Source organism: Mycobacterium sp. MS1601 (assembly GCF_001984215.1).
Taxonomy (GTDB): domain Bacteria; phylum Actinomycetota; class Actinomycetes; order Mycobacteriales; family Mycobacteriaceae; genus Mycobacterium.
Map to the genome: position 1 here is coordinate 5,011,436 of NZ_CP019420.1, position 56,831 is coordinate 5,068,266.

The window sequence follows — 56,831 nt, forward strand, 5'->3', positions numbered from 1 at the left end:
AACTCCTGGCCGACTCCGGCGGCGCCGACGAGATAGTCGACACCATCGTGGGGCGGGCGTCACCGCAGGCGCTGCCGTGGGCAATGGCCTTGGTGGGCTCCATCATCGGGCTGCCGATGTTCTTCGAGATCGGCCTGGTGCTGCTGATGCCGGTCATCTATCTGGTGGCGCGGCGGTCTGGGTTGTCACTGATAACCGTGGGAATACCTGCGCTGGCCGGTCTTTCGGCGATGCACGGCTTTGTGCCGCCGCACCCCGGGCCGCTGACGGCCGTCGATCTGCTGGGTGCCGATCTCGGGATCACGCTGGCACTCGGTGTGGCGGTGGCGATTCCGACCATCGTGGTGGCGGGCCCGTTGTTCGGAAAGCTGGCAGGCAAGTGGGTGGTGGTCGGCGCGCCGGACACCTTCGACGCCGACGAGCGTGACGAACACCGGCGCAGGCCGTCGTTCGGAATCACCTTGTTCAGTGTGCTACTGCCTGTCGCCCTGATGATGGGCAAGGCATTGGTGGACATCTTCATCGATGACAAGTCGAACTGGTTCCGGGTGATCTTCGACAGCCTGGGCACACCGTCGATCGCGCTGTTGCTGGCCGTCATCGTCGGAATGTTCACCCTCGGCCGCGGTGCCGGCATGGACCGCGCGGCCATCACCAAGTGTGTGGAGTCCGGGTTGCCTCCGGTGGCCGGCATCATCCTGATCGTCGCTGCCGGTGGCGGTTTCAAGCAGGTACTGGTGGACAGTGGCATCGGGACGTTGCTGGCACGGTGGGCCGAGACCGCCAACATCTCGGTGATCGTGCTGGCGTGGGTGCTCGCGGTGCTGATCCGGTTGGCCACCGGCTCGGCCACCGTCGCCACCATCACGGCCTCCTCACTGGTGCTCGGCCTGGTCGACGGGATGAGCAGCGGTCAGGTATCCCTGGTGGTACTGGCCGTGGGCGCCGGATCGGTGTTCTTCTCCCACGTCAACGACGCCGGATTCTGGTTGGTGAACCAGTACTTCCGGCTCAGCGTCGGACAGACCATCAAGACATGGTCGGTGATGGAGACGGTGCTGTCGGTGACCGGCCTGATCGTGGTGCTGATCCTCGACATCTTCATCTAGCCGGACGAGAACGGCCCCCACCTCGGTGGGGGCCGTTTCCGTCGGTGTCGAGCGTGGTTAGCCCTTGACCACCTGGGTGCCGCCGGCAAGCTCGTCGTGCTTGCCCTGCTTGATGGGGCTGTTGTTGATGGTCACCGCGATCACGATGTAGGCGATGAACGCGAGCAAGCCGCCGATGAACGGGATGATCGACAGCAGCGTGAACGAGTTGCGGATCGCAGACTGCTTGAAGTCCGGTTTCGGAGCGCCGCCGGGGCCGCGAACCGACAGACCGAGCATCTTCTTGGCCGGAGTCCAGCCCTGCGTCACCTCGAAGCCCACAAAATAGGCGAATACCAGCACGCCGGAGAAGATCCCGGGAACCAGGTAGCCGTCCCAGAGCCCGGTGGCCAACAGCAGGATCGACACCACGATGCCGACCAGGACTCCGTCGATCAGCCGCGCCGCGAACCGAAGGCCGAGGCCGCCCGGCTCCACCCCGCCCACCGGACCGAACTGCGGCGGCGGGTAACCGCCGGGCACCCCGTACTGCGGAGGTGGTGGAGGTGGGTAGTTGCCCTGCGGTGGGGGCGGGTAGTTGCCCTGCGGCGGGGGCGGATAGGCGCCGCCGGGCGGCGGGCCGTACTGCGGTGGCGGTGGCGGCGGGTAGGCGCCCGGCTGAGGCGGGTAGTTGGGATCCGGATTGTTGGGATATTCACCCGAAGTCATCAGATCGGCTCCTGATCGCAGTCATGGACGCCTGTAACTTACCGCGCCAGCGGCAAAAGCCGATCAGGCCGCCGTCAGCGACTCAAGTCCTTCACCTTCTTACGTGCCTGCTTCTCGGCCTTGATCCGCGCTTTCCGCGTCCGCCGGGACAGCTCCTCGCCCTGGCTCAGCGCGGTATGGGCCAACTCGCCGCCGCGGTCACGCGCCACGTCGGCCAGTTCCAGGCCCCGGTCGCGGGCCACTTCGGCAAGGTCGCCGCCGCGGTCACGGGCCACGTCGGCCAGTTCCAGACCGCGTTCCCTGGCGATCTCAGCCAGCTCGGCGCTACGCTCGCGAGCCACCTGCGCCCACTCGGAGCCGCGATCCAGCGCCACTTCCGCCCATTCGGCCCCGCGCTCGCGGGCGGCCTCGATCAGCGGCGCACTCCGCTCGGCGAGTTCGCGCCCCCGCTCGGCACCGGCGTGCAGCCCGTCCTGCAGGTTCTTGCCCACCTTGTCGGCGAGTTCACTGTCGATCAGCGCCGGAGTTGAGCCGCTGGGTAGTGCCGAGGAGACGGCGTCGCTGACCTTGTGGGCCGCCCGGCGACCGCGCCATCCCAGGGACGGTTTGCCGGCGGTGTCGGCGGCGGCGATGATCAGGCCGCCCAGCAGGCTCATGTCGACGAGGAAGTCTTTGCGCTTCTGTGCCTTGCGCTCGGGATCGACCTCGGACCAGAACATGTGGGAGCCGAGGTTGGCCGGGATGACCGTGGCAGCCAGCGCGGCCGACGCCAGGCGGGGCACCTTGCCGGTGGCCAGTAGGACTCCGCCGCCGATCTGCACGGCTGCGGTGATCTTCGCGAACGTCTCGGCATCGCGAGGCACCTTGGGGCCCACCGGTTCCGGGAGTTTCTGCAGGCCCTCCAAGGTGGGACGGGCGGCGTCTGCTGCGGGTTTGGGACTGCGCAGCGCTTCGATGCCTTGACCGATGAAGGCGGCGGACAGCAGGGGACGGGCGACTCGGCGAAGCAACATGACGGCCGTGTTCCCCGCCTGACAAAGGTGCAAACCGGTTGATCACGACCTCCAGGTACGGCGCATCCGCAACGGCAACACCACCCAGAAGAGAATGAATGCACCGAACGCCACGGTGCCGGCGATGACTCCGGCAAGGTCGCCGGCGACGGCCCCGAAAACCAACACCACCACCCCGACCAGCGAAAAGCCGAGGAACATCATCCCCGCATAGGTGGTCTTGTGCGCGGCGGACACCAGCTGGTCCAGTCGGTGCTGACGGAACAACACCCGGTGCATGGCCACCGGACTGGCCAGCAGCACCGTACTGATGATCGAGCAGCCGACGGTGACCAGGTAAACGAGCCGCAGCGCGGTGTCGAGATCGGCGAACCGGTCGTGGAAAGGCAGCGTCAACAACAGACCGGTGAGCAGTTGCACGCCGGTCTGGGCCACTCGAAGTTCCTGCAGCAGGCTCGCCCAGTTGCGGTCCAGCTTCTCGGTCTCGGTCTCGTCACGCTCAGCGGCGGCGCTCACGTGACCGATCATCGCACCGCTCACGGCGCAGCAGCACGACTCCGCGTGATGACGAGGCTCCGCTCGGATGCGGACGCGCCGGGTCTCAGCCGAGCACCAGGCGAGCCGATTTCTCCAGCAGGTCGGCGATCTGTTGATAGGACGCATATCCCATGCCGGCGCGCACCAGAGCACCCGCATACATCAGCTCCAGGGTTTCGACCACCGAGGGATCGCTGTCGGCGCCCAGCGCCTCCGACAGCCGCCTGTTGATCTCGACGCCGATGCGCAGGCGCAGATGCTCGACGTCGGGATCCTTGCCCAGCAACGCGGTGGTGACCGCACCGGCGAGCTCGGGTTCGTCGGCCACCAGCAGCGCGATGTGCCGCAGCACCGCGACCACCCGGGCGGTCCGGTCCGGTGAATCGTTGGCCGGCACCGGGGTGCCGGCCAACCGGCGCCAGAAAACCTCGGCCACCAGGTGCTCTTTGGAGGAGAAGTAGGTGTAGGCGGTGGCGGCACCGACACCGGCCTCCGCAGCCACCAGCCGGATGGTCAGACCCGCAAAACCCTCACGGCTGAGCACGTCCATCGCGCATCTGCCCAACCGGTCCACGGTATCGGCTTGCTTGGCGGTCAATCGACGCCTGGTGGCTTCCCGAGCTACCGGATCGGACACATGTCCGGACGCTACTACAACGGCCTGGGCCCGGCAAGGATGTGCGCTGGATATCGACACTGCCGACGGGCTAGGTTGCCTGTATGGCCGATACCGACACCACACCCGAGGCGCAGCGTGCCCAGCAAACCGATCGCCTATTCGCTCTCGCGGATCGGGTGACGGGTTTCATGCCCGCCGACGAGGGGCGCGCGCTCTTCGACGCGGCGTCGTCATATCTGGCCGGCGGGGTCGGGGTGGAGATCGGCACCTACTGTGGAAAATCCACCGTGCTGCTCGGCGCCGCCGCGCTGAACACCGACAGCGTGGTGTATACCATCGACCACCACCACGGCTCCGAGGAACATCAACCGGGGTGGGAGTATCACGACACCACCATGGTCGACACGCACACCGGGCTGTTCGACACCCTGCCGACGTTCCGCCACACTCTCGACGAGATGGCGTTGCCGGACAACGTGATTGCAGTGGTGGGCAAATCGCCGGTGGTGGCTCGGCATTGGCGGACCCCGCTGAACCTGCTGTTCATCGACGGGGGCCACACCGAGGAGGCGGCACAGCGTGACTTCGAGGGCTGGGCACCCTGGGTGCAGACCGGCGGTGCGCTGTTGATCCACGACGTGTTTCCCGATCCCCGCGACGGCGGTCAGGCGCCGTACCTGATCTATCGGCGGGCACTCGACAGCGGCGAATTCACCGAGGTGTCGGCATGCGCGTCGCTGCGGGTGCTCGAGCGCACGCTCAGCGCTCGCTGACCACGCATTCGCAACCGAAGTCGGCTTCCAGGCCGCGGGGTAGTTCTTCGGCCCGGAAGATGCCGCTGCCCGGTGTGGTTCGCGAGAGCGCATCGGCGGCCAAGATCACAGCGGCCCCGGTCCAGGTGGTGCGCTCCACCGGCCACCGCTTTCCATCGGCGTACACCAACCCCGTCCAGTAGGAGCCGTCGCGTTCACGCAGATGTTGCATGTTCTCGAATTGCTCGAGGGCACGGTCGGTTTCGCCCATGGCATCCAAGGCCAGCACCAGTTCACAGGTTTCCGCACCCGTCACCCACGGTCGGTCGTCCACACACCGGACACCGAGGCCGTCGACCACGAAGTCCGACCACCGCTCGGCGATGCGCTCGTCGGCGCCGTGACCGCGCAGCGCGCCGCCCAATATGGGGTAGTACCAGTCCATCGAGTGGTGCGGCTTCTCGGTGAACGATCCGGGATGTGCGACGATCGCGTGCCCCAGGACCCCGCAGGCCACCTCCCACTCCGGTTGCGGCTCGCCGATGTAGTTGGCCAGCGCCAGCGCGCACCGGATGCTCTGGTAGATGCTCGCGTTCCCCGTCACCAGGGCTTCCCTGATGGGCCCGGTGGGTCCCTGCGCCCAACAGATCTCGCCGCCGTCGAGCTGCAACGTGATCACGAAGTCGATGGCGTCGCGCACCGTCGGCCACATCCTCTGGGCGAAGGCGTCATCGCCGGTGACCAGCATGTGGTGCCACACGCCGGTGGCGATGTAGGCGCAGAAGTTGCTGTCGCTGTTGGCGTCCTCGATGACCCCGGCCCGGAACTGCAGCGGCCACGACCCGTCGGTGCGCTGTTCGCGCCGGCACCATTCGAAGGCCGCCCGTGCGGGTTCCAGCAGGCCCGCGGTGGTCAGGGCCATGGCGCATTCCACGTGATCCCACGGATCGGTGTGTGCCAGTGGCGACCACGGAATGGCGCCGGACGGTTCCTGAGCCCGCGCGATGGATTGCGCGGTCTCCACGCATTGGCTCGCCGACAGGATGCCGGTTACCTCGGGAACCTCACTGCGCCGCAACATGGTTGCCTCACTTCTCGAAGTACAGCGCTACGCTCTTGCCGATCAGCGGGTTCAGCGCAGCTTCTGCGGTGCGCGTCAGGGCAGGCGCCGACATCATGTCCCACACCAGCAGCCGGTGGTAGGCGCTGACCGCCGGGTGTTTCGTCTTCTCCACGCCCACAGCACATTTGATCCACCAGTACGGGGAGTGCAGCGCGTGGGCGTGATGGGTATGGGTGAACCGCATGCCTCGCGACTCGACCTTGGCGCGCAGCTCGTCGGCCTTGTAGATGCGGATGTGCCCGCCCTCGTTGGCGTGATACTCGTCGGAGAGCAACCAACACAACCGTTCCGGTAACCAGCGTGGCACCGTCACGGCCAGCTTGCCGCCGACCTTGAGCACACGCACCAGTTCGGCGATGGCTGCCTCGTCGGCCGGCACGTGTTCCAGGATCTCCGAGGCGATCACCACGTCGAAGGTGCCGTCGGCATAAGGCAGCGCCAGCGCATCTCCGGCCACCGCTTCGGCCACTGCGCCCTCGGGCGCCTCGCCGGCGGCTGCCATGGCCTCGAACATCGTGGTGACGTTCTCGAGTTCTTCCTTGTCCTGGTCGAACGCGATGACGTCGGCACCACGGCGGTAGGCCTCGAAGCTGTGCCTGCCCGCGCCCGCCCCGACGTCTATTACCTTGGTTCCGGGCCCGACGCCCAGTCTGTCGAAGTCGACGGTCAACATGTCCGCATCCGATCGATAGCCCGCTGATACACCGTGACCGTCTGTGCGGCAACGGATTCCCAGCTGTAGATGTCCACTGCGCGCCGGCGGCCCGCCAAACCCATGCGTTGTAGTTCGTTGGGGGAGTCCAGCAGTTCGCCCAGGCTCTTGGTGAGTTCCTCGACATTGCCGGGCGGCACCAGTACGGCTGCGTCACCACCAGTGCCCAGCACCTCGGGCAGGGCACCGGCCCGGCTGGCGACGATCGGGGTGCCACTGGCCATGGCCTCCACCGCCGGCAGCGAGAAGCCTTCGTACAGCGAAGGGATACAGGCGATTTCGGCTGATGCCAGCAATGCGGCCAATTCGGCGTCGGACAGGCCGCTGGAGATGTGCACGATGTCGGAGATGCCGAGCTCGGCGATCAGCTTTTCGGTGGGACCGTTGCTCTCCAGCCTGGCCACCAGCTGCAGCTCGACCTCACGCTCGGTGCGCAGCTTGGCCACGGCCTGCAGCAGATTGGCCACGCCCTTGAGCGGCACATCGGCGCTGGCGATGGCAATGATGCGACCACGCACCCGCGGGGCAGCGGAGGGGGCGAACACCGCGGTGTCCACACCCAGCGGCACCACGTGCAGCTGATCGGGGCTGACCCCGAAGTCCGCCGCGATGTCGGTGGCCGAGGTGGTGGACACGGTCAGCAGGTCCGGAATGGACCTGGCCACCTTCTTCTGCATCTCCGCAAAGCCGTACCAGCGGCGCACCAGCGGCTTGCGCCACCACTTGGCGACCGCCAGATCGAGCACCCGGTCGCGGGTGATGGGGTGGTGCACGGTGGCCACGACGGGCATGCCCGACGCGGCGATGCGGCGCAGTCCGGTGCCCAGGCTCTGGTTGTCGTGTACGACGTCGAATTCGGCGCGCCGCTCGGCAAGCAGCTTGGCCACCCGCAGGCCGAACGTTCGGGGTTCGGGGAAGCCGGCGGTCCACATGGTGCCCAGCTCCAGCAGGTCGATCGTGTCGCGGATCTCGCTGGGTCTCGGCACCCGGAACGGGTCAGGTTCCCGGTAGAGATCCAGGCTGGGGACCTTGCACAGCCGCACCCTGGGATCGAGGCCGTCGGGATAGGGCTGCCCCGAGAACACCTCCACGTGGTGTCCCAGATCGGCCAGGCCTCGGCTCAGATGTCGGACGTAAACACCCTGGCCGCCACAGTGGGTCTTGCTGCGGTAGGACAGCAGGGCGATGCGCATACCTTTCACCTATACCCGACCGGTCGCGTCGCCGCTGAAGTCGAGCAAGGGAACGCCACAGTGTCTGGACATGTGTCTGGACTTTAATTCGCGTAGCTAACCAGCGCAACGCGCACCGCCGTCGCTGCACGCCAAAACGCAGGGTGACCTGCTGTTTCACCACCCGGTATGCAATACGCGGTCCAACACGTCGACAAAGAAGTCGGCCGACTCCCTGGTCAGGCACATCGGCGGTTTCATCTTCAACACGCACATGTGGTCGCCGGTGGGTTGGACGATAACCCCCAGCTCGCGCATCCGCTCGCAGATTGCCGCGGTCTCGGTGACCGCCGGCTCGAGGGTGGTGCGGTCGCGCACCAGTTCCACTCCCATGTAGAGCCCGCTGCCGTGGACGGCGCCGATCAGCGGATGCCGGGTGGCCAGCTCGGTGAGCCGGCTACGCAGATGCTCACCCACGGCGGCGGCGTTGTGTTGCAAACCGTCGCGCTGGATCACGTCGAGCACCGTGAGCCCCACAACGCTGGACACCGGGCTGCCGCCTGCCGAGGAGAAGAAGTACCCCTCGTTGCGGTACGCATCGGCGATCGCCTTGGTGGTGATCACGGCGCCCAGCGGCTGGCCGTTGCCCATGGCCTTGGCGACGGTGACGATGTCGGGCAGCACCTTCTGCTGCTGGAAGCCCCAGAACCAGCTGCCGAGCCTGCCGTAGCCCACTTGCACCTCATCGGCGATCGCCAAGCCGCCCGCGGCGCGCACCGCGGTGTACACCGCGTCGAGATACCCGTCGGGCAGCGCCACCCCACCGGCGTTGCCGTAGAACGGTTCGGCGATGAACGCTGCGGGCGGGCGGCCCTCGGCTGCCAGGCCCTCGATCACCGCCACCGCCTCGGGGGCATAGCGTACGGCGTCGCCACCCCGGTGCCTGCCGCGAAAGCTGTTGGGAGACGGCACTGTATGTACCCAGTCCGGGCGGGTGGTCAGCGCATTGGGATTGTCTGCCGTGGAGGTCGAGACGGCGTCGGTGGCATAGGTCCAGCCGTGATAGGCCTCGGCCACGGCCACCACGTCCTGTCGGCCCGTGGTGGTGAATGCCAAGCGCAGGGCCAGGTCCACGGCCTCCGAGCCGGAATTCACCAGGAACACCGTGTCCAGGGGGTCGGGCAAAGTGGCCGCCAGCCGTTCGGAGAACTCGACCACCGCAGCGTAATTGAACCGGGAGTTGGTGTTGAGCTTGCGCCATTGGCGGGCAACAGCGTCCGCCAGTTCGGGATGTCCGTGGCCAATGCTGGTCACGTTGTTCACCATGTCGAGGTAGCTGCGGCCCTCGGTGTCCTGCAGGTGTTCACGCCAGCCGCGCTCGATACGCGGCGGGTTGCTGTAGTACTGCTCTTGCACCGCGGCGAACGACCGCCCGCGCCTGACCAGCAGCCCGGCACTGTCCTCACCCTCGACGTGCGCAGGCATTCCGACCAGAACGCCCGGATCGTGAGTCAGTGCCAACCATCCCGGCGCATACTCGGGACGCACGAAAGCTGGTACGGGACAGCAATTCTCGCCGGTCACCTGGATCCACAACCGGCCGGGGCCGGCCACCGCCAGCTCGTCACCTCGGCCGATCATGGTTGCGGTGGACGTGATGTCGCCGCGTATTCGCAGCGTCACGCCGGGCCCGGCCAGGCGCAGCTCGTCGGCCTCTACGGCAATCCTGCCGGGCCAGGGTGCGAGCAGCTTCGTCGGCGCGCTGACCCACACATCGATACCGGTGGGGACACTGGCCGGTGACTCACTGCTGCGCAACACGGATCTGGTCAGCCGCGGCTGACCATGGGTGGTGGCGACCAGCGCCGCGCCGGTCTCGGTTGCCAGTCTGTCTTCGATGTCGCTGTCCAGCCAACGCCCGGCGTCCAGATCGTCGGACAACGTCGACAGATCCAGCACGTGCGCCGCGGCGCCGTCGATCAGCCGGCCCCAGTCCTGCGAGGGTGCGGGGGCCTCGACGCCCAGCGCAGCACCTATCAGCCGGGTCACCACCGTCGCCGGTACCGACAACGACCGCTGGAAGATGTTCCACTCGTCGGCCAGAGCGCTTGCGGCGTAGTTGTTCTCCCGATCGATGGCGACCTGTTGGTGGCCGCTGACCACCAGCGTCGCCGCCCGAAGGATCACCAGGGGCCACAGCACTTCGATCTCGGCGGCGGCAAGCGGTCGTTGCCGGTGGAAGGCCGCGATCAGCGGTAGCGCAGCGGCGGGTTCGCCGTCGGCGTGCCGTAGCACGGCCGAGGCGGCGATGGCGAGCTCGCCCACGGCCCAGGATCTGGTCAGGTCGCCCAGATCGATGATCCCGTCCGGTAATCGGGTTTCGGGGGAGCACACCACGTTGTCATCGGTCAGGTCGCCGTGGATGACCTGCACGGGCAGCTGGTCAGCCAGCGCGGTCACCACCTGCCACGCCGCCTGGGCCTCGCTCTCGATCCGTGCCCGCATCCGGGAGTCCTGGACGTAGGGAGCCAGCAACGTCACCGTGCGGTCCGCATGCCGCAGATCCCACTGCAACACCCGGTCCACTCCGGGGTGGTCGAAATCGGCCAGCGCACGCACCACGCGGCCGGCGAGGGTGCCCAACGCGGCCCACCGCTGCGGTGACACGTAGCGGTCGCCGCCGAGGGTGCCGCCGGCAAGGAAGTCGATGATCCGGGCGTAGAGGCTGCCGTCCGTGCCGACATCGGCGATGGGGCCCGTCGCCGGGCCGACGTTGCGCGCGGTGCGCACGGCGGGCTCGCGGTCGGCGATGTACTGCGCCGCGGCGTCCTGCGCCTCGATCTCCACCAGGGTGAAGGCGGGGTTGGCGACCTTGAGCACACCCACCGGTTCGGTGCCACGGCGCAGCAGGAAGTTGGCGTCCTGCTGGCTGCCCAACACGGTGACGCCGGCGTCGACGCCGAAATGGGTCCGCGCGATCGCCATGGCGTCGGTGCTGTCGAGATCCGGTACCGGGAGTTCGGTCGCCTGGAAGAAATCGAAGGTGCTCACCGCTGCTCCTTGTCCCGAATAGTGCCGGTTCACTGTACGTCCCGATACGGTGGAGGCATGCGTGCGCTGATAATCGTCGACGTCCAGAACGACTTCTGCGAAGGCGGTTCGCTGGCCGTCGACGGCGGCACGGCCGTGGCGCGCGAGATCAGCACGCTTCTCGCCGGCGCCCATCCTTACGACCATGTGGTGGCCACCAAGGATTTTCACATCGACCCGGGCGAGCATTTCTCCGACACTCCCGACTTCCAGGTGTCCTGGCCACGGCACTGTGTGGTGGACACCCCCGGAGCCGACTTCCATCCCGAACTGGCCACCGGCGCCGTCGAAGCCGTCTTCCACAAGGGGCAGTACGAGGCCGCCTACAGCGGATTCGAGGGCGCCGATGCCGAGGGGGTCGCGCTGGCCGACTGGTTGCGCGCCCGCGGCGTGGATGCGGTGGACGTGGTGGGCATCGCCACCGACTACTGTGTGCGGGCCACCGCCGCGGACGCGGCGAAGGCCGGGTTGCGCACCAGGGTCCTGCTGGATCTCACCGCAGGTGTCGCCCCGGCGTCCACCGCCGAGGCAGTGGAGGATCTGCGGGCCATCGGCGTCGAGATTGTCGGCGCTTCGGCGTGACACCCCACGCCGAGGCTGAGCTGCTGGCTGCGGTCGAGCGGTCGCCGCAGGCGGCGGCGCGTCACGACCGGGCAGGCTGGCTGGGACTCTTCACCGACGACGCCGTGGTGGAGGACCCGGTGGGCTCGGCGCCTCATCGCGGACGTGATGCCATCGGTCGGTTCTTCGACACGTTCATCGCGCCACGCGACATCACCTTCCATCCGTATGCCGACATCGTCTGCGGGTCGACGGTGATCCGCGACGTGACGCTGGAGGTCGGCATGGGTGGTGGTGTCACCATGAATGTTCCCGCCATCCTGCGCTACGCCGTCCGCGATGTCGAAGGGGAGCTGAAGATCAGTCAACTACAGGCATTTTGGGAGCTACCTTCGATGCTGTGGCAGTTCGCCCGCCGCGGTGTGCCCGCTGTGCCGGTGGCACTGGGACTGACCCGCTCGCTGCTGTCGAATCAGCATCTGCGTGGTGCGGCGGGATTCCTGGCCGGCCTGCACCGCACGGCTCGTCGGCACCGTGGCTCGGTCGATGCACTGGTGGCCGCGCTCACCGGCGGTGACCAGTTGGCAGGACGGCGGATACTCGGCGCGGGCGCGCGAGTCACCGTCGGCGACGACGCGGCGCTCGGACTCGACGCGCTCGGGGTCCGCCTGCACGGGGCCCGGGTGAACTCCCGGATCACAGCGGGGCCGACGACGGCGGTCTCGTTGCGCCGGGCCGACGGTCCCGCGGTGTTGCTGATCGACACCGATCCGTGGACGCTGCGGCTGTTCTGCTGACCCGCGGCGGCAGGGTCACATCCGCGCGAAACGTGCCATCACAAAACAGAAGGCGCCGTAGGCCGCGAACCCCAGCGCGGCGATCACCAACAGGATCTTGCCGAACGGTGCCTCACCCAAGGTCTTGACCGCTGCGTCTATCCCGGACGCCTTGGCCGGATCAGAGCTGAGGGTAGCCACGATCACCAGCAGGCCGGCGCCGGCCAGCACAGCCCCCTTGGCGATGTAGCCGACCTTGCCCATCGGAGTGACGACCGACCCGCCGGAGACTCTCAGGTCTTTGAGGAACCTCTCCGATGCGCCCTTGTAGACGTGGTAGCCGCCGACGCCGATCACGACCAGGCCGACCACGATGAGAAGTGCTTTGCCCCAACCGGACTGCATCAACTGAGCCGACATGCCGGCGTTCTGCTGGCCACTGGACTGTCCGGTGCCCATGGCGAATCGAACGGCCGAGAGTGCCAGGCCGCAGTAGACGATGGCCAGGGCCAGTGATTTGACCCGGTTGAACTGCTTCTTGGCGCCTTTGTCGTCGTCGGTGGGTTCATTGGGATGGGAGCCCACGACGGTTTCGGCCAGCCGCCACGCGGCCAGGCCGAAGAGGCCGGCAGCGGCCAACCACAGGGCCAGGGCGCCGCCGCCGCTGGAGGCCAGCGTCGCCAGGGCTCCCGACTGGTCGGCGTTCTGGTTGGCTCCACCGCCGCCGAAGGCCAGCCGCACCACGATGTAGCCGAGCAGCAGGTGCAGCACGCCGCTGGTGACGTAGCCTGCGCGTGCGGCGTATTCGAACGCGTTGGTACTGGTGGCTCGATCCACCGCACCGTGAACCCGATTGTCGACCATGTCAATTCCGGTACCCGGCGGGGTGTCACGACAAACAGTTTCACCTTCGGGTGATCATCACGCCCAGCAGTGCCAGTGCGCCGCCGATGAATCCGAGCAGGGTGGGAACTTCGCCGAGGAACACCCAGGACAGTCCGATGGCGATGGCCGGAACGGCGAGTGTGGTGGCGGTCAGTGCGCCGGCGTCGGAGCGGGCCAATGCGTAGGCCCAGGTGAGGAAGGCGATGGCGGTGGGACCGATGCCCAGGAACACCACCCCGAGCACGGCCGAGGTGGGTGCGGCAGCAATCTCGCTGAACGCCTGCGGCGCAAACGGAGTGGTGACCAACAGGCCAGTCGCGCATCCCACCCAGGTGGCCGTCACGCCGTCGACGGACCGCAGAGCCACTTTCTGCATCAGCACACTGGCCGCGTACAACACGGCTGTGATCAGCCCGAGGGTGATACCGAGGCGGTCGTTGACGGTGCCGCCCGAGCCGCCGAGGGCGATCAACACGATGCCCGCGAAGGCGGTCAGGATGCCGACGACACGGGCGCCGGGAAATCCTTCACCCAGGAACAGGCCGGCGAACACCGCGACAATGATGGGCGCGAAGTTGACCAGCAGGGCCGCCGTTCCGGCATCGAGGTGTTGTTCGGCCCAGTTCAGCAGCACTGTGTAGGTGGCAAACCACAGCACCCCGTACCCCATCACCAGCGCCAGGCTGCGGCCACGGGGGATCGGGCGCCGGTAGTAGAGGGCGACGAGCATCAGCGCGGCGGTGGCGACCAGCATCCGGGTGAAGGCCATCGGCCCCGGCGACAACGAGGCTCCGGCCGCTCGGATCACCACGAAGGACGATGCCCACAGCAACACGGTGACCGCTGCGGCCGCCGGAACCAGGTAGCTGGAGGTCAAGCTGTCAGGTGCCCGCACGGCTCCTACCTTTGCGGTGCGGGCCGCCAACGGCAAGCGGATTTACGTCAGGACCCTCTCAGATCCTGCCAGTGTCAGGTGTCGATTCGCTTGCGGCGGTACAGCGTTCCGACGGCGATCAACAGCAGGCTGATCACCAGGATGGCCGTGGCCAGCACGTTGATCTGCGGTGGCACAGACGCTTTCACGGCGGCGTTGACGTACAGCGGGTACGTCACGGTGGATCCGCTGACGAAGTAGGTGATGATGAAGTCGTCCAGCGACAGTGCGAACGACAGCATGGCCGCGGCAACGATGCCGGGCACGATCAGCGGCAGCGTCACCTTGAAGAACGTCCGGGCGGGTCCTGCCCCGAGATCCATCGAGGCGTCTTCGAGCGTCCAGTCGAAGCCGCGCACTCTGGCCCGCACCGTCATCGCGATGAAGCTCACCTGGAAGGCGATGTGCGCGATCACGATCGTGGTGTAACCGGCCGGCCAGCCGAGGTCGAGGAACAACACCAGCAGCGAGGCACCCATCACCACCTCGGGTGCGGTCAGCGGCAGCACCAGGAAGCCGTCCACCAGGCGGTCGCCCTTGAACCGTTGCCGCACAAGGGCAATGGCCAGCAGAGTGCCGAGCACCAGCGCGATGGCGGTGGATACCGCGGCCACGTTGAGACTCATCTGCAGTGCGGCCGTCAGCGGTGGGTACTTGAACGGGTCGGCCCAGTTGGCGAGGGTGAACCCCTGCCAGGTGTAGTTGAACTTGCCCTGGGGATTGTTGAACGAGAACGCGACGATCACCGCGATGGGGATGAACAGGTACAGCAGTACCAGTCCGGCGACCACCCGTAAGGTGATGTCGCCCACCTTGAGTCGGGCCAGCAGACCGGGCTGGTTCTCGGAGGCGTGCTCGGCGACGTCGGCGTTGGCGGCGGCAATCCGGTCTTGGATGCTCACACCAGGTCCTCCGTCCCCAGAGCCTTCGTGTACATGATCACGCCCACCAGGATCAGGCCCATCAGCAACATCGACAGCGCAGCCGCGGCCGGGTAGTCCTTGACCACCAGGAACTGCTGCTGGATCACGTTGCCGATCATCGTGGTCTGTGTGCTGCCCAGGTACTCGGCGTTGATGAAGTCACCGACACTCGGGATGAACACCAGCATGCTGCCTGCCAGCACACCCGGAAGTGCCAGCGGCATGATCACTTTCGTGAAGGTGCGCCGGTTGGTCGAATACAGGTCCTTGGACGCCTCCAGCAGCCGCGGGTCGATCTTCTCCAGGCTGACGTACAACGGCAGGATCATGAAGATGATCCAGTTGTAGGCCAGTCCGCCGACCACCGCCCAGCTGGTCGAGAGCAGCCGGCCCTCACTGGGCAGCAACCCGACGGTGCCCAGCAGGCTCACCACCCAGCCGTCGTCGGCCAGGATCGTCTTCCACGCGATGGTCCGGATCAGGAACGTCACGAAGAACGGCAGGATCACCAGGCCCAGCAGCAGGTTCTTGTAGCGGCCCGCCTTGAATGCGATCACGTAGGCCAGCGGGAACGCCAGCACCAGGCAGATCACGGTGGCCAGGAACGCATAGCTGAACGAACGGATGATCTGGTCGGTGTAGGCCGAGAACGCCTGACCGTAATTGCCGAAGTCCCACGAGAATGTCAGTGTCGGCATGAACACCGACCCGCCCGTGGACGACAATGACGTCCGCGCCAGCGAGATGAACGGCACCACGAAGAACAGCCCGAGGTAGGCCAGCCCAGGCAGGATCATCAGGTACGGAGCGATCTTGCTGCGCTGCCGGCTGCTGGAAGCTACGCCGGCCATCGGTCAGCCGCCGGTGACGGCGGCGTACGCCGAGTTGAACTCAACCGTCTGCTCATCGGTGAGCGCCGGCCAGCCCTTGACCTTGTCCAGGATCTCCTGAGGCGGGTTGATCAGCGGGTTGGCGGCGGCATCGGGGTCGATCTTGTTGAGCTCGTCGGTCATGTCCGAGAGCACCGGAACGTACTGGACATATGACACCAGCTTGGCGTAGTTGGCGCGGTCGTAGATGTAGTTGATCCACTCCTCGGCGGCCTTCTGGTTCTGCGTGGTGTACGGGATCACCATGGTGTCGACGAACGTGGTGCCGCCGGACTCCGGGACGATGAACTGCAGATCCGGGTTGTCGGCCTGCAGCTGCACAACGTCGCCCGAATACGCCTGTGCAATGGCGATGTTGCCCGCGGCCAGGTCGTCGGCGTAGTCATTGCCGGTGAAGCGGCGGATCTGTCCGGCGTCGCGCTGTGCGGCCACCAGGTCGATGGCCTTCTGCACGGTCTCGATGGTGGGGTTCTCGATGTCGCTGCCCTGGCTCATCATGATCATGCCCAGGCCGTCCTGCGAGTCGGAGAACAGGCTGACCCGGCCCTTGAACGCGGGGTCCCACAGGTCGTCGATCGAGGTGATGTCACGACCGGTGGCGGCCCGGTTGTACGCCAGGCCCACCAGGCCGGACATGTAGGGTGCGCTGAACTTGCGGCCAGGGTCGACACTGGCCTCCAGCAGATCCTCACGCAGGTTGCCGAAGTTGGTGACGCGGTCGTGGTTGATCTCGTTGAGCCAGCCCAGACCGTGCAGGCGGGCAGCCATGAACGTGGTGGGGATGGCCAGGTCGGAGCCGATGTCCTGCTTGCGTGACAACGGTTCCTTGATTTTGGCGAACCACTCCTCGTTGTCGTTGAGGTCTTCTTTGTAGTCGACGGTCAGGCCCGTCGCGGTCTGGAATGCCGCGACGAACCCGTCGGCCATGTACAGCGGCCAGTTCGAGATGCGCAGCGTGCCCTCAGCCGGGGAGCCGTCATCGGGCACGGCAGAGGCGCTGCCGGCGGAGCTGCCGGAGTCGCTGCTGCCGCAGGCGGCCAGGAAGGAACCGCCCAGCGCGAGTCCTGCGGCTGCCGCGGCGCTGCCGCCGAGGAAGCGGCGACGAGACGCGCGGTTGGCGGTGAGACGCGACAGCAGCGCGGGATCGATGTCCGGGGTTCTGGCCATGGGGCAAGCCTTTCGAGGAAGGGGCTTTCAGTGAGGGCTGAGGGGCTCGGTGAACGGTGGCATCAGGAGTCGTCGAGCATGTCCTCGAGGTCTTCGGCGGTGGGGATGTCGGCAGCCGGCAACACCAGGGAGGCGTCTGCGGCCCAGCCGACATACACCTCGTCACCTGGGCGTAGCAGCGGCAAGTTCTGTTCGGGGCCGACGTGCGCGACGATCGGCGACTTGTCGGGCGCCACCAGCGACAGTCGGACGACCGGACCTTGGAACGTCAGATCGGTGACGGTGGCGCGGACGGATGTCACGCTTGCGTCGGAGAGCTCGGTGGTCGAGACGCGGACGCGTTCGGGACGGACCATCAGGGTGGCCTTGCCGCCGTTCTCGATGGTGGTATCGCCGGAGCGGGCCCTGATCGTGGAACCGAGAACCGCGAGGTCGGCGAACTCGCCCGACGATGCGGTTTGTTTGCCGTGCCACAGATTTGCCTGTCCGATGAAGCTGGCGACGAACACCGAGGCGGGGTTGTCGTAGATCTCGGTGGGCGTGCCGATTTGCTCAACCTTGCCGAGGTTCATGACCGCGATGCGGTCACTCATCGTCAGCGCTTCCTCTTGGTCGTGGGTGACGTAGACGAAGGTGATGCCGACCTCGCGTTGGATCCGCTTCAACTCGAACTGCATGACGTGGCGCAGCTTCAGGTCGAGTGCGCCCAGCGGTTCGTCGAGCAGCAGTGCGCTTGGGTAGTTGACCAGTGCCCGGGCCAGTGCCACACGCTGTTGCTGGCCGCCGGAGAGTTGGCCGGGGCGGCGCTGGGCGAAGTCGGTGAGCCGCACCACCTCAAGGAGCTCGTCGACACGGCGCTTGACCTCCGACTTGTCCTTCTTCATGCTGCGCGGCCCGTAGGCGACGTTGTCCCAGACGCTCATGTGCGGGAACAGCGCATAGTGCTGGAACACGGTGTTGACGTTGCGTTTGTGCGGGGCGACGCGGGAAACGTCGGCTCCCTCCAGCCGGATGGCCCCCGACGTCGGAGTCTCGAATCCGGCGATCATCCGCAGCGTGGTGGTCTTGCCACACCCCGACGGGCCGAGCATGGAGAAGAACTCTCCCGCGCCGATGGAGAAATCCGCGTCGGCGACGGCGACGTAATCGGCGAAGCGCTTCGTCACGTGGTCGATCTCGATGACCGGCGCGCCGGATGGTGCGCTGCCCTGCTGTGTTGTCTGTTCTGTGGCTTGTGCGCCGGTCTTGCTCAGAACATGCCTCCTCGGTGCTGCGTTGCGCTCAGAGGGCCAGGGTTTTGGGCCGACTGATTGCAACTGTCAGTCAACCTTCACCCATCCTTGGCCGGGCCGCAACCGATTCCGTGTTGAAATTTGGTTTCGGCGATGGATTCCCTTGCCAAGGGCATGTCCGACGGGGCAGTCTGGCTGCCTCAGGGGGTCGGAGTGAGCGTGACGCTGAACCGGTTCTCGAGGTTGCCGCGGAACTCGTCCTCGCACTGCATCTGCGCAGAGGTGTCGCTGCCTGCTTGCTGCATGCAGTCGAAGTAGTCGCGACCGCCGACCTGCAGGAAGCCCCACACCCCGAAGGCGATGAGCGCGGCGTTGAGCACGATGCCCAGCAGGCCGATCACCACGCCTGCTATCGCGATACCGCCGTTGGTGGCCTCGCCTTTCTTGGCGCGCCGGTAGCCGATGAATCCGAGCACGATGGCCACGAGGCCCAGGACGAAGCCGCCGAACACGGTCAACACGGCGGGCAGCGACAGGATGCCGACCACCAGGGCGGCGATCCCGAGACCGTTCTTGGGCGCCGCGGGTGGCTGACCGTAACCGCCCATGCCGTCCGGCCCGGGATAGCCGGGATAACCGGGGTAGCCAGCCGAGTACGGCTGCGGCGGCGGCGGGGGATATCCGCCTTGGTACGCACCGGGCGGCGGGGGCGGCGGATAGCCACCCTCCGGATATCCCTGATACGGAGTTTCGGGCTTCTTGGGCTCGGGGGTTTCAGTCATGACTCTCCGGATCAGGTTCGTGCGGACGACAGACGGGCGCAACGTTACCCGTCACCATTGCTGGGCAGACACCGTTAGAGTGCGACAGGCGGGGGTGTCGGCCAGGTCGTGCGGCAGGTGATGGGTAGCCACCACGACAGTGCGACCGTGTTCCAGCAACCCACTGTCGGTGCGCAGCAGTGCCCGCAGGAGTTCATCGGCATCGGAGCGGTCCAGGTGCTCGGTAGGTTCGTCGAGCAGCACCACATCGGCCCGGCACAACAGCACCCGGGCCAAAAGCAGCCTGCGTCGTTGTCCCGCCGACAGTGCGGCCGGGCCACCGTCGAGCACGGTGTCCAGTGCGGCGGGCAAGCTGTCGAGCCAGTCCCGCAATCCCACCGCGGTCAACGCCGCGTGCAGTTCGTCGTCGGTGCAGTCGCCGCGGGCCACCAACAGGTTGTCGCGGACGGTGGTGGCGAAGACGTGCGCATCCTCGGCGAAGAACGCCAGCACCGAGCGGAGTTCCGGTTCGGCGAGCGTGTCGAGGGCGACGTTGCCCACGGTCACCTGGCCGGCCACGGGTGGAAGCAATCCGGCCAGCGTCATCAACAAGGTGGTCTTGCCGGAACCGCTGGGGCCGCGGACCACCAGCCGACTGCCCGGCGGCAGTGTCAGAGTCACCGGGGCGGCGGCCGTTTCGGGGGTGAAGCCTGCCACCAGTCGGTGGGCGCGCAGCGTGGTATCGGTGGGCCGGGTGGCGGTACCCGGCTCCGTGGCTGATCCGGTGAGGGCAAGTAGCCGGCGTGCGGCGATACGGGACCGGGTGAGCTGGATCGCCGCGGCGGGCAGTGCGGTGGTGGCCTCGAAGGCCGACAGCGGCAGCAGCATCAGGATCGCCAGCGTGGTCGGTGCCACCGACGGTGCGATTCCCAGACCGGCGACCACCGCACCCAGCACACTGATACCGATTGCCGCGGTCGGTACAGCCGCACCGAGCGCCGCGGGTCGCGCCGCCAGGTCCAGCGCGACACCCCAATCGCGCTGCCGTTGCCGAGATTCGGCGACAATCCCCGGCAACCGGCCGCCGACGCGCAGTTCGGCGGCATGGTCGAGGGCCAGCATGGCCAACCCGTCTCGCTGAGCGTGCAACTCTCTGGCCGCCATCTCCTGGGCCGCGGCGCCACGGGCGGCAAGCCACGGGGCCACCACACCGGCGATCAGCAGGCAGATCGCCAGCACCGCCGCAGCAACGGGGGAGATCAGCGCGATGGCCACCACCGCCGCTACCGACAACACAGCGGCCACGGTGATGGGCAGGACGGCCCGCACCACCACATCGGCCACGTCATCGACGTCGGCGCCGACCCGGCCCGCCAGTTCGCCGCCGTCCAGTCGGGCCACCGTGTCCACCGGCCCGTCGGCCAGCGCACGGTAGAGCCGCGTCCGCGCTGTACCGGCGGCGCGCAGCGCGGTGTCGTGGGAGGCCAGGCGTTCGCAGTAATGCAGGACGCCGCGGGAGATGCCGAAGGCCCGCACCGCCACGACGGCGACCGTGAGATCCAGGATGGGTGGCATCTGCCAGGCTCTGGTGATCAGCCAGGCCGACACCGCGGCCAATGCCAGGGCACTGCCCAGCGACAGCACCCCGCACAGGCCCGCCAGCAGCAGACGCGGCATCCGCGGTCGCAGCAGGTGCCACGCCAGCACCAGAGGATCAGACCGCAGCATGGCTGCCCACCTCACGCTTACTCACCGCGGTCACGTGATCGGCGATCGCCAGCACCGGGGCGCGGTGGCCGACGATGACCACCGTGGCTCCGGTGCGGGACCGGGCGACGAGCGCCTGCAGCACGGCCTGCTCGGTCGCGGCGTCCAGGTGGGCGGTGGGTTCGTCGAGCAGCAGCACCGGGGCCGGCGAGCCGAGGGCACGCGCCAGGCCGAGTCGCTGGCGCTGTCCGAGTGACAGTCCGACCCCGCCGCGGCCAACGACGGTGTCCGCGCCGTCGGGCAGCTCGGCCAGGACGCGATCGAATCCGGAAGCGGCGCAAGCGGACTCGGGGTCGGTGAGTGGGCCGTAAAGAGTCAGATTGTCGGCGACGCTGCCCGGTATGAGCACCGGACGCTGCGGCAGCCAACTCAATTGGGCCCACCAGGCCGCCGGCTCCAGATCGGCGACGTCGAGGTCCCCGACGGTGACGCGCCCGGATGCGGCGCGTGTCAACCCGGTGATCACCTGCAAGGTGGTGGACTTGCCGGCACCGTTGGGGCCGGTGAGCACGGTGACGCGGCCCGGCTCGAACCGGGCGTCCAGGTGGGCCGGTGCGAAACCTGAACGGCTTGGCACGCAGAGTGATTCGACGACGATGGTGGCGCCGGCGGCTTGCACCGTCGCGGTACCCGCTACGGCTGTGGGGCGCTCATCGATGAGTGTGAACGCACGTTCGGCGGCCGTCTTGCCGTCTTGCGCGGCATGGAACTCGACGCCGACGCGCCGCAGCGGCCAGAACACATCCGGCGCCAACAGCAGCACCGTCAGCGCCGTCGCCAGGTCGAGGTCGCCGTACACCAGCCGCAGTCCGACGCTCACGGCCACCAGCGCCACCCCGAGGGTGGCCAGCAGTTCGAGGACGAACGAGGACAGGAACGCGATGCGCAGCGTGGCCATGGTGGAGCGGCGATGAGCGTTTGACAGGTCGGCGATTCGGCTCTCCGGGCCCTGTGCCCGGCCGAGGGCGCGCAGGGTAGGAATGCCTGCGATCAAGTCGAGCATCCGCGCCTGCAAAGCGGTCATGGCGTCCAGTGCGGCGGCGGATCGTTCGGCGGTGGCCAGCCCGATCAACACCATGAAGATCGGGATCAGGGGTAGCGCCACCAGGACGATGGCGGTGGCCTGCAGATCGAAGACCGCCATCACCAGCACCGCCGCCGGGGTGAGGATGGCGGCCAGGATCAGTGCGGGGAGGTAAGCGGTGAAAAATGGGCGTAGGCCGTCGAGTCCGCGCACCACCACAGCGGCCGCCTCGTCGCGGCGTTCGGCGATGGTGCGCGGATCTGCAGCGGTCACGGTCTCGAGGACGCGCCCGCTCAGATCGGCGATGGCGCCGCTGGCACCACGCTGGCTCAGTCGCGCCTGGGTCCACTGCGCGGCGGTGCGCACCGTCCACAACACCGCCAACAGAACCAGTTCGGGTGCCCAGCCAGACAGCGAGCGGCTGGCGGGATCGGTGATGATGCCGCTGACGATGTGTGCCAACAACACCGCCGACGCCAGCGCACTGCCGGCGATCACCACACCGCACCCCACGGTGGCCGCCAGGAAGCGCCGCACCGCGACCGAGGCCCGGATCAGTCGCGGATCCAGCGGCGCCCGGCTGCCTGGCGTGCGTGGGGTGGCGGTCAGTGCGAGTGCCCCAGACCGATGGGGTCGGGTATCCGGTCGGTCGAGATGCGCTGCCGGAACACCCAGTACGTCCAGGCTTGGTAGATGACCACCAGTGGCGCGAAGATGGCCGCGGCCCACGTCATCACCGTCAATGTGTATGGGGTGGAGGACGCGTTGAAGATTGTCAGGCTCCAGTCCGGATTCAGCGTCGACGGCACCAGGTTCGGGAACAGCGCCCCGAACGCCAGCACGATCACGGCCACCACCACCAGCGTTGTCGAGATGAAGGCCCACCCGTCGCGGGTCCCCCTGTGCAGCAGCGCAACTGCCGCCAGCTGGGCCACAACGGCCAGGGCCAGCACCGCCCAGGTCCACGTCTTGCCATACCCCAGTTGGGTCCAGATGCCGAAGCAGGCCACCAGCGCCGTCACCGGCCAGGTCAACAGCCGGGCCACCCGCAGGATGTCGGTGCGGATCTCACCTTCGGTTTTCAGTGCCAGGAACGCCGCGCCGTGCAGCAGGAACAGCCCGCCGGTAGCCAGCCCGCCCAGCAGTGTGTACGGATTGATCAGCGCGGCGAAGGTCAGGTGAATCTGGGCGTCCGCGTCCACCGGCAGCCCCTGCACCAGCGACGCGAACGCAACGCCCCACAGGATGGCGGGCACCCAGGAGCCGATGGCGATGCCGAGGTCGGCGCGTTTGCGCCAGGTCGCGTCGTCGATCTTGCCGCGCCATTCGATGGCCACGATCCGCAGGATCATCGACAGCAGGATCGCCAGCAGCGGCAGGAACAGTCCCGAGAACACCGTGGCGTACCAGCCGGGGAACGCGGCGAACATCGCTCCGCCCGCGGTGATCAGCCACACCTCGTTGCCGTCCCAGACGGGTCCGATGGTGTTGAGCACCGCGCGGCGGCGTTTGTCGATCGTCACGGAATCGGAACCGCTGCCCATGCGGGCAAGGGGTTCCATCAGCATGCCGACGCCGAAGTCGAAACCCTCGAGGACGAAGAACCCGAGGAACAACACGGCGACGAGGATGAACCAGATCTCTTGAAGTCCCATGGTCGCTTGCTCCCTAATACGCGAACGAGAGTGGGGCCACGTCGTCGTCGCCGGGTGGCTTGGGTGGCGCCGGCTCGGAGTCGTGTTCCTGTGGGCCCGAGACGATGTAGCGGCGCAGGAGGTAGAACCAGATGACCGCCAGCACCGCGTAGGTCAGGGTGAGGCTGATCAGACTGATCCACACCATGGTGGACGAGTGGCCGGACACCCCCTCCTGCACGGTCAGATGCAGCATCGGGTCACCGTCGATGTTGGGTACCACCACCCAGGGCTGACGTCCCATCTCGGTGAAGATCCATCCCGCACTGTTGGCCAGAAAAGGTGTCGGCAGGGTCAGGAGCGCGAATGTCGAGAGCCATTTCTTGTCCGTGGTGCGGCCGCCCCTGGTCAGCCACAGGGCCGCGAGTGCGAACAGCACCGGCACCGCCATGAAGCCGATCATGGCGCGGAACGACCAGTAGGTGACAAAGAGGTTCGGCCGGTAGTTGCCGGGGCCGAACTTCTCCTCGGCCTGTTGTTGCAGGTCTTCGACGCCGTCGAGCGTGACGCCGGTGAACTTGCTCTCGGCCAGGAACGGCAGTACGAATGGCACCTTGATGAGGTGGATGACGCTCTCGCAGTTGTTGTGCGTTCCCACCGTCAGGATCGAGAAATCGGGATCGGTTTCGGTGTGGCACAACGATTCCGCCGACGCCATCTTCATGGGCTGCTGTTCGAACATCAGCTTGCCCTGGATGTCACCGGTGAAGAACAACGCGGCCGCCGAGATCAGTGCCACCCAGCAGCCCAGGATGGTGGCGGGGCGGTACATCGTCCGGGTCTCGGGAACGGTCTCGGTCCCGGTGCGCGCGTTGCGCACCATCCACCAGGCGCACACACATGCCACGAACGTGCCCGCGGTCAGGAATGCGCCTGCGACGGCATGCCAGAACGCGGCGATACCGGTCTCGTTGGTGAACAGCGCGACGATGCTCTCGAGTTCGGCGCGGCCGGTCTCCGGGTTGTAGCGCGCACCCACGGGATGCTGCATGAACGAGTTGGCGGTGATGATGAAGAACGCCGACAGGTTCACCGCGATGGCGACGATCCAGATGCAGGCCAGGTGGACCAGTCGAGGCAGCCGGGTCCAGCCGAAGATCCACAGGCCGATGAAGGTGGACTCGAAGAAGAAGGCCACCAGGCCTTCCATCGCCAGCGGTGCTCCGAAGACGTCGCCGACGAAGCGGGAGTACTCACTCCAGTTCATCCCGAACTGGAATTCCTGCACGATGCCGGTGGCCACGCCGATGGCGAAGTTGATCAGGAACAGCTTGCCGAAGAACCGCGTCAGCCGGTACCACTCCGAGCGCCCGGTGATCACCCAGATGGTCTGCATCACTGCGATCAGTGGCGCCAGACCTATGGTCAGCGGCACGAAGATGAAGTGATAAACCGTCGTGATTCCGAACTGCCATCGCGATACGTCGAGGGCGTCCATGTGCACCTCCCGGGGCCGCGGGTCTCATCTACTACGACACATTGTAGTAGAGCGCATGGCCGTGCGACCAGCACTTGAAGACTTCCACCGCAGTGACGTCCCCGACAAGGGACCTTCGGTCTACCCGGTGAGGGCTTTTGATTCCTTCCTGATGCCGAAGGCCATCACGATCTCGAACACGCCCGTCACGATCAGCCAGATGCCTACCACCAGCGCCAGTGTCGCCAGCGATTCGAACGGCATCACCATCATCACGATGCCCGCGATCAGCGAGACGACACCGAAGAAGATCTCCCAGCCCCGGCCGGGCAGCGTCTTGTCACTGATCGCCGAGGCGGTGGTGGCCACGCCGCGGAAGATGAAGCCGATGCCGATCCAAATCGCCAGCAGCAGAACGGAGTCCGCCAGGCTCAGGAAACACAGCACACCCAGCACCACCGAGGCCAGGCCGCTGATCCCCAACAGGACCTTGCTGCCCACTGGAGCGCGCAGGCTGAAAGCCAGCACCACCTGGGCGATTCCGGTGACCAGCAGATAGGCGCCGAAGAAGATGGCCGCGATCAGGATGGAGATGCCCGGCCACGCCACGACGGCGATACCGAGCAGCACGGCAAGCACCCCCGAGATCAGGGTGGACTTCCACAGATGAGGTAGCAGTGAAGGAGCCGGACCGGAGACCGGACCAGGAGCTGGTGTCGTGACCATGGCGGAAGTGTGGCACATGCAGATCGCAACCGCGTTGAGTTCCGGTCACAGTCGGTAACGTCGGCGAGTACGGAGAATGTCCTCATGCCCAAAGGGCGTGGTGGTTAATGTTCGGTTACCGGGGCTGCACTCCGGGTGCCCGGTGGTTAAGGTCGTCGGCGGTCCGGGACCGTCGCAGGATGGCCCGATCAAAGAGAAGAGGGAACGTGGAATCTGGAAACCAGACCCGCTCGGGACGATCTCGTTGGTGGTACGCGCCAGCGATATTCGCCGTCGCGGGCGCCATGACGCTGTCGGGCTGTGCGGCAGGGACGGACAGCAGTAGCAGCAGTGAAGAATCCACCCCTGCCGAAGCCGGCTCGTCGGCGGCAGTCGAGGAAATCGCCAACACGGTCCCCGAAGACATCAAGTCCTCGGGCAAGTTGATCGTCGGCGTGAACATCCCCTACGCCCCCAACGAATTCAAGGACGAGAGCGGCAAGATCGTCGGTTTCGACGTCGACCTGATGAACGCCATCGCCGCCACCCTCGGCCTCACCGCCGAGTACCGCGAATCCGATTTCGCCAAGATCATCCCGTCCATCCAGGGCGGCACCTTCAATGTCGGCATGTCGTCGTTCACCGACACCAAGGAACGTGAGCAGACCGTCGACTTCGTGACCTACTTCTCCGCGGGTACTCAGTGGGCGCAGAAGCCGGGTGCCGGCATCGATCCCACCAACGCCTGCGGCAAGAAGGTCGCCGTGCAGGCCACCACTTACCAGGAGACCGACGAACTGCCGGCCAAGAGCGCGGCGTGTACCGAGGCCGGCAATCCGCCCATCGAGATCATCCCGTTCGACGGCCAGGATGCTGCCACCAACGCGGTGGTGCTGGGCCAGGCCGACGCCATGTCGGCCGACTCCCCGGTCACCGCGTATGCCATCAAGCAGAGCGACGGCAAGCTCGAAGCGGCCGGCGAGCTGTTCGACGCCGCACCCTACGGCTGGCCGGTGGCCAAGGGTTCTGCGCTGGCACAGTCATTGCAGCAAGCCCTCGAGCACCTGATCGAGAACGGTGAGTACGAGAAGATCTCCACCGACTGGGGCGTCGAAGAAGGCATGATCGACAAGCCGGTCATCAACGGGGCGATCAGCTGATCCATGAGTGTTGACGCGCCGCCTTCACCCACCGGTCCTGCTGCCATAAACGCGGTTCCGCTTCGGCATCCATGGCGGTGGGTGGCGGCGGCCGTCATCCTCATCTTGGCGGCCCTGTTCATCTACGGGGCGGCCACCAACCCGGCCTATGGCTGGTCGACCTACATCGAGTACCTGTTCAACGAACGGGTTCTGATGGTCGGCCTGGTCAACACCTTGCAACTGACCGTGTACTCGATGGTGCTGGCCATCCTGCTGGGCATCCTGCTGGCGGTGATGCGACTGTCGCCCAACCCGGTCTTCAGTTACGTCGCGTGGGTATATCTGTGGATCTTCCGCGGTACCCCGGTGTACGTGCAGCTGGTGTTCTGGGGTCTGCTGCCGACCATCTACCAGAACATCCAGCTGGGTGTTCCGTTCGGTCCGTCGCTGCTGCACTTCAACCTGCAGGCGTTGTCATTCCCGTTCGCGCTGGCCATCATCGGCCTGGCCCTCAACGAGGCCGCGTACATGGCCGAGATCATCCGTGCCGGCATCAGTTCGGTTCCCGAGGGGCAGCTGGAAGCCTCGACGGCACTGGGCATGTCATGGGGCCTGGCGATGCGCCGCACCGTACTGCCCCAGGCGATGCGGGTGATCATTCCGCCCACCGGCAACGAGGTCATCAGCATGCTGAAGACCACCTCGCTGGTCACCGCGGTGCCCTTCGCGCTGGACCTCTACGGCATCACCTCACGTGAAATCGCTGCGCGCATCTTCGAACCCGTGCCACTTCTGCTGGTGGCTGCCACCTGGTACCTGGTGGTCACCAGTGTCCTCATGGTCGGGCAGTACTACCTGGAGAAGCACTTCTCCCGCGGCGCGTCACGCAAGCTCACCGCCAAGCAACTCGAGGCGCTCGCCAAAGCGCAGATGGGGGAGCAGCCGTGACGCTGATGGTCAAAGCCGAGTCGGTGTGCAAGGACTTCGGTGCGCTCAAGGTGCTCAAGGGCGTCACGCTCGAGGTGGAGCGTGGCCAGGTGTTGGTGCTGGTGGGTCCGTCGGGTTCGGGCAAGTCCACGTTCCTGCGGTGCATCAACCACTTGGAACAGGTCAACGCCGGGCGGCTCTATGTCGACGGTGACCTCATCGGATATCGCGAGCGTGGCGGCAGGCTGCACGAGATGTCGCCGCGCGACGCCGCCAAACAGCGCCGCGACATCGGGATGGTGTTCCAGCACTTCAACCTGTTCCCGCATCGCACGGTTCTGGAGAACATCATCGAGGCGCCCATGCAGGTCAAGGGCGTCAAGAGGAGCGCGGCCATCGAGAGGGCCAAGGACCTGCTCGGCCAGGTGGGATTGTCGGCCAAAGCCGATGCCTACCCCGCCCAGCTGTCGGGCGGCCAGCAGCAGCGCGTCGCGATCGCCAGAGCACTGGCCATGAGCCCCAAGCTGATGCTGTTCGACGAGCCCACCTCGGCGCTGGATCCCGAACTGGTGGGTGAGGTGCTCGGCGTCATGAAGAAGCTGGCGTCCGAGGGCATGACGATGGTGGTGGTCACCCACGAAATGGGTTTCGCGCGCGAGGTGGCCGACCAACTGGTGTTCATGGACGGCGGAGTCATCGTTGAGTCCGGTGACCCGCGCGAGGTGCTCAGCAATCCGCGCCACGAACGCACAAAAGCGTTCCTGTCCAAGGTGATGTAGCCTCAAGCGACCCAAGCGGGGGGCTTGGTGGCCGGCCGGGAGTTGACCGTGGATGCTCACAGCGCTGGACCAGACGACGGGTCCCTGGGGCCATTCGGGCATTACGACCTCCTGGAACTGTTGGGCCGCGGCGGTATGGGTGAGGTCTACCGGGCCCGGGACACCCGCACGGACCGGATAGTCGCGTTGAAGGTGCTGCCACCCCATCTGGCTGCCGACAAGGTGTTCCAGCAGCGGTTTCGCCGGGAGTCGCAGGCCGCTGCCGGCGTCAACGACCCGCATGTGGTCCCCATCCACGGCTATGGCGAGATCGACGGCCGGCTGTATCTGGACATGCGGTTGATCGAGGGAATGACCCTTGGCGCCATCCTCGGCCAGCGCGACGGCCCGCTGTCGCCCGAGCTGGCAGTCACCGTTGTCGAGCAGGTGGCCTCGGCTCTGGACGGCGCACATGCGGCCGGTCTGGTGCACCGCGACGTCAAGCCGTCCAACATCCTGATCTCCGAGCGCGAGTTCGTCTACCTGATCGACTTCGGTCTGGCGCGCACCGCCAGTGATCCCGGATTGACCACGGCTGGAAGCACTTTGGGCACACTGGCCTATATGGCGCCGGAGCGCTTCAGTGGCGGCCCCGCAGATCCGCGTTCGGATATCTATGCATTGACCTGTGTGCTCTACGAGTGCCTGACAGGCAGCAGACCCTACCCCGACGACAGTCTCGAGCAACAGATCGCCGGCCACATGGTCACCCCGCCTCCGCGGCCGTCGGACACCCACCGCAAACTGGCGGCCTTCGACGCCGTGATCGCCAAAGGCATGGCCAAGGAGCCGGGTAAGCGGTACCGCAGCGCTTCCGAGTTGGCCGCCGCAGCACGTCGTGCCGCAGACACCCCGCCGCCGCGGATCGGGCAACGCAGGCCACGGCATTCGGCACACCGGGCACCAGCCCGGACCGGGCGCAGGCCGCGAAGCCGCACGTTCGTGGTGGTGGGTGTCAGCGTGGTGTTGGTTGCCGTGTCGGCGTTCACCGCGTGGCAGGTCCGCACCGGGTCTCATGGCGCCACCCGGTCGGCGGGTGTTGCCGAGAGCACCGCACCACCCGGTGACGCCGGACCCGGTGTTGTGCCCGCCATCGCGGCGACGCTGCCCGCCGACGTCAGCGCCACCGGCCGGTTGGTGGTCGGCGTGAACGTGCCCTATGCCCCCAACGAATTCCGAGACACCTCCGGGGAGTTGGTGGGCTTCGACGTCGACTTGATGAACGCCGTTGCCCGTGTTCTCGGGCTCGAACCGGACTATCGGGAGACCGCGTTCGAGACGATCATGCCCTCGGTGCAATCGGGCGCCTTCGACCTCGGGATGTCCTCGGTCACCGATACCAGGGCACGGGAGGAGTCGGTGGACTTCGTCACCTACTTCGAGGCGGGCACGCTGTGGGCGCAACGTCCCGGCGGGGGTGTCGATCCCGACGACGCCTGCGGTCTGCGGGTGGGCGTGGCGTTCGGGACGCTGCAGGAGACCGACGAGATACCCGCCAAGAGCGACACCTGTGTGGCGGCGGGGCGATCTCCGGTGGAGAAGGTGATCTACACCAGCCAGGACGATGTCACGGCCGCGCTGATGTCCGGCGCCGTCGACGCGATGTCCGCCGATTCTCCGGTCACCGGGTTTGCTGTCAAGCTCAGCGGCGGCAGCCTCGAGATCGCCGGCGAGGTGTTCGATTCCGCACCATACGGTTGGCCGGTGGAAAAGGGTTCACCGTTGGCCGAATCGTTGCGGCAGGCACTCGAACACATCATGGTCACCGGGGAGTACCGCACCATCGCGACCATGTGGGGCGTCGAGAAAGGCATGATCGACGAGCCGATGATCAACGGGGCATCGAAGTAGCCCTGATGTGGATCTCGGTGAGGAACTGCTCCACCGCCGCCGCGGTGTGTCTGGCCCGCGGCGAGCCGAAGACATCAAAAGCAGGCTGAGCCAAGGGCATTTCGGCGTACACCACCGGCGCATGGCCGGCTGAGGCGGTACACCTTCAGGGGCGGCGGCGCCCGCCCTATGCTGAGCACATGCCGGACCGGGATCCCTGCGGGCCACTATGGCGCGCCGCCCAGGTGTTCCGGCTGCTGAGTTTCGTCTACGCCGTCGGGTTCCAGGTGGTCAGCAACGACGAACTGGACCGTCCGGTGCTGGGGTGGGTGCTGTTCGCGGTGCTCACCGCGTGGACCTTGGCCGCCGCGGTGGGCTATCTGCAGGGCTTCGCCAGGCGAACGTCCTGGGTGCTCGCCGAACTGGCCGTGGTGTGCGTGCTGATCCTGTCCACCGAACTGGTGGCCTCCGAGCAGTGGATCGCCGACAACCAGTCCCTGCCCACGACACTGTGGGCTACCAACGCCACCATCTCGGCGGCGATCCTGCGCGGACCCGTGTGGGGGATGCTCGCCGGGATCATCATGATGGCCGTCTACGCTGGGCTGAAGGGGTCGGTCAGCTTCGACTTCGCCCGCAACGCCACCATGGTGATCGAACTCGCCGTCGGGCTGGCCGTCGGGTTGGCTGCGCAGACCGCGCGCCGGGCACACGCCGAACTCGAACGTGCCGTGCGATTGTCGGCGGCGGTGGCCGAACGGGAGCGACTGGCCAGGCAGGTCCATGACGGAGTCATCCAGGTGCTGGCCCTGGTGGCCAAGCGAGGGCGTGAAATAGGTGGGGCCACAACCGAGCTTGCAAAGCTGGCCAGTGAACAGGAGCGGGCGTTGCGCCGGCTGATCAGCTCCGAGAGTGTCGAGGCCGACGACGAGCAGGTGGACATCCGGACTGCGATACGGCGCCGTGCAGGCGACCGGGTGGTGGTCAGTGTTCCCGCCACGGCGGTGTTGCTGGACACTGCGGTGGCCGAAGAACTCACCGCCGCGGTGCACAACGCGCTGGACAACGTTGCCGCACACGCGGGTCCGGCGGCGTGTGCCTACGTTCTGGTCGAGGATCTCGGTGACATGGTGACGGTTACCGTGCGTGACGACGGCGTGGGTATCCCGGCGGGCCGCCTGGAGGAGGCGGCATCCCAAGGGCGGGTGGGCATCTCCAAGTCGATCGTGGGCAGGATGCGGTCGGTGTCGGGTTCGGCGACGCTGACGACGGACGTCGGAGGAACGGAATGGGAGTTGACGGTGCCTCGTGAGTGAGGTCAGGAATCCGACCGTGATGGTGGTCGACGACCATCCGATCTGGCGTGACGCCGTGGCACGCGATCTGGCCGAGGACGGATTCGACGTGGTGGCCACAGCCGACGGGGTGGCAGCGGCACGGCGACGGGCGGCGGTGGTGCACCCCGATGTGGTGTTGATGGACATGAGCCTGGGCGACGGCAACGGAGCAGAGGCCACTGCCGCAGTGCTCGAGGTGTCACCGGGCACCAGGGTCCTGGTGCTGTCGGCGTCGGCCGAACAGGAGGACGTGCTGCAGGCCGTCAAGGCCGGCGCCACCGGCTACCTGGTCAAGAGTGCGTCGAAAACTGAACTGGTCCAAGCGGTTCGAGATACCGCGATGGGTCGTGCGGTGTTCACCCCCAGCCTGGCGGGCCTGGTCCTCGGTGAGTATCGACGCATCGCTCGGCGCTCGCACGCCGGTCCGGAGGTACCCACGCTCACCGACCGTGAGACCGAAGTGCTGCGCCATGTCGCCAAGGGCCTGACGGCCAAACAGATCGCCGCCAAACTGTCGGTCAGCCACCGTACGGTGGAGAACCACGTGCAGGCCACCTTCCGTAAACTGCACCTGGCCAATCGGGTCGAGTTGGCGCGCTACGCCATCGAACACGGCCTGGACAAGGACAACTGAGCACAATCGAGTAGTCATACTCATCCGCGGAAGCGCCTGCTCCGACACGATGGGGGCATGAGCCAACCGCATCAGACTGCCCTGGCCCGGCTGTCGGAGGAATTCACCGCGTTGTCGCAGCAGGTGAACCGGGTCGCCGCCCAGCTCGCCGAGGTGGAACGCACCATGGGGGTGCCAGCCGCCCCACCGCCTCCTGTTGCGGCGCCCACGCCCTACTATCCGCCGCCGCCGGCGTACCCCTATCCGTACCCAGTGCCTGCACCGGTTGCTTTCCCGCCGTCGCCGCGTCCGTTACCCCCGCCCGTTGCCGCCAAGTCCCAGCCGCGCGAAGGCTGGATCGGAAAGCTGCTGGCGGTAGCCGGTGTCGCGGTGACGCTCATCGGCGTGGTGCTGCTGCTGGTGCTCGCCGCCCAGGCCGGGCTGCTGGCGCCCGGTGTGCGGGTGGCCGCCGGCGGCATGCTGGCCGCAGCGCTGGTGGCCGGTGCTGTGGTGTTCAACCGCCGCGACGGTGGCCGGGTGGGCGCCATCGCGTTGGCGGCCACGGGCATCGCCGCCGCCTACATGGACGTGGTGGCGGTGACCACCATCTACGACTGGGTGCCGCCGGTGGCCGGACTGGTGCTTGCCTCGCTGATCGGCGGCGGGGGGCTCACCCTGGCCCGCCGCTGGAACTCCGAGCATCTGGCCGTCCTGGTGTTGGTGCCGCTTGCCGTGCTGGCTCCCATCGTGGCTGACGGAGTGACGGTGCTGTTGATCGGTTTCATGCTGGTGCTCTCGGCGGCGTCTCTGCCCGTTCAAGTCGGCAAGGACTGGGTGCTGATGCACGCCGCGCGGGTTGCCGCGGTCACGTTGCCGTTGCTGCTGGCGTTGCTGGTCGCGAGCTTCGATACCGATCAGAACACCTACCTGTTGGGCGGAGCCTGCGGTATCGCCGCGTTGCTGTCGATCATCAGCGCGTTGGTGCTGCTGCCTGGGACGTCGCGACCGGTCGGCACCGCGGTACTGGCAGCGATCGGTGTGGTTCCCGCGCTGGCCGCGGCGGTGGCGGTGGAACAGCTTCTGGCCGTGCTGCTCTCGGCTGCGGTTGCTGCCGTCATGCTGGCCATCGTGATGCTCCACCGCCGCCTGCCCGGCGTCACCTCGGCCGTGGTGGCGATCTGGGCGACGGTCTCGGCGGTGGCAGCCGTCGTCACTGTCACGGTGGCGTTCGAGGGTTACGTCGAGGCTCCGGTGTTCCTCGCGCTCGCGGTGGTGTTGGCCGTCGCAGGCCGGCACAGCGCGTTGGCGCTGTGGGCGGCAACGGCTTTCACGACGCTCGGCGTGCTGGTGTACACCGTCTACGCCCCACCCGGGTATCTGGTGGAGGCAGCGGCGCTACCGGTGCCCGAGGCGCTGTCGGTGCTGGCGGCCAGCGTGCTGCTGATCGCCGCCGCGGTGGCGCTCAGTTGGACCGCGGCACGGACATCGCCTGTCATCCCGGCGGTGGCATTGGCAGTCAGCGTCTACGGGGTTACCACCTTCACCGTCACCTTCGGTGTGCTGGTCGGCGGCAGCGGCGGCGGCTTCCTGGCCGGACACATGGCAGCCACCATCTGCTGGGTTGCCATGGCCGCGGTACTGCTGTGGCACGCCCAGCGCATCGTCGACCGCGACGCGCGAACCGCGCCCATCGTGGCCGGGTTGGCACTCACCGCAGCTGCCACCGCCAAGCTGTTGCTGTTCGATCTGGGCACTCTCGACGGGATGTTCCGGGTGGTGGTGTTCATCGTCGTCGGCCTGGTGCTGTTGGCGATGGGTGCCGGCTACGCGAAAAGCCTGGCCCGCACCGACTCAGCCGATTCTCAGCAAAGGGATGCCTCACCAACCGTGACGGAGTAGACAACACTTCGGGCATGTTTTCACCCTGTCGCGGCGTTACGGTTACCAGGCAAGTGAAAAGCAGTGTGACGGCAGGTGAACGCCCCGCAGCCCCTGATGACGGGGCGGACCGCCGACAGCTGCCGCACTTGCGGACACCGTAGTCCGGACCAACTGAAAGGGTGTGCGCCATGGCAGCCACAGCAACCGTCAACACCAACCGTCGGGACGCCGCCGAGGTCACCGGCTTCGTCCCCAGCGAGGCGTTCTACGCCAACCTGCAGAAGGTGCTCGTCGACCTCATCGAACTGCATCTGCAAGGCAAGCAGGCACATTGGAACGTCGTCGGCACCAACTTCCGTGACCTGCATCTGCAGCTCGACGAGTTGGTGGACTTCGCCCGCGAAGGCAGCGACACCATCGCCGAGCGCATCCGCGCGTTGGACGGCGTAGCCGACGGCCGCTCCGACACCGTGGCAGCCACCACGTCGCTGCCGCAGTTCCCGGCCTTCGAGCACAACACCACCGAGGTGGTTGACCTGATCACCACGCGTATCTACGCCGCCGTGGCAACCCTGCGCGAGGTCCATGACGCCGTGGACGCCGAAGACCCCAGCACTGCCGACATCCTGCATCAGCTGATCGACGGCTTGGAGAAGCTGGCGTGGTTGATCAAGTCGGAGAACCGCAAGGTCTAGCGTGCCCGTCGCTTGAGGCTGGTATGAGAGGGCCGTACGGTCCGCCTGGAACTTCTCTCGCCGGGCGGGCCGTACGGGCATATCTAGGATGTGATGATGCCCAGCGCCCGTGCCCTGCTGAAACATCCGCTGGTGGTCGTGGCGACCGGTGCCGGAGCGCTGGCACTCGACACCGCGGGCACCGTCTACCAGGCGGCCACCCGGTTGCCAGTCGTCGGCCAGCCGGTGGAACACGGGGTTGCTGCACTCGCCCGACGGGGAGACCAGGTGATCGACGCCGGCTTCGAACCGGCCCGCACCGCACTCATCGCCCTGGTGGTGCAGATCGTCGAGCAGGTCCTCGACCAGATGGATCTCACCGCACTGGTGCGGAATCGGGTTGACGTCAACGCCATTGCCCGCGAACTCGATCTGGTCGGTCTGGCCAACACCGTCATCGACGGAGTGGATCTGCCCGCCATCATCCGTGAATCCACCACCTCGGTGACCGCCGAGGTGATGACCGACGTGCGGACCCAGGGGGAGCGCGCCGATGACCTGGTGGCCGGCATCGTCGACCGGATGCTGGGCCGCCGTACCGACCCGGCGGGCCCCACCCGATGACCGTCGTCCGCACCGCAGGCATCGTCAGCCGGACCGTGGCGGCGGTGATCGATCTGGTGGTGGTGCTGGTGTTCCTGGGCCTGCTGTACGTGGGCGTCACACTGGCCGTGCTCGCCACCTCGCCGCGGGCCTTCAGCTTTCCCGCTCCTTCACTGATCTTCTCGGCGATGGGCGTGGCGGTGGTGTCGGTGGGCTATCTCGCGGTCTGTTGGGCGGTCTCGGGATGCACTGCGGGTTCAGTCGTGATGGGACTGCGGGTGGTCAACGCCGGCGCAGAAACGCTGCGCTGGTCGGTCGCCGTGCTGCGGGCGCTCGCCTGTGTCGCCTTCCCGTTCGGGTTGGTCTGGGTGGTACTGGATCGTGACCGAAGATCGTTGCAGGACATCGTGTTCGGCAGTCGAGTGATCTACAACCGCGTCGAGGTGGTACGCCCGTGACGACAACCGTCGCCTGTTGTCAGTTCGCCCCCGAGTTCGGTGATCTCGCCGCGAACTGCGTCGCCGTCACGGCGTTGATCGCCGATGCGGTGCGCGCGGGGGCCGACGTGGTGGTGCTGCCCGAGCTGGCCACCTCGGGCTACATGTTCGCCGACGCAGAGGAGGCGCGTTCGCTCGCGTTGCCATCGCAGGCAGCGGTGTTCACGCAATGGGCTGCTGCGGCTGGCGAATCCATCGCGGTGGTCGGCTACTGCGAGGCCGGCGAGGACGGCCTGCTCTACAACAGCGCGGTCATGCTCGACGGCAGCGGGGTGCTGGCGGGCTACCGCAAGACCCACCTGTGGGACCGGGAGAAATTGATCTTCACACCCGGTGGGGCACTGCCCACGGTGGTCAAGACACGGCACGGCGACATCGCGATGATGGTGTGCTACGACCTGGAATTCGCCGAAGTCACCCGTGGTGTCGCGGTGGCGGGTGCGGAACTGATTGTGGCCCCGGTGAACTGGCCGCTGTTCCCGCGTCCGGTAGGGGAGCGTCCCGGGGAGGTGATCACCGCGATGTCCACTGCTCGGACCAACCGGGTGGCCGTCGCGGCCTGTGATCGCTGTGGTGTCGAGCGGGGCCAGCCCTGGACGGCGGGCACCGTGATCGTCGACCCCGACGGCTGGGTGGTTGCCACCGCAGGTCCCGATGCCACCATGGTGCTGGCCGACCTCGATCTGGCTGCCACGCACGACAAGTCGCTCAGCGACCATGTGGATCTGTTAGCCGATCGGCGCTTGGACCTGTACTGACCGCCGGCCGGTGAGATACCAGGTGCGCATCACTCCCTTGCCCTTGATCGCGACGCTGCCGCGCTCTTCGAGCACGAAGTCGTCCTTGAGGCGTTGGTAGATGTCTTCGGGCACCTGGATGCGGCCCACCTGATCGGTGGTCTCCATTCGCGAAGCGACGTTCACCGCGTCACCCCACACGTCGTAGAAGAAGCGTCGGGAGCCGACCACGCCGGCCACCACCGGGCCCGCAGCCAAACCGATGCGCATCGGTACATCCCTGCCCAGCGGGTCGGTGAGGCCAGTTGCGGCGCAGGACATGTCGAGTGCCAGATCGGCCAGCGCCTGCACATGGTCGGCCCGCGGAACAGGGATTCCGCTGACCACCATGTAGGAGTCGCCGGTGGTCTTGACCTTCTCCAGGCAGTGCTGTTCCACCAAGGTGTCGAATGCGCTGTAGATGCGGTCGAGGAAGGCCACCAGATCGCACGGCGGTGTATCGGCGGCCCGCTCGGTGAATCCGGCGATGTCGGCGAACAGGATCGACGCATCGTCATAGCGGTCGGCGATGATCTTGTGGTCGGGATCCTTGAGGCGGTCGGCGATGCTGGCGGGCAGGATGTTGGCCAACAGTTGCTCGGAGCGTTCGTACTCCATTTCCATCGCGGCCTCCGCGCGCGCGATCTCGCGAAGGGCGTACCACACCGTCGCGAACGCCAACACGCACGAGGACACCACGGAGGTCACGAATCCGACCTGCAGCGGCCACAGCGGTTGATTGCCGACGTTGTCCGGGACCAGGATCTCCAAGAGCACCACCAACAGCGCGCCCAGCCCGGCCAGTACTCCGGCCAGCGCAATTCGTTCGATGCCGAGAATCAGCACCAGCACCGACGCCGCGGTCAGGTAGTAGAACTGCAGTCCGGAGGCGGTGCCGACGTTCCAGGTGATGAAGAAGATCGAGCCGTAGGCCACCACGGTGAACGTCAGCGGCGCCACCAGGTCGCCGAATGGGCGCAGCAGGGGGATGGCCAGGAACGCCAATCCGGTCGAGATGTTGATGACGCCGATCTGCCACATGCCGTAGCCGCTGAACACCTGCCAGATGCCGAATCCGCCGCTGACCGTGGCCGCGATCCAGGTGGTGATTTTCAGTACCCGGAAGCGGCGGGCGGCGCTGTCGGCGTAATGGGCGCTGCGTGCCGGCACGCAGGGGTGGGCGTGGCGGAACCGACCGTCACCCAGCCGTCCCATGGTCACCACCAGCGCAGCGTATCTCGCAATGCTGCTGGTGAGGGCGGACTCAGCCGAGCTCAGGCGCTGGCGGACACCATGGCGACGGTGTGGGTGACCACCGCTTCCAGATCATCACCCAGATTGCCTGACAACCACTGCTGCGCCAGCTCGGCCATGGCGCCGGTGTACAGCGCTGCTGCCACCTGGGTGGCCACCACGTCATCGCCGGGGTGCTTCTGTTCACGTTCGCTGAGTACAAGCTGGCGAAGGTTCTCCTGGGCGATGGCGCGCCGTGCCACCAGCACAGGGTTGGCCCGGGCCTCGGTGAACAGCACCCGGCCGCGACGCGGGTCGGCCGAGCTGAACCCGAGCACGGTGCGGATGCCGGCCCGCAACCGGTCGAGGTCGTCGCCGCCCTCGTTGTTGGTGGCGGTGATGGCCGACTCGACTTCACCGGCCAGGCCCGCAGCAACGACGTCGTAGACCGCCCCCAGCAATTCGTCGGTGTCGGCGAAGCTCTCATAGAAGTAGCGGGTGTTCAGCGAACACTCGCGGCACACCGACCGCACCGACACCGCGCTTTCGCCCTCGTCGCCGAACAACGCGAACGCGGCGGCAACCAACAGTCCGCGGCGCTCGATGCGGCGGTCGGTCAGCGGAACTCCCGCCCACCTGGTGGGGCTCGTCACCGGTACATCCTAGCCGCGCAAAGATCTGGGCACGGGCGTATCCAGAAGAGTAACCTCGTCGGGTATGCAACTTCTGCCGCCGTTGCCCCACCAGATGATCCAACGGCGATTCCTGCGGTTCTACGACCACGAGATCCGCCGCCGCTACTTCCGGGGTGTCGATTTCGCCGAGCCGGCCGGTGACCCGGGTTGGTTCGGGCCGGGAAGTGCGGTCTGGCACGTCCACTCCCACATGCCGGCCCTGGTCCTCGGCCTGCAGGCGGCCGCCTACCTCGAGCGGTTCGACCCGTCGATCTTCTGGATGGGTGTCGACCACTCGCGGATGCCGGAAAGAGACGTCGACGGCGTGGCCACCGGACGGATGGACCCCGAGGGTGCGATGGTTCGCCTGGGACATTCGGTGTCGTTTTTCACCGGCACCGCATACGGGTCGACGGAGACCGCCGAGCGGCTGGCCAACACCGTGCGGGCCATGCACCACACCGTCAAAGGGACCCGTCCCGACGGGCTGGCCTATGACGCCGACGACCCTGACTGGCTGCGCTGGAACTACGCCACAGTGGTGTGGGGGATCGCCACCGCGCACGAGTACTACCATCCGAAACCGTTGCGCGGTAAGAGAATTGATCGGTATTACCGAGAGTTCGTCAAGGTCGGTCACGCCCTCGGCGGTACCGGTTTGCCGGAGACCAAAGCCGAGACGCTGGAGTGTCTGCAGTCCTATCTGCCCAAGCTGGCGCTGACCTACGGTGCGGCCATGTTCACCGGACCGAACATCAGCGGTGGCGACCTGGGTCCGCCCGGAGGAGAGGTGATCGACTGGGCCATTCGCGACATGCTGCCCAGTTGGGCTGCCGCCATGGTGATGCACCGCGACCCCAATCCGATCGAGCGCCTGGCCCGCCAGGCCGCGGTGTGGACGATGGTCAACGGCATCCATACGGCCATGGGTCCGCTGCCGGAGTTCGGCGCGGCGTGCAAGCGGATGAAGGGCTACATCGTCGACCCGACCTCACCCACCTACGTACCGGGCAGCGATCCGGAGCGCACGCGTGAGGTCGCCGAGCAAATGTGTGAGGCTGTGCCGGCCTCACAGCGTCAGTAACGAATCCGTCAAATACTTCCCCGAGCCGCTAGGGTTTGCTTGCCGACCGGTGTTTCGAGTGGGGAGTCCAGTGGTGTCGAAGCGGTCCAGTCCTGCTGTTTTGATGCCGAGCAGTGCCTTGACGGGTATGCGCAGAGGCGTTGCGGTGGCCTTCGCTGCCGGCCTGGTGGCGGCGGCGCCGGGCATTGCCGCGGCCGAGACCGAGGCTGATTCCAGCCCGTCCACCGCAGCTGATGCCGCCAGCGCGGAACCGGCACCCGAGCCCGCGTCGACATCGCCGGAGGACTCTGCCGCCGAGGATTCCGACGACCCCGCACCGCAGGAGCCCGAGGACGTCGACCCAGCCGACGAGGAGGAAGAGCTCCCGGCTGAGGCCGACGTCGACCTCGACGAGGGCCCGGAACCCGACACGTCCTCACGGCGCTCGAGTCAGCACTCCTCTGACGAGCCGGAGACCGACGAGCCGGAGACCGACGAGACGTCCGAGGCCGCGGCTACCGAGGACGCGGCTACCGAGGACGACGAGCCCACGGGTACAGCCGAGACCGAAACCGAAACGCCCCAGTCCGAACTCACCCCGGACATCGACACACTGGCCGTCCCGGACACCATCACCGCTGTCCTCGACGAGCCGGCACCCACCACGGTGAGGCGGCCCGTCAACGTCGCCTCCATGGTCACCGACGCGCTGACCTGGGTGGGGCTGGGGCACCTGTCCAAGGACCTGCCGATTCCCGCGCTGCCGGTGCCGCGACTGCTGGAGATGATGTGGGTGGGTCTGCGCCAGACCCAGAACGCGTGGAACAACCAGCGCCCGACCGCTAGCCCGACCGTGAGCCTGGGGGACGACGGGGTGGTGCGCGGTGACCTGAACGCGGTCGACTTCGACGACACGAACCTGACCTACACCGTCGTCACGCCCGCGCGTTTCGGCACCGTGACAATTGCCGCCGACGGCACCTTCACCTACACCCCGCGCCCCGGGCTCACCGGAATCAGCGACCGCTTCACCATCACGATCGACGACGCCGCGGGCAATCCGCCGCGAATCCACGGACTCGGTGAACTGCTGGGCCTCAACGGGCCCACGTCGGCGACGATCTCCGTCGATGTCGCCAGCACGACGAACATCAGCAGCACCGCTGTCACCCGGCCCGACGCGGTCACGGTGCAGATGGACACCAGCGGGCGTATCTCGGTCATCGACGGCACGTTCACCGATGCCCAGGTGCGCGACGCGGCCGACGCGGCGCAGTTCCTCAACACCTTCGCCCCGGTGCTCGGCGCTCAAAGTGGTTTCGCCACAGCAGATTTGATCACAGTGCAGCGATTCTCAGCGGCCACCGGCGCCACCGAGGAGTACTACCGGCTGCACCCGAGCGTCGACGGTCTCGAGGTACTGGGCAGCGAGATCGTCCTGGTGACCGACGGCGCGGGCACCGTCACCGGATTGTTCAACTACTACAACACCGGTCTGGCCGACGTCGACACCACCGCTGAACTGGCCGACAGTTCGGCCGCGGCCACCCTCGCCGCGGTTCGGCTCCTGAAATCGGCGGGGTTGCAACCCACCGACACGGCTGTGGCGCGGGTGTTGCGTTCCACCACCGTCGAGACCGAACTGGTGATCCTGGCGCTTGACCGTGATGTGGCGCCGACACTGACTTGGCGGGTCAGCCTGCTCCCGACCGCGAGCGCGGGCCAAGCCGCCGCCGGTGCCATCTACTACGTCAACGCCAACGGCGCCGATGTCGGCACTGTCACGGCCGGCGCGTCGTCGGTGCAGGCGGCCAGCACCATCGCCCGCGACGCCCTCGGTGTCAGCCGCCAGATCAATGTCGAAGCGGCGAAGTGGTGGTACTTCTTCGACAGCACCAAGTTGGTGGACACCACGCGCAAGATCTCCACCTACGTCACGACGTTCGGTCTGTTCGGGTTGGGCATGCCGCAGACCCCTGGCGCCATCGTCATCCGGTCGCCGCTGTGGGGCTGGAACGCCTCGGCCATCTCCGCGCACGCCAACGTGGCCGCGTCCTACGACTACTACCTGGCGGTGTTGGCCAGGCAAGGTCTGGACGGCGACGGCGGAACCGTCGTGACGACGGTGGGATACAACCCGCGCGACTCGATCTGGACGTACTTCGGTGGCTACGTCAACGCCTTCTGGGACCCGGTGGGTCAACAGATCGGATTCGGCGACTCAGGGCGATTCTCGGCGGCGCTGGATATCGTGGCGCACGAGTACACACATGGCGTCATCAGCCACATCGTCGCCAACGGCAACTCAGTGCTCGATCGCGGTGAATCCGGTGCGCTCAACGAGGCCTACGCCGACATCATGGGCGTGCTGGTCGAAGGCAAGACCGGCGCGGGCCGCTGGTTGATCGGCGAGGACACCGGTATCGGCGCCATCCGCAGCCTGGCCAACCCGACCGCAGTCGGCACCGGCTACGTCGCGCACTGGAATCAGCGCTACACCGGCACCCAGGACGACGGCGGTGAGCACTGGAACAGCACCATCTTCAGCCACGCGGCCTATCTGATGATGACCGATTCCCGGACCGCCACGGTGTCCGACGACCTGTGGGCGACGGTGTTCTACGAGTCCATGTACGGACTGGGGGCGGGTGCGAAGTTCGTCGACGGCCGGGCGGCCATCCTGGAAGCCGCCGACCCGTACTTCTCCGATGCCGAGTTGCAGGCGGTGGCCGACGCGTTCGACGCCGTGGGCATCGTGGGCGCGGCGCAGACGTTCGGTGCTGAGGTCCTGATCATCGCGGTGTGATCGGGGAAGGGGTGCCCTCGGTGAGATTCGAACTCAAAGGTTGAGTTGCCGCGGACCTCGGCGGATTCTGCGAAATGCCCACTGACGTGCGCGTGAATGCCTAGTGGAGGTAAACAGCGATTAGGGCAGATAAACGCAGAATGTAGTCAGGATGTAGTCACGTCGCTCAAGCGTTCGGGAGTTGGTTCCTCCGCCGTGTGAGGGTTGACGTCGTGGTGCGCGCACAGCAATGGTCGCCTGCATCTAGGCTCCGTTAGGTGTCAATAGAGTCCAGTGACGGCAGATACGTCGACGAGAGTATCGATGACGTAGACGAAACCGATGCAGTTGCCCCCAACGCCAGCCCGGTCACTTATTTCGGAACCGAGTTCGACGTCCACGGACTGGTGCGCAGGTACAACGAGAAGGCGATCGTTGTGCCAACGTTCGATCCTGAGGAGTCGCTCCCCGACCCCAACGCTCAAGCTTTCCAGCGAGGTCGGGTGTGGCGTCGACCGCAACAAGACCGTTTCCTTGAATCCCTCTTACTTGGATTCCCTGTACCTGGCATTTTCCTCGTGGAGCAGCCCGGCAAGAAATATCTGGTGCTCGACGGGCAGCAACGACTCACGACGCTTGCGTCTTTCTATGGCGGAAAGTTCCGGCTGGAGACGGTTGACTCAGCGCTGAAGGGCCTGACGTATGACACGTTGCCTGGCGATCTTCGTCGTACGCTGGATGACACGTTCATCCAAGCCATCATCATTCGCGCGCCGCAAAGCGTCCAAGATTACGAGAGCGTTTATCAGATATTCGAACGCTTGAATTCGGGGGCACAAATCTGACGCCGCACGAGATTCGTGTCGCGCTGTACGGCGGCGCCCTAGTTGAAACTATCCGTGACCTGAATAACGACGAAAGCTGGCGCGAGCTGTATGGTCGACGAAGTGACCGCCTGAAAGATCAAGAGCTGATACTTCGCATCATTGCTCTTTATACGAGTGCAGACCGCTATTACTCTCCTTTGAAGACTTTCCTGAATGACTTTCTGGGGGAACACCGAAACGGCGAAGGTATGGATCTAGGCGCGGTGTCGGCGGTTTTCAGGGCAGCGGCAGCGACACTTAATTACACGATAGGCCGCCGCGCCTTTAGACTGCGAACCCAGGTTAACGCAGCGATTCTCGACTCTGTTTTCGTAGCGACCATGGGACAGATCACCAGGTCGCCTGCGGGCGCGATCGACAGGGGAGAATGGGAGAGAGCCTACGAAAGGCTTCTTTCCAACAGCAGGTTCATAGACGCGGTGACCAAAGCGACCGCGAACGAAGAGTCAGTATACGTACGTCTCAACGAAGCGCGTGAAGCCTTTGCAGGGCTATGAACAGCCGCAGATACGTCGACAGGCGAGCGGCAGTGGCAGCCCGATTGAAGGAGATCGAAGAGATAATTTTGTACGCGGATGCGGAGGAGGACCTGATTGTCAAAGACTATCTCCACACGCTCGCCGTGATTCGCCTTAGTGGGTTCATCGAGAAAAGTGTTGAACACATGGTGAACGGTTTTTTAGAAGAGCATTCATCGCACAGAGTTCTTCGGTATGGCCAACGCCAAGCGGCGCGAATCAACAATCTCAACCCCGCGAAACTGGAGCAACTCGTCGGTAGCTTCGACCAAGGCTGGGAAGTTGAGTTACGCGAGTTCTTAGCAGAAGACGAGAATCGTCAGTCCTTGGGCAACTTGATTGGGGCTCGTCATACCCTCGCGCATGGCGGAAGCACGTCAGTTTCCAGCGCGCTGTTGCGCGGTTATCAGAAAATCGCTGAGGAAGTCATTTACTTCTTGCTCGACCGGTTTCTCCCGTTGCCTGGCCCGAGGCAGTAGGTGCTCTGCTCCCGCAGTAACTGCTTGAGAACGTCAATCATGTCTGACCGTGCCCACGGTGAACGATCCGGGAGAACTACCTGCGCGGATCATGGCCAGGCTCAGGCTCCCTGGGCCGCCGTTGTCGCCCTCTGGCAATCCGAGGGCGGCGCAAACGTCGGCGTGGCTGGCGCTGCCTGCGAAGTAGAGTGTCTTCGCCAGTTCCTTGACCGCCGGCCAGCAGCGCTCGAGTAGGGGTGCGACGTGGCCGCCCTGGTGCCAGCCACCGGCGGCGCAGAGGGATTGGTCGTCGGAGCCGTTGCGGGCGAAGGATCGGCGCATGTCGGCAGGGGTTGGCGTTCGGCCCATCGTCCACCGCGTCTCAGCCCAGGGTCCGGCGAAGGTGACCGCGGATCGGGTGCCGGCGGCCAGGTCGACATATTCGGTGCGGGGGTGCTGGTCGTCCAGGATCACGGTGTCGACCCGGCCGCCGAGGACGACGGCGGCGATGGCGTGGCCCGCCTCGTGTGTGGATGCTGCGAGGCGGTCGAGTTCGGCCGCGGTGAACGTGGGCAAGGTGACCGCCTCCTGCTATCTCTGTGGTGCTGGTGTTCGACGTGTTGGTGGTCCTGGTGGGCGGTGGCGGTACACAACGCGGTCCCACCGCCCACCAGGTCCGTTCCCTGCATCCGTGGCCGGCGAGAGGGACCGAGAACAACGCCTCACCGTTGGGGTCCCGGTCCCTCACGTCGGCCATGGATGACGGTCTATGGGGTGATCACCGCGGCGCCGACGACGTTCTCGTATCCGATCACGCTGGAGCGTTCAGCGATGGCGATGAACTGGTTGTGGGTGTGCTGCATCGACTCCCGGACCTCGATCTCGTCTCGCCACCCGTACGTCGGACTGGTGCCAATGATCCTGTCGCCCAACGTGTCCGCATAGCCGGCGCCGAACACCCATCGATAGCCTCCCGGCGTGCGTAGAGTCGGGCCGTCGCGGACTACCAGGCGCGCGTGCTCAGCAAGAGCCAACAGGCTGACTCGGGCGTGCACCAGGCCGGCGGTACCGGTGGCGGCGAACTCCTGTTCCAGGTGTCCCACTGCCCTCACCAGATCTGCCGCGCTGGCCGGGGTCGGTGCGTCGGTCAGCATTCGGCTTGCGAACTCGATCTCGACCGCCACGGGTTCGCTGAGTGCGAAGGTCTCCCGAGCGCGTTCGATGACCTGGCCGCGGTCGAACTCGGAGAGGTTGCCGCACTCCTGCAGCCGGTCGAACGCCCAAGCGGTCACCGCGGTGTATGGGGCCGGGTCGGCGTCTTCGATGGGTGGGCCGGTCTTCACGTCGTCGGGGTCCAGGTCGTCAGGCGATGCACACCAATCGGCGTCCCACACCCCGAAGGTGCCGGGTTGGTTGACCAGTCGGCGCCGGAACTGGACGCCGGCCGGCAGCCAGCGCCGCGCGGCATCGCCGCTGATCTCTTCGATCCAGGTGGTGGCCACGTCCAGCCCGTACGGCCAGGCGGCGGGCAGTGCGGGCGGGGTGAATTCGACCGGGGGCAGACCGGTGATGACGGGGGCGCTCATTCGGCGTCGACCTCGATTCCGAGTTTCTGGAGTTCGGCCCGCGCCTGCGCGGCGCGGTCGGTGGGGGTGAGCGTTCGCGAGGGCCGCGACTGTTCGGCTCTGTCGATACGGATCTCCACTTGCCGCGCGGCGCTGTCCACTTCGCGCAGGAGGTCGCACAGCCGCTCGCTTCTGGACACCGCCCCGCGGAGTGTGGGGTCGTTGGGCGGTTTGGCCCTGTGCAGCAGATCTGCGAGCGGGGCGCTGTAGGGGCGCACCAGATCAATCAGGGTCGCGGCCCACTGCCCGGATGCGAAGTGTTCGGGTGCGATCTCGGGAGCGGGCGGTCGGGGGTGCAGGTCGGCAACGTGCCGCAGGGCGGCGGCTCGGCTTGCCGAGTCCAGGTGGCCGCCGACCTTATCGATCCGCTCGCGGGCGGTGCGCTCGGCGATCCAGGCCACGATCCCGGCGATCATTTCGCCGTGAAGGGCGTCAACGAGGTCGGCAACGAGATGCTGGAACATCTTGGGCAGTCCCCGCTCTGCGTTGTGGGTGCGGGTCAGCGAGGTGATCCGGGTGGCCAGTGGCGTCACGATGGCGTCGACCTCGGCGGTGAGATCGAAGGTGCCGTCATAGGTCACAGGCAGGCCCGCGCGGCGACGGGTGCGTAGCTCGGACTGCGTGAAGTGTGTCTTCCTGGCGCCGATGGGTGCGGGTTCGGGGCGGTGCCGGCGGCCGGCGAGGACGCTCATCGTCCCACCACCCCTGCGGCTCCTGCGTGAGCGTGGCGCAACATGTCGGCCAGCGCCGGCACGTGCGCCGGATCCAGATTTCCGCGCTCCCGGTCGATCACGGTTCGACACCTCCAATACGCCAAAGCGGCGCGGCATTCGACTATCCGCGGGTCCGAATCAGGAACACCGCGGCCCTTGAGTGCGGCCTGCGACGACGCCCAGCTCGACGCTGATCGTGAGGCCGGATCTGTTGCGACGGATGCAGTCATGCCCTCTATGAGAGCAGATCTCTGTGCACAGCACCGCCGCTGCCGCGCTCATCGGCGTGTCGAATCATGTTGGTATTTACAGTCTTTCACGGCAGAGTCATGGATCTCGGAGTCAAAATTTGGGGAAATTTTGGGCGTGGTCGGACCCCTGTACCGAACTGGCGCCCACTCGTGGGACCGGACGGTATTTTCACGCCATGTCCCCGTCTCAAATCTTTAGTTCTGAGCCACCCGCCGGAACTCCCGCCCGCCCCAACGTTTCTCGTGGTCGTCAGTCTCGAAAGTTGCCTCGTATCGAAACCGTGTCACATGCGGTTCTGAGAGGGCTCGCTGCGGCTGTACTCGTTGCCAACAGGCTCAACGGATCCACTGTGACCGCAGCGCCGGCCGCCGCGCCCCTGACCGGACCCGCCGCAGCGTGGGCACCGGGCACCGGCCCCGCCGCCGATGCCGCAGATGGCCAGCTCTACGCCACGGCCATCGAGTAGCAGTGACCGCCACTGCCCATCACACCAACGCCAGCAGAAGGAACACCGCCATGACCACCATTATCAGCACCATCGAGCCCACCGCTCCGGCCGGCGCAGTCCTCGGCTACGCCCGGGTGTCCACTGGACATCAGTCCCTCGACCAGCAGGCCGATGCCTTGGCCGCCGCGGGCGTGGAACCGTCCCGGCTGTATCAGGACAAGCTCAGCGGCACCACGACCAAGGAGCAGCGCCCCGGGCTGGTGGCCCTGCTGGACTACGCCCGCCCCGGCGACACCATCGTGGTGGTGGGCATCGACCGGTTGGGCCGCAACGCCGCCGAGGTCATGCTCACCATTCGAGATCTCGGTGAGCGGGGTGTCATCCTGCGCTCACTACGGGAAGGCATCGACACCTCCAACGCCACTGGCCGGATGATCGCCGGGGTGCTGGCCTCACTGGCTGAGCTGGAGCTGGAGTTGCAGCGCGAACGCCGCAGTGCGGCCAAGTCCGCGCGCCTGGCCCGCGGCCTGCCCATCGGTCGGCCCAAAGCACTCGACGCCGATCAGGTTGCCCTCGCTGAGCGGATGCGTGCAGCCGGCGAGCCGGTGCCGGTGATCGCGTCCACCCTCGGCGTCAGCCGCGCCACCCTCTACCGGACCCTCGCCGGCCGGGACTGACCCCCTCGATCAGGTGGTCCACCCCGGGCGACCTGGCGCACCTTGAAAACTCCACAGAGACAGGACCACCCGCCAGCACCGGTATCCGCCCGTCGACATGTCCGGGTATCGGCCGGTGTCCCGGTGGTCGACGCGATACACCGGCCGCCCTGCACGCGAGGGGTCGGGCCGGCACGCCCGTCACAGCCCTCGGATTGTGTGGCGCTGCGCCGACAGTGGGTCATACCCCTGGCCCCCGACGCGTCGGGTCAACCTGCTGTTGATCTGCGTCACGGAAGCGGTTCCGGGGCGCAGTCCGAGACGTTCGGCGATTGGGTCTCGTGGCCCCTCACCGCGCCTGCGCCGGTCCATATCGACCGGGCTGATGAAGCTGACCCGGCCCGCGAGGCTGTGCGCCAGTACGTCGTGGGCAACGACGAGCGCGGCTAGCGCGTCGGGCTGGTGCTGGCCGGCTTGCCATCCCACCATCGCGGCCTCCAGGTCGGGCAGGTGTCCAGCCAGCCGCACGGTGCCGACCTCCAGGCCTTGGATCAGAGCGGCCGACCGCGCCAGTGCATCACCACCGCCGCGCCCCGACCCCTTCGGCGGCCACGAGGTGACTCGGATCGGGCGCGGTGTGCGGACTCTGGACAGCGCATTCTCGACCACCTTCACGTAGGTCACCCGGGCCGCGAAGCCCTCAATCGCTATTTCGCTGGCGCCGAGGTCCACAGCCAGGTCCACCGCAGCGCGTGCCCACTGCTCGGCGGTGAACTGCCCCGTGGCATCGGCGATCACCGCCACCGTGCCATCGGCGGCGATGCTGGCCGCGATGATGCCGGCGGCGTCACGCTCGCCTGAGTCGGCCGGGTCCACTCCGACCACTATCTTGACGGGCTGCCGCGGTGCCGCCGGTAACCGGTGTGCGTCGAGCCAGTCGGCCCGGATCAGCGTGCCGGCGGGTGTGCTCGGCACGCCGAGGTACAGCGCCGCCCACGCCCGGGAGCCCACCGCCCGCTCGATCTCCCGGAAGTCCTCGACGCTGCGCTCACCCAACGCGGTCGTCATCCCAACACCAGGATCACGGTCCAACGCATCGGGGACACCCGGGGTCGAGATCGCTGGCACGTTGATCACGGTCCACTTCGATCCGTCTTCGTCCATCAGCTCACCCGAGAGGTCGTCTTCGGCCCACCTGGTGGCCACGATGATCACCGAGGCGCCAGGGTGCAGACGGGACAACAGCGATGCCCGGAACTCATTGCTCAGCCGCTTCTTGTACGCACGACTATCTGCCTCAACCGAGTTCTTGATCGGATCGTCAATTATGAGACAGTCCGCTCCGAACCCCGTTGCGCCAGATAGGATTCCACCGGCTAGTAGGCCGCCCCCTGCCCCGGCCAGTTCCCAGCGTCCAACGCTGGCTTTGTCGGTCGACAGCGAGATGCCCAACATTTGGCCGTGGTCTTCGATCAGTCGGCGCGCGGCGCGAGAGTGTTCCTCCGCAAGGCTGTCGCTGTAGCTCCGGAGAATGATCATCGAGTCCGGGTCCGAGGCTAGCGCGAATACCGTCCCAACCTGCGAAGTCAGCACCGATTTTCCAGCCCGCGGAGGCATCGACAAGATGTACCTACGGTCTGGATTCTTCACGGCGTCAACGATGCAGTCGCTAATCAACGCGATGGTCGGCGTCAACCGGTACTTCGGGATAACCCGTTTCGCCAGTTCCCACGGGGACGCCGGCCGCCGTCGTGACCGCGCCGCCTCCAGCGCGCGAGTGGCGACGAGTGTGCGCAGTACGGTGCTCACGAGGGCGAGCCCAACGTGATGGACAGCGCCACGTAGTTCCGTCCGTCGACCTTGACGACATGGACCTGTCCCGAGTCGACCAGCCTGACCAACGCGTCAGCGGTACGGCTCGTCCGCTTCTCGGGCAGCATCGCGCGCAGCGCAGCCCAGGGGGCGGCCTCACCGTCCACCTGGCGCAGCGCATCGAGTATCGCCGCGTCCAGCTGATCGGCCGCCAACGGCTCGGCGGTGGACGCCGGCAATTGCTCGATCAGGTCGGCGGCCTGGTCCTCGGTGAGGAATCCGGAGTCGACCTCGGCCGTGATGGCAGCGCTGAGCCGGTGCCAGGACAACGCACGCTGCGCCTCTCGGACACGGGGCCCATCGACTTCGCCTCTCGACGCCATGACAGCGATGCGGCCCCGCCACGAATTGGCAGGACGGGAACGTGGGTCCGCGGAGTTCGTCACACCCGCGGCAGTTACGGTTTCAGTTCTCACGAGTCGAACTGTGACAGGCGCCTATGCACGCTCGACGGAGCCGCAGGTCAGCAAGTGAGTGCCAGTGTCAGACGGTAAAGACTTGTGCGGCAACATCTTCGGCGTGTCGCCCACGGCGGGTGGACGCTACTGGTCGGAGTCGGCCTCGGTCTCGGCGTCAGCATCACCAGAACCGAGGCTATGCGGCCCGCTCGCGGACGATTTCGTTTCGGCGGGCACATCGGGACCACCGGGCGCCCCGGCGCCGTCTATGGGCTCCACAGCCCCGGCACGTCGTTTCAGGACTGCGGCCCACTCTGCGACCTCCGTCGCCGGTATGCCGCCGACCGCGAGCACCTGGCGCGCAACGTCGACCTGGACCGCGAACAGCGGATCGCCTTCGCCGGTCACGGCCCCGAACAATGCCTTGCACTCGGTGGCCACCGCGGCGTCCAAGCCGGCAGGGTCGAGCTTGCCCTCGGCAGCATCGCGACCGACCGATGCCGCAGCGCGGATGACGTCCTCTGTGGCGGTCATTCGATTACCTCTCCCTCGATGATTTGCGGAAACTGGGGGTTGTGTTGGCGCTGGGCAGCGATGGCCAGCAGTTCCTGCTCCAGCCGATTGACGGCCTCGGCCGCTGACGTCGTGACCCTGACGTCAAGCTCCGCTTTCACCGGTACGTGCGCGCCGTGCAGCTTCGCGGTTTCGGAGATGTTGGCGCGCAATTCCTTCGCCAACAGCACCAGGTCGTCGTTGTCGTCACGGTCCTTGGCATCGGCGAACCGCTCGAACAGCACCGCCCGCACGACTCGGAGTCCATCGGAGGCCGAACGACGCACCGACTCTGCCGACCCAAGCGGGTTGCGCTGTTGCAGACGTTCCACGGCCTGCTGGGCGCCCTGCCGAGATCGGTAGCCGAGTTCGTCAGCGATTTCGTCCCAGGTACGTCCGACCGCCCGCAGGCGATTCGCTTCCTCGGCGCGCCGTCGCGAGTCCTGTCTGTTGGTCACAGTCAACAGTGTGTCAACGAGGGGTGCACGGCGAGGGCGCTCGCGCGTCTCTTGTGCACCCGCTGAGATCCCCCGGTGCACAGCTCTCCTGCGTTCTGAAACCGAGTTCCCCCCGACCCGCAAATCGGGGGAACGGGGGAACGGGGGAACTCTCCGGAGGGTCAAAACGGGTGACTCGACAACACCGTGTCAGAAGGTCCAGTCCTCTGACCTGTAGTTATATGTTAGTCAATTGCATCGTATGACGCGCACGCGCGAGAGGGCCGGGGGGAACAGTTCCCCCGTTCCCCCCGACCATTCCGGGGGAACTCAACCAGCTAATTCGGACCGTCACATCCGCTCGATCTGGTCGCCGTCGAACCTCACGGTGCCGTCGTCAACCAGGCTCGCTGCGGCCGCGTCCACAAGCTGGCGCTCAGGGCCTTTGAATTTGAGCTTGCGCATTCCGTCCTGGCCGGGCCACTTCGCCCTACCGCCCGCCGCGTCGACGTATTTCAGGATGCGTTCACGCATCCGAGACAGCGCCGCGTCACGGCCGTCGACGGCGACCGCCATGGCCACCTGCTCGCTGATGCGCTGTGCAACCTTGCGTTCGTCCTCGCTGGCCTTGCGTTCCCGGGCGTAGGCCATCGCTGTGTCGTGCAACCGCGCTGAGCAATCCAGCAGCACCTCGGCCAGCTCGACGTCGGCAATCTCGATCACGCTGCGTCCGGGATCGCACAACACCACCAACAGCGCCGCGAGCCGTGCCAGCATTGCGGGTCGATGCGCATGGATCGCTTCGGACTCCTCGCCGGCTGCCTGACCTCGTGTCCGCGCCAGTGCTTCGGTTCGCGCCCGTGCCTGCAGTTCGTCGCTGTAGCGCAGGCCGGAACTGGGCAGCGTGACGGTCAGCGGGCCGGGATCATCCGGTGCGTCATCAGGGATAGCCGGATCCGTGGCTGACAAGTACAGGAACCGTTGCGGGGTGCCGTATTCGAGCTGTTCGGGCGTCGACATGTCGGCCAACGCGCCCAGTTGGAACCCAACGCACAGCCCCACCACGTAGTCGCGGACCTGTCGCTTGCGTTCCGATGAGGCATTGGCCTGTCCCAGGACCGCACCAGTCCACGCGGTGCGTAGTGCCGGCCCGATGTCCTGGCCGCGCTTGGCGTCGAGAATGCCCGCCACCAGGCCGGCGCCTTCATCGGAGTGCAACAGCAGCTTGTGGCTCACCTGCCTACGGACGGGCTTGCCCTTGGTCGGGTTGAGCGGGTCGACCACCGCCCCCATGAATGCCTCAGCCAGGCCAGGACCGGAACCGACCGGCAATTCCAGCGGGCTCTCATCCGCGCGGGTGACCATGCCCGCCATCATCAGCGGGGGAAACCGGAACTCCAGTAGGCGCCCCGCTGCTGCGTGGGCCGACGACTTCCCAGTGCCTGCCGAACCGACCAGGCCCACGAACATCGACAGCGGCATGGGTTGCTTGATCCCGGTGTCTACGGTGATGCAGGGGTCCAGGTGGGCAGCTAGCCGCGCCAGGACCGCACCGAGCACGGCATCGGCGGCATTGACACCGCGGTGCGCGGCCTGACGAATGTGCCCTAGGACAGACTGTGCAGCCCAGAACGACTCAGGCAGGTTCTCGCCTGCGGCCTGGCCGTCACTGTCACCTCTACCGATTGTTTGCGGATCGGGAAACAGTCCGTGCGCGTTCATCGCTGCTCCCATGTCGTTGTCGAAGTCGACCGCTGCGACGGCCTGTAGTTTGCTCAGCGTCGTCTTCCCGCTCCTGGCGATGTACGCGGCGAACGGCTCACCGGGGTTGTCGGTCCAGATGTGCATCGGCGGGTTGTCGTCGTACCGAGGTTCGGTGCAGCCCGGCTCATGCGCGGTCGCGGACTTCGGCGAGCTGTGCTCACCCGGCGCCGTCCACGTCGGGCACCCGCACGAGTCAGACCGCCCGGTCGGTGTCCATCCGAGCGGTGTCAGGATCTCAGCCCAGTCGACGGCGCGGCTCCAGTCGGCAATCGGCACAGTGGTGTCAGAGACCGTCGATCGATCAGCGACACGCGCCGCCGCGGTGGCCCGCTCGAGTATCACTTCTCCGAGCCAGTCGGGCAGCTCGTGCACAGCACCACCGGCCGGCACCTCGTAGGCGCCCTCTGCCCGCACCGAGGGCGGCATCAGCACGTACTTGCCCGGACCCCAGAACACGGAGTAGGCGTCCGCGCCGGTGCCCACCTTCACCTCCTGGACGCCGGAGGGAAGCTCGACGTCATCGGGCACCGTGAACCAGAAGTGGCCGCCGTCGCTGTGGATCCATTCACCGCGATCGGTCTGCGCGCCCGGCGTCCGCACCGTGGGCGGTGTATCCGGATCCGCTCTAGCGTCGGCCAGGAACGCCGAGAGTTGCGCAGCGGTATCGCAGTCGACCACCACCAGGCGCGAACGGCCCACGGACACCGCAAGGTTGACCGGCTCAGCGGCACCGAACGTCTTGCCGTAGGACTTCAGGTAGCGGTCGAGCGTGTCGGTGTTGTTGGTGGCCAGATACACCCCGGACGGGCTCTTGACCTTCTGCCAGTTGCGGCGGCCGGCGCCCCGCGCGGCTTCCTGCGCAGCTCTGTCCTCAGCAATGCGTTGTCGCGGTGCGCGCATGTCCGAAGGGGCCTTGGTGCCGGGATAGACGAACAGGGGCGCACAGCCCAGCTCTGCGAGGCGGCGCAGGTAATCGCCTACCCCACCGTGGTCGTCGGGCTTGGGAGCATCAGCCAGCAGCGCAGTCAACAACTCTGCACGGGTGCTCTGGTGCGCGGTATCGTTCAAGGCATCCTCCTACGGATGAAGTAGTGCAAGTCGCCCGCCCAGTCGCCTCACTGGGCGGGCGTGCTGCTTTCGGGGTCTGATCGGTTCTTCTGGTCGCCGGGGCGGACGGTCTGCTGTTCCAGCCACCGGTCGAGATCGACCTGGCGATACCGGACGACGTTCTTGGAAACCACGACATAGGGCGGTCCCACGCCCTTGCGCCGCCACGTCCGCATCGTCTGGGCAGTCACTCCACCGATGTACTTGCCGGCGCCTTCTGCGTCGTAGATATAGTTCACGGTCACGGTGTTGTTCTCGGGCATGTGAGGCCGTCCTCGGGTGGGCGTCGGGTAGTAGTGAGCAAGCTACGCCGGAGGGGTGAAGCCGAAACGTCTGTGCCGTTCCGGAAGGCATTGTCTTGCAGAGGTTTTGGGCGCTCTACGCCTAGATGCGTCCGCAATGCCCGTCGACGGCGCAGCTCATCGACCCGGTGCAGTCTCAACGGTGTTGGCGTCCATGTAGGCGCGAATGTCGCTGGCGCGGTAGCGGATGCGCCGGCCGTCGCGAATGAACTTCGGGCCGGTTCCTTTGAAGCGTTCCTGGGCGAGCACGGCAGTCGTCGTGCCTCGGTAGTCGGCCACCTCTTGCGGCGTCAACAGCTCATCGAGAGCCTGGGGAGACGGGTGCTGTTTGGTCATGGCGAAACCTCCGTGATGGATCCAAGGTTTCGCAGACCAGAACCGATGCGGACCTCTGAGCGTCACGGTCCTCGGGCGTCCTGCGCAAACGGGCGGGGAATCTCACCCTGCCCTGGCGATGTGCTCCCACCATTGCCGGATCTGCCGGGTAGCGGGACGGTCGCCTGATGGCTCAGATTCATGAAACGCGACCGTGGAACGAAGCTAACACGGATTGATCCCAAATCGGATGAGCGAAACGCCGATGATCTCCGGTCAATATCACCGCTGCGCAATGACTTTGCCTTGCTGCGCGGCACTGTCGTTACGACGAAACGCGGCGCATAACCCTTGTTTGACAAACGTTGTTTCAGTCCTAGACTCGGCTCATGCCTAGCGTCATCGCAGAGGGCGACGAACTGACTCGACGTGCGTTCGCCGCGTACTTCCGCACGGGCGGAACCGAGCAACCCGGCAAGGCCAGCGGGGTAGTGGAGCGAGAGGACAAGCTGTACGTGGTGTTGGTCAGCTCTCGCGGCGTGTTGGCGGTCTACCGCGTCCGCAACGATGGCATGTTGCGCCGGATGCGCCGCTGGCCATCGGATCTGGTGGGCTGACCAATGGCGTCCATCACGAAGTACAAGACCAGCGCGGGCGAGCTGCGCTACCGGGTGCAGTATCGGACGCCGGAGAACAAACTGACCGGCGCGCGCGGGTTCAAGACCAAACGCGAGGCTGAGAACTACGCCGCCACGGTCACTGTGAGCAAGGCGCGCGGCGAGTACATCGACCCTGCCGATGCGCGGGTGACGGTGGGCGACCTCGGGCCGGGTTGGCTCGGCCGCAGAACGCATCTCAAGCCGTCTAGCCGGCGAGTCGAAGAGGTTGCCTGGCGAGTGCACGTCGAGCCCGTGTGGGGCGCCGTGAAGTTGGCAGACATCCGGCACTCCGCGGTGCAGTCGTGGGTGTCGAAGATGAGCCGAGAGGTCACCGACACCGAGGGGAACGTGTCCAAGCCGGCCAGCGGGCCGGTGACCGTCATCCGTGCTTTCAACGTCCTCGCGGGCATCCTCGATGACGCGGTGCGGGACCGCCGGCTCACCGCCAACCCCGCCCGTGGGGTGAAGCTGCCACGCAAAGTGAAGCGTGAGCATCCCTATCTTTCCGACGACCAGGTGATGGCACTCGCCACCGAAGCCGGTCCGGACAAGGGTGTCATCGTCCTGGTGCTCGCGTACTGCGGCCTTCGCTGGGGAGAGCTGGCGGGCCTACACGTCTCTGACATCGACACCCTCAAGCGACGGGTCCACATCCGGCGCAATGCGGTCAACGTCGGGGGAGTAATAGAGGTAGGCACACCCAAGACGCATGAACGCCGCACGGTCCCACTGCCCAAGTTTTTGGTCGGCCCAGTCGCTGCTGCGTGTCGGGGTAAGGACCGCGACGGCATCGTATTTCCAGCTGCGGGCGGTGGCTACGCGAAGTCGCCGGGTGCTCACACATGGTTTGACGGGGCGGTGACCCGCTGCACCGCTGCCGCCAACAACGCCCGTACCGCTGAGAGCGGGGCGCATCCGGACCGTGAGCCAGCCACAGACACTTTTCCGCGGATCACGCCGCACGACCTGCGCCACACTGCCGCCTCGCTGGCGGTGTCGGCCGGCGCCAATGTCAAGGCAGTACAAAAGATGTTGGGCCACAAGTCGGCAGCGATGACCCTGGATACCTACGCAGACCTGTTCGACAAGGACGCCGAGGCCGTAGCCGACGCGCATGACCTGCGCCTGGCCGGTCTGGTATTCCCTGTGAATGTAGTCAAAATGTAGTCACGGCACCTGCGATTGATGCCAGTGCGACGCTTGAAAATGCCTTTGACCTGCATCGTGTGATGTCAAGTGCGTGGTGCCCTCGGTGAGATTCGAACTCACACTGCACGGGTTTTGAATCCGTTTCCTCTGCCAGTTGGGATACGAGGGCTTCCGTTCGCAGCGCCCTGCTGCGGGTTACCACCATAGAGGATGGCTCGGAGCGAACCGTCAGAGGTTACCTATGGTGCCCTGGGCTCGCCCAATGCTTTCCGTCACGACACAATGTCGGGATGAC

56 protein-coding genes and 1 tRNA gene (2 of these 57 running past the window's edge) are annotated in these 56,831 nt (G+C 66.4%); 23 read left to right on the plus strand and 34 right to left on the minus strand.

Features of this window, described 5'->3' with window-relative positions:
* On the plus strand, positions 1-1,109 hold the 3' portion of the coding sequence (locus tag BVC93_RS24155; protein WP_083739656.1) for a GntP family permease. It extends 289 nt beyond the left edge of the window; only the last 1,109 of its 1,398 coding nucleotides appear in the window; its start codon lies off the left edge, out of view; the stop codon is at positions 1,107-1,109.
* 57 nt (positions 1,110-1,166) lie between these two features.
* Here the strand turns inward: BVC93_RS24155 and BVC93_RS24160 are convergent, their stop codons facing one another.
* From BVC93_RS24160 to BVC93_RS24175, 4 genes are all read right to left on the minus strand, one after another.
* Complete coding sequence (locus BVC93_RS24160) at positions 1,167-1,817, minus strand: RDD family protein (RefSeq protein ID WP_083739657.1); 651 nt, start codon at positions 1,815-1,817, stop codon at positions 1,167-1,169.
* 74 nt (positions 1,818-1,891) lie between these two features.
* A complete protein-coding gene (locus BVC93_RS24165) occupies positions 1,892-2,830 on the minus strand; it encodes a DoxX family protein (RefSeq protein ID WP_083739658.1) in 939 nt (312 codons plus the stop codon).
* Positions 2,831-2,872: 42 nt separating this feature from the next.
* The gene (locus BVC93_RS24170; RefSeq protein ID WP_442928972.1) at positions 2,873-3,346 is read right to left on the minus strand and encodes a DUF6328 family protein; all 474 of its coding nucleotides are present in this window, start codon (positions 3,344-3,346) and stop codon (positions 2,873-2,875) included.
* Positions 3,347-3,431: 85 nt separating this feature from the next.
* Positions 3,432-4,004, minus strand: a complete 573-nt coding sequence (locus BVC93_RS24175) for a TetR family transcriptional regulator (RefSeq protein ID WP_083739659.1) — start codon at positions 4,002-4,004, stop codon at positions 3,432-3,434.
* A gap of 83 nt (positions 4,005-4,087) precedes the next feature.
* Here BVC93_RS24175 and BVC93_RS24180 point away from each other — a divergent pair, with 83 nt between their 5' ends.
* A complete protein-coding gene (locus tag BVC93_RS24180; protein WP_083739660.1) occupies positions 4,088-4,759 on the plus strand; it encodes a class I SAM-dependent methyltransferase in 672 nt (223 codons plus the stop codon).
* On the opposite strand, the gene BVC93_RS24185 is transcribed toward BVC93_RS24180, so the two are convergent.
* From BVC93_RS24185 to BVC93_RS24200, 4 genes are all read right to left on the minus strand, one after another.
* A complete protein-coding gene (locus BVC93_RS24185; RefSeq protein ID WP_083741294.1) occupies positions 4,746-5,816 on the minus strand; it encodes a prenyltransferase in 1,071 nt (356 codons plus the stop codon). The two genes, BVC93_RS24180 and BVC93_RS24185, sit on opposite strands and share 14 nt — an antisense overlap.
* Positions 5,817-5,826: 10 nt before the next feature.
* Positions 5,827-6,534: a class I SAM-dependent methyltransferase gene (locus tag BVC93_RS24190; protein ID WP_083739661.1), complete on the minus strand. Its 708-nt coding sequence runs from the start codon at positions 6,532-6,534 to the stop codon at positions 5,827-5,829.
* Complete coding sequence (locus tag BVC93_RS24195; protein WP_083739662.1) at positions 6,528-7,766, minus strand: glycosyltransferase family 4 protein; 1,239 nt, start codon at positions 7,764-7,766, stop codon at positions 6,528-6,530. The genes BVC93_RS24190 and BVC93_RS24195 overlap by 7 nt, the downstream gene beginning before the upstream one ends.
* A 156-nt stretch (positions 7,767-7,922) precedes the next feature.
* Positions 7,923-10,796 (minus strand): aminotransferase, encoded by a 2,874-nt coding sequence (locus BVC93_RS24200; RefSeq protein WP_083739663.1) that lies wholly within the window; start codon positions 10,794-10,796, stop codon positions 7,923-7,925.
* 57 nt (positions 10,797-10,853) lie between these two features.
* Between BVC93_RS24200 and BVC93_RS24205 the strand changes: the two genes are divergently transcribed.
* Positions 10,854-11,417, plus strand: coding sequence for an isochorismatase family protein (locus BVC93_RS24205; RefSeq protein ID WP_083739664.1), 564 nt, complete (start codon positions 10,854-10,856; stop codon positions 11,415-11,417).
* The gene (locus BVC93_RS24210; protein ID WP_083739665.1) at positions 11,414-12,193 is read left to right on the plus strand and encodes a nuclear transport factor 2 family protein; all 780 of its coding nucleotides are present in this window, start codon (positions 11,414-11,416) and stop codon (positions 12,191-12,193) included. Before BVC93_RS24205 ends, BVC93_RS24210 begins: the two co-directional genes overlap by 4 nt.
* 15 nt (positions 12,194-12,208) lie before the next feature.
* On the opposite strand, the gene BVC93_RS24215 is transcribed toward BVC93_RS24210, so the two are convergent.
* From BVC93_RS24215 to BVC93_RS24270, 12 genes are all read right to left on the minus strand, one after another.
* Positions 12,209-13,036 carry a DUF1206 domain-containing protein gene (locus tag BVC93_RS24215; RefSeq protein WP_083739666.1) on the minus strand — a complete coding sequence of 276 codons (828 nt, stop codon included), beginning with the start codon at positions 13,034-13,036 and terminating at the stop codon, positions 12,209-12,211.
* 40 nt (positions 13,037-13,076) lie between these two features.
* Positions 13,077-13,952, minus strand: coding sequence for a DMT family transporter (locus BVC93_RS24220; protein WP_236950102.1), 876 nt, complete (start codon positions 13,950-13,952; stop codon positions 13,077-13,079).
* A 74-nt stretch (positions 13,953-14,026) separates the two neighbouring features.
* Positions 14,027-14,821 carry an ABC transporter permease gene (locus tag BVC93_RS24225; RefSeq protein ID WP_236950490.1) on the minus strand — a complete coding sequence of 265 codons (795 nt, stop codon included), beginning with the start codon at positions 14,819-14,821 and terminating at the stop codon, positions 14,027-14,029.
* A gap of 68 nt (positions 14,822-14,889) precedes the next feature.
* Positions 14,890-15,765, minus strand: a complete 876-nt coding sequence (locus tag BVC93_RS24230) for an ABC transporter permease (protein ID WP_083739667.1) — start codon at positions 15,763-15,765, stop codon at positions 14,890-14,892.
* A gap of 3 nt (positions 15,766-15,768) precedes the next feature.
* Positions 15,769-16,971 (minus strand): polyamine ABC transporter substrate-binding protein, encoded by a 1,203-nt coding sequence (locus tag BVC93_RS24235; protein WP_083739668.1) that lies wholly within the window; start codon positions 16,969-16,971, stop codon positions 15,769-15,771.
* Between the two features lie 62 nt (positions 16,972-17,033).
* Complete coding sequence (locus tag BVC93_RS24240) at positions 17,034-18,137, minus strand: ABC transporter ATP-binding protein (protein WP_083739669.1); 1,104 nt, start codon at positions 18,135-18,137, stop codon at positions 17,034-17,036.
* A gap of 266 nt (positions 18,138-18,403) precedes the next feature.
* On the minus strand, positions 18,404-18,985 hold the full coding sequence (locus tag BVC93_RS24245; protein ID WP_083739670.1) for a DUF4190 domain-containing protein: 582 nt from the start codon (positions 18,983-18,985) through the stop codon (positions 18,404-18,406).
* Between the two features lie 51 nt (positions 18,986-19,036).
* Positions 19,037-20,692 (minus strand): thiol reductant ABC exporter subunit CydC, encoded by a 1,656-nt coding sequence (cydC, locus tag BVC93_RS24250; RefSeq protein WP_083741297.1) that lies wholly within the window; start codon positions 20,690-20,692, stop codon positions 19,037-19,039.
* Positions 20,679-22,268: a thiol reductant ABC exporter subunit CydD gene (gene cydD, locus BVC93_RS24255; RefSeq protein WP_236950491.1), complete on the minus strand. Its 1,590-nt coding sequence runs from the start codon at positions 22,266-22,268 to the stop codon at positions 20,679-20,681. The genes cydC and cydD overlap by 14 nt, the downstream gene beginning before the upstream one ends.
* 92 nt (positions 22,269-22,360) lie before the next feature.
* The gene (gene cydB, locus BVC93_RS24260) at positions 22,361-23,410 is read right to left on the minus strand and encodes a cytochrome d ubiquinol oxidase subunit II (protein ID WP_083739672.1); all 1,050 of its coding nucleotides are present in this window, start codon (positions 23,408-23,410) and stop codon (positions 22,361-22,363) included.
* 13 nt (positions 23,411-23,423) lie between these two features.
* Positions 23,424-24,887 carry a cytochrome ubiquinol oxidase subunit I gene (locus BVC93_RS24265; RefSeq protein ID WP_083739673.1) on the minus strand — a complete coding sequence of 488 codons (1,464 nt, stop codon included), beginning with the start codon at positions 24,885-24,887 and terminating at the stop codon, positions 23,424-23,426.
* A 120-nt stretch (positions 24,888-25,007) separates the two neighbouring features.
* On the minus strand, positions 25,008-25,610 hold the full coding sequence (locus BVC93_RS24270; RefSeq protein WP_083739674.1) for an HdeD family acid-resistance protein: 603 nt from the start codon (positions 25,608-25,610) through the stop codon (positions 25,008-25,010).
* A gap of 266 nt (positions 25,611-25,876) precedes the next feature.
* Here BVC93_RS24270 and BVC93_RS24275 point away from each other — a divergent pair, with 266 nt between their 5' ends.
* The 11 genes from BVC93_RS24275 to BVC93_RS24325 all read left to right on the plus strand — a co-directional run bounded on the left by BVC93_RS24275 (position 25,877) and on the right by BVC93_RS24325 (position 36,651).
* Entirely contained in the window at positions 25,877-26,731 is an 855-nt protein-coding gene (locus tag BVC93_RS24275) for an ABC transporter substrate-binding protein (RefSeq protein ID WP_236950492.1), read from the plus strand.
* A gap of 3 nt (positions 26,732-26,734) precedes the next feature.
* Positions 26,735-27,661 carry an amino acid ABC transporter permease gene (locus tag BVC93_RS24280; RefSeq protein WP_083739676.1) on the plus strand — a complete coding sequence of 309 codons (927 nt, stop codon included), beginning with the start codon at positions 26,735-26,737 and terminating at the stop codon, positions 27,659-27,661.
* On the plus strand, positions 27,658-28,419 hold the full coding sequence (locus BVC93_RS24285) for an amino acid ABC transporter ATP-binding protein (protein WP_083739677.1): 762 nt from the start codon (positions 27,658-27,660) through the stop codon (positions 28,417-28,419). Before BVC93_RS24280 ends, BVC93_RS24285 begins: the two co-directional genes overlap by 4 nt.
* A 135-nt stretch (positions 28,420-28,554) precedes the next feature.
* Positions 28,555-30,309 (plus strand): bifunctional serine/threonine-protein kinase/transporter substrate-binding domain-containing protein, encoded by a 1,755-nt coding sequence (locus BVC93_RS24290; RefSeq protein WP_083741298.1) that lies wholly within the window; start codon positions 28,555-28,557, stop codon positions 30,307-30,309.
* A gap of 179 nt (positions 30,310-30,488) precedes the next feature.
* Complete coding sequence (macS, locus tag BVC93_RS24295; protein WP_083739678.1) at positions 30,489-31,604, plus strand: MacS family sensor histidine kinase; 1,116 nt, start codon at positions 30,489-30,491, stop codon at positions 31,602-31,604.
* A gap of 19 nt (positions 31,605-31,623) precedes the next feature.
* Positions 31,624-32,259, plus strand: a complete 636-nt coding sequence (locus BVC93_RS24300; protein ID WP_083741299.1) for a response regulator — start codon at positions 31,624-31,626, stop codon at positions 32,257-32,259.
* Positions 32,260-32,316: 57 nt separating this feature from the next.
* Positions 32,317-34,137 carry a DUF2339 domain-containing protein gene (locus BVC93_RS24305; RefSeq protein ID WP_083739679.1) on the plus strand — a complete coding sequence of 607 codons (1,821 nt, stop codon included), beginning with the start codon at positions 32,317-32,319 and terminating at the stop codon, positions 34,135-34,137.
* A gap of 170 nt (positions 34,138-34,307) precedes the next feature.
* Positions 34,308-34,814, plus strand: a complete 507-nt coding sequence (locus BVC93_RS24310; protein WP_083739680.1) for a Dps family protein — start codon at positions 34,308-34,310, stop codon at positions 34,812-34,814.
* 96 nt (positions 34,815-34,910) lie between these two features.
* Positions 34,911-35,417: a hypothetical protein gene (locus BVC93_RS24315; protein ID WP_192860088.1), complete on the plus strand. Its 507-nt coding sequence runs from the start codon at positions 34,911-34,913 to the stop codon at positions 35,415-35,417.
* Entirely contained in the window at positions 35,414-35,854 is a 441-nt protein-coding gene (locus tag BVC93_RS24320; protein WP_083739681.1) for an RDD family protein, read from the plus strand. The genes BVC93_RS24315 and BVC93_RS24320 overlap by 4 nt, the downstream gene beginning before the upstream one ends.
* Positions 35,851-36,651 (plus strand): nitrilase-related carbon-nitrogen hydrolase, encoded by an 801-nt coding sequence (locus BVC93_RS24325; protein WP_083739682.1) that lies wholly within the window; start codon positions 35,851-35,853, stop codon positions 36,649-36,651. The genes BVC93_RS24320 and BVC93_RS24325 overlap by 4 nt, the downstream gene beginning before the upstream one ends.
* Here the strand turns inward: BVC93_RS24325 and BVC93_RS24330 are convergent.
* Both BVC93_RS24330 and BVC93_RS24335 read right to left on the minus strand, forming a co-directional pair.
* Entirely contained in the window at positions 36,622-37,884 is a 1,263-nt protein-coding gene (locus BVC93_RS24330) for an adenylate/guanylate cyclase domain-containing protein (RefSeq protein ID WP_083741301.1), read from the minus strand. The genes BVC93_RS24325 and BVC93_RS24330 overlap by 30 nt on opposite strands.
* A gap of 59 nt (positions 37,885-37,943) precedes the next feature.
* Entirely contained in the window at positions 37,944-38,555 is a 612-nt protein-coding gene (locus tag BVC93_RS24335; RefSeq protein WP_083739684.1) for a TetR/AcrR family transcriptional regulator, read from the minus strand.
* Between the two features lie 64 nt (positions 38,556-38,619).
* Here BVC93_RS24335 and BVC93_RS24340 point away from each other — a divergent pair, with 64 nt between their 5' ends.
* From BVC93_RS24340 to BVC93_RS24360, 4 genes are all read left to right on the plus strand, one after another.
* Positions 38,620-39,660: an oxygenase MpaB family protein gene (locus tag BVC93_RS24340; RefSeq protein WP_083739685.1), complete on the plus strand. Its 1,041-nt coding sequence runs from the start codon at positions 38,620-38,622 to the stop codon at positions 39,658-39,660.
* Positions 39,661-39,787: 127 nt separating this feature from the next.
* The gene (locus BVC93_RS24345) at positions 39,788-42,445 is read left to right on the plus strand and encodes a M4 family metallopeptidase (RefSeq protein WP_083739686.1); all 2,658 of its coding nucleotides are present in this window, start codon (positions 39,788-39,790) and stop codon (positions 42,443-42,445) included.
* Between the two features lie 257 nt (positions 42,446-42,702).
* Positions 42,703-43,269 (plus strand): DUF262 domain-containing protein, encoded by a 567-nt coding sequence (locus BVC93_RS24350; RefSeq protein WP_083739687.1) that lies wholly within the window; start codon positions 42,703-42,705, stop codon positions 43,267-43,269.
* Between the two features lie 571 nt (positions 43,270-43,840).
* Entirely contained in the window at positions 43,841-44,308 is a 468-nt protein-coding gene (locus BVC93_RS24360; protein ID WP_083739689.1) for a HEPN domain-containing protein, read from the plus strand.
* A gap of 33 nt (positions 44,309-44,341) precedes the next feature.
* Here BVC93_RS24360 and BVC93_RS24365 read toward each other — a convergent pair whose 3' ends face one another.
* The 4 genes from BVC93_RS24365 to BVC93_RS33245 all read right to left on the minus strand — a co-directional run bounded on the left by BVC93_RS24365 (position 44,342) and on the right by BVC93_RS33245 (position 46,855).
* Positions 44,342-44,863, minus strand: a complete 522-nt coding sequence (locus tag BVC93_RS24365) for a hypothetical protein (protein ID WP_083739690.1) — start codon at positions 44,861-44,863, stop codon at positions 44,342-44,344.
* A 191-nt stretch (positions 44,864-45,054) separates the two neighbouring features.
* Complete coding sequence (locus BVC93_RS24370) at positions 45,055-45,873, minus strand: hypothetical protein (protein WP_083739691.1); 819 nt, start codon at positions 45,871-45,873, stop codon at positions 45,055-45,057.
* Entirely contained in the window at positions 45,870-46,604 is a 735-nt protein-coding gene (locus tag BVC93_RS24375) for a hypothetical protein (RefSeq protein WP_083739692.1), read from the minus strand. The genes BVC93_RS24370 and BVC93_RS24375 overlap by 4 nt, the downstream gene beginning before the upstream one ends.
* Positions 46,601-46,855 carry a hypothetical protein gene (locus BVC93_RS33245; protein WP_157517059.1) on the minus strand — a complete coding sequence of 85 codons (255 nt, stop codon included), beginning with the start codon at positions 46,853-46,855 and terminating at the stop codon, positions 46,601-46,603. Before BVC93_RS33245 ends, BVC93_RS24375 begins: the two co-directional genes overlap by 4 nt.
* Before the next feature lie 538 nt (positions 46,856-47,393).
* Between BVC93_RS33245 and BVC93_RS24385 the strand changes: the two genes are divergently transcribed.
* Complete coding sequence (locus tag BVC93_RS24385) at positions 47,394-48,002, plus strand: recombinase family protein (protein WP_083741302.1); 609 nt, start codon at positions 47,394-47,396, stop codon at positions 48,000-48,002.
* 180 nt (positions 48,003-48,182) lie between these two features.
* On the opposite strand, the gene BVC93_RS24390 is transcribed toward BVC93_RS24385, so the two are convergent.
* The 7 genes from BVC93_RS24390 to BVC93_RS24420 all read right to left on the minus strand — a co-directional run bounded on the left by BVC93_RS24390 (position 48,183) and on the right by BVC93_RS24420 (position 54,749).
* Positions 48,183-49,598, minus strand: coding sequence for a terminase large subunit domain-containing protein (locus BVC93_RS24390; protein WP_335583143.1), 1,416 nt, complete (start codon positions 49,596-49,598; stop codon positions 48,183-48,185).
* Between the two features lie 188 nt (positions 49,599-49,786).
* Positions 49,787-50,176 (minus strand): hypothetical protein, encoded by a 390-nt coding sequence (locus BVC93_RS24395; protein WP_192860089.1) that lies wholly within the window; start codon positions 50,174-50,176, stop codon positions 49,787-49,789.
* Between the two features lie 219 nt (positions 50,177-50,395).
* Positions 50,396-50,785: a hypothetical protein gene (locus BVC93_RS24400; protein ID WP_083739697.1), complete on the minus strand. Its 390-nt coding sequence runs from the start codon at positions 50,783-50,785 to the stop codon at positions 50,396-50,398.
* The gene (locus BVC93_RS24405; protein WP_236950103.1) at positions 50,782-51,261 is read right to left on the minus strand and encodes a hypothetical protein; all 480 of its coding nucleotides are present in this window, start codon (positions 51,259-51,261) and stop codon (positions 50,782-50,784) included. Before BVC93_RS24405 ends, BVC93_RS24400 begins: the two co-directional genes overlap by 4 nt.
* Positions 51,262-51,591: 330 nt before the next feature.
* A complete protein-coding gene (locus tag BVC93_RS24410) occupies positions 51,592-54,072 on the minus strand; it encodes a bifunctional DNA primase/polymerase (RefSeq protein WP_083739698.1) in 2,481 nt (826 codons plus the stop codon).
* Positions 54,073-54,119: 47 nt separating this feature from the next.
* Positions 54,120-54,374, minus strand: a complete 255-nt coding sequence (locus BVC93_RS24415; protein WP_083739699.1) for a helix-turn-helix transcriptional regulator — start codon at positions 54,372-54,374, stop codon at positions 54,120-54,122.
* 156 nt (positions 54,375-54,530) lie between these two features.
* Positions 54,531-54,749, minus strand: a complete 219-nt coding sequence (locus BVC93_RS24420) for a helix-turn-helix transcriptional regulator (RefSeq protein WP_083739701.1) — start codon at positions 54,747-54,749, stop codon at positions 54,531-54,533.
* 368 nt (positions 54,750-55,117) lie between these two features.
* Here BVC93_RS24420 and BVC93_RS24425 point away from each other — a divergent pair, with 368 nt between their 5' ends.
* Entirely contained in the window at positions 55,118-55,345 is a 228-nt protein-coding gene (locus BVC93_RS24425) for a hypothetical protein (protein ID WP_083739702.1), read from the plus strand.
* Positions 55,346-55,348: 3 nt separating this feature from the next.
* Positions 55,349-56,554, plus strand: a complete 1,206-nt coding sequence (locus BVC93_RS24430; RefSeq protein ID WP_083739703.1) for a site-specific integrase — start codon at positions 55,349-55,351, stop codon at positions 56,552-56,554.
* A 74-nt stretch (positions 56,555-56,628) separates the two neighbouring features.
* Here BVC93_RS24430 and BVC93_RS24435 read toward each other — a convergent pair.
* Positions 56,629-56,705: transfer RNA gene (locus BVC93_RS24435), tRNA-Leu, on the minus strand.
* A 121-nt stretch (positions 56,706-56,826) separates the two neighbouring features.
* Here BVC93_RS24435 and BVC93_RS24440 point away from each other — a divergent pair.
* Positions 56,827-56,831 carry the start of an ANTAR domain-containing response regulator gene (locus BVC93_RS24440; protein ID WP_083739704.1) on the plus strand. The gene runs 622 nt beyond the window's last position, so 5 of the gene's 627 nt are visible here — the first part of the coding sequence; its start codon is at positions 56,827-56,829; its stop codon lies beyond the right edge, outside the window.

Excerpts from the sequence above, each read along its gene's own strand:
- BVC93_RS24160 (WP_083739657.1), bottom strand. The coding sequence starts at position 1,817 with ATGACTTCGGGTGAATATCCCAACAATCCGGATCCCAACTACCCGCCT.
- BVC93_RS24165 (WP_083739658.1), bottom strand. The coding sequence starts at position 2,830 with ATGTTGCTTCGCCGAGTCGCCCGTCCCCTGCTGTCCGCCGCCTTCATC.
- BVC93_RS24180 (WP_083739660.1), top strand. The coding sequence starts at position 4,088 with ATGGCCGATACCGACACCACACCCGAGGCGCAGCGTGCCCAGCAAACC.
- BVC93_RS24190 (WP_083739661.1), bottom strand. The coding sequence starts at position 6,534 with ATGTTGACCGTCGACTTCGACAGACTGGGCGTCGGGCCCGGAACCAAG.
- BVC93_RS24195 (WP_083739662.1), bottom strand. The coding sequence starts at position 7,766 with ATGCGCATCGCCCTGCTGTCCTACCGCAGCAAGACCCACTGTGGCGGC.
- BVC93_RS24205 (WP_083739664.1), top strand. The coding sequence starts at position 10,854 with ATGCGTGCGCTGATAATCGTCGACGTCCAGAACGACTTCTGCGAAGGC.
- BVC93_RS24215 (WP_083739666.1), bottom strand. The coding sequence starts at position 13,036 with ATGGTCGACAATCGGGTTCACGGTGCGGTGGATCGAGCCACCAGTACC.
- BVC93_RS24230 (WP_083739667.1), bottom strand. The coding sequence starts at position 15,765 with ATGGCCGGCGTAGCTTCCAGCAGCCGGCAGCGCAGCAAGATCGCTCCG.
- BVC93_RS24235 (WP_083739668.1), bottom strand. The coding sequence starts at position 16,971 with ATGGCCAGAACCCCGGACATCGATCCCGCGCTGCTGTCGCGTCTCACC.
- BVC93_RS24245 (WP_083739670.1), bottom strand. The coding sequence starts at position 18,985 with ATGACTGAAACCCCCGAGCCCAAGAAGCCCGAAACTCCGTATCAGGGA.
- cydC (WP_083741297.1), bottom strand. The coding sequence starts at position 20,692 with ATGCTGCGGTCTGATCCTCTGGTGCTGGCGTGGCACCTGCTGCGACCG.
- cydB (WP_083739672.1), bottom strand. The coding sequence starts at position 23,410 with ATGGGACTTCAAGAGATCTGGTTCATCCTCGTCGCCGTGTTGTTCCTC.
- BVC93_RS24265 (WP_083739673.1), bottom strand. The coding sequence starts at position 24,887 with ATGGACGCCCTCGACGTATCGCGATGGCAGTTCGGAATCACGACGGTT.
- BVC93_RS24270 (WP_083739674.1), bottom strand. The coding sequence starts at position 25,610 with ATGTGCCACACTTCCGCCATGGTCACGACACCAGCTCCTGGTCCGGTC.
- BVC93_RS24275 (WP_236950492.1), top strand. The coding sequence starts at position 25,877 with ATGACGCTGTCGGGCTGTGCGGCAGGGACGGACAGCAGTAGCAGCAGT.
- BVC93_RS24280 (WP_083739676.1), top strand. The coding sequence starts at position 26,735 with ATGAGTGTTGACGCGCCGCCTTCACCCACCGGTCCTGCTGCCATAAAC.
- BVC93_RS24290 (WP_083741298.1), top strand. The coding sequence starts at position 28,555 with ATGGGTGAGGTCTACCGGGCCCGGGACACCCGCACGGACCGGATAGTC.
- macS (WP_083739678.1), top strand. The coding sequence starts at position 30,489 with ATGCCGGACCGGGATCCCTGCGGGCCACTATGGCGCGCCGCCCAGGTG.
- BVC93_RS24300 (WP_083741299.1), top strand. The coding sequence starts at position 31,624 with ATGGTGGTCGACGACCATCCGATCTGGCGTGACGCCGTGGCACGCGAT.
- BVC93_RS24305 (WP_083739679.1), top strand. The coding sequence starts at position 32,317 with ATGAGCCAACCGCATCAGACTGCCCTGGCCCGGCTGTCGGAGGAATTC.
- BVC93_RS24310 (WP_083739680.1), top strand. The coding sequence starts at position 34,308 with ATGGCAGCCACAGCAACCGTCAACACCAACCGTCGGGACGCCGCCGAG.
- BVC93_RS24315 (WP_192860088.1), top strand. The coding sequence starts at position 34,911 with ATGCCCAGCGCCCGTGCCCTGCTGAAACATCCGCTGGTGGTCGTGGCG.
- BVC93_RS24320 (WP_083739681.1), top strand. The coding sequence starts at position 35,414 with ATGACCGTCGTCCGCACCGCAGGCATCGTCAGCCGGACCGTGGCGGCG.
- BVC93_RS24330 (WP_083741301.1), bottom strand. The coding sequence starts at position 37,884 with ATGGGACGGCTGGGTGACGGTCGGTTCCGCCACGCCCACCCCTGCGTG.
- BVC93_RS24340 (WP_083739685.1), top strand. The coding sequence starts at position 38,620 with ATGCAACTTCTGCCGCCGTTGCCCCACCAGATGATCCAACGGCGATTC.
- BVC93_RS24345 (WP_083739686.1), top strand. The coding sequence starts at position 39,788 with ATGCGCAGAGGCGTTGCGGTGGCCTTCGCTGCCGGCCTGGTGGCGGCG.
- BVC93_RS24370 (WP_083739691.1), bottom strand. The coding sequence starts at position 45,873 with ATGAGCGCCCCCGTCATCACCGGTCTGCCCCCGGTCGAATTCACCCCG.
- BVC93_RS24375 (WP_083739692.1), bottom strand. The coding sequence starts at position 46,604 with ATGAGCGTCCTCGCCGGCCGCCGGCACCGCCCCGAACCCGCACCCATC.
- BVC93_RS33245 (WP_157517059.1), bottom strand. The coding sequence starts at position 46,855 with ATGACTGCATCCGTCGCAACAGATCCGGCCTCACGATCAGCGTCGAGC.
- BVC93_RS24385 (WP_083741302.1), top strand. The coding sequence starts at position 47,394 with ATGACCACCATTATCAGCACCATCGAGCCCACCGCTCCGGCCGGCGCA.
- BVC93_RS24390 (WP_335583143.1), bottom strand. The coding sequence starts at position 49,598 with ATGCCTCCGCGGGCTGGAAAATCGGTGCTGACTTCGCAGGTTGGGACG.
- BVC93_RS24395 (WP_192860089.1), bottom strand. The coding sequence starts at position 50,176 with ATGGCGTCGAGAGGCGAAGTCGATGGGCCCCGTGTCCGAGAGGCGCAG.
- BVC93_RS24400 (WP_083739697.1), bottom strand. The coding sequence starts at position 50,785 with ATGACCGCCACAGAGGACGTCATCCGCGCTGCGGCATCGGTCGGTCGC.
- BVC93_RS24415 (WP_083739699.1), bottom strand. The coding sequence starts at position 54,374 with ATGCCCGAGAACAACACCGTGACCGTGAACTATATCTACGACGCAGAA.
- BVC93_RS24420 (WP_083739701.1), bottom strand. The coding sequence starts at position 54,749 with ATGACCAAACAGCACCCGTCTCCCCAGGCTCTCGATGAGCTGTTGACG.
- BVC93_RS24425 (WP_083739702.1), top strand. The coding sequence starts at position 55,118 with ATGCCTAGCGTCATCGCAGAGGGCGACGAACTGACTCGACGTGCGTTC.
- BVC93_RS24430 (WP_083739703.1), top strand. The coding sequence starts at position 55,349 with ATGGCGTCCATCACGAAGTACAAGACCAGCGCGGGCGAGCTGCGCTAC.